At 33.9% G+C, this 57,671-nt stretch carries 55 protein-coding genes (2 of these 55 cut by a window edge); 37 read left to right on the top strand and 18 right to left on the bottom strand.

Features of this window, described 5'->3' with window-relative positions; all coding sequences use genetic code 11:
- The 17 genes from ACNRYB_RS11040 to ACNRYB_RS10960 all read left to right on the top strand — a co-directional run.
- Positions 1 to 862, top strand: partial view of a hypothetical protein gene (locus tag ACNRYB_RS11040; protein ID WP_473730081.1) — the 3' portion only. It extends 95 nt beyond the left edge of the window; 862 of the gene's 957 nt are visible here — the last part of the coding sequence; the start codon falls outside the window, past its left edge; its stop codon occupies positions 860 to 862.
- Positions 855 to 1,628, top strand: a complete 774-nt coding sequence (locus ACNRYB_RS11035; protein WP_473730080.1) for a DUF4129 domain-containing protein — start codon at positions 855 to 857, stop codon at positions 1,626 to 1,628. The genes ACNRYB_RS11040 and ACNRYB_RS11035 overlap by 8 nt, the downstream gene beginning before the upstream one ends.
- Positions 1,621 to 2,823 carry a DUF4350 domain-containing protein gene (locus ACNRYB_RS11030; RefSeq protein WP_129747293.1) on the top strand — a complete coding sequence of 401 codons (1,203 nt, stop codon included), beginning with the start codon at positions 1,621 to 1,623 and terminating at the stop codon, positions 2,821 to 2,823. Before ACNRYB_RS11035 ends, ACNRYB_RS11030 begins: the two co-directional genes overlap by 8 nt.
- 113 nt (positions 2,824 to 2,936) lie before the next feature.
- Positions 2,937 to 3,950 (top strand): AAA family ATPase, encoded by a 1,014-nt coding sequence (locus tag ACNRYB_RS11025; RefSeq protein WP_473730079.1) that lies wholly within the window; start codon positions 2,937 to 2,939, stop codon positions 3,948 to 3,950.
- Between the two features lie 197 nt (positions 3,951 to 4,147).
- Complete coding sequence (locus ACNRYB_RS11020; protein ID WP_473730078.1) at positions 4,148 to 4,813, top strand: hypothetical protein; 666 nt, start codon at positions 4,148 to 4,150, stop codon at positions 4,811 to 4,813.
- A gap of 67 nt (positions 4,814 to 4,880) precedes the next feature.
- The gene (locus tag ACNRYB_RS11015; RefSeq protein ID WP_473730244.1) at positions 4,881 to 6,167 is read left to right on the top strand and encodes a DUF58 domain-containing protein; all 1,287 of its coding nucleotides are present in this window, start codon (positions 4,881 to 4,883) and stop codon (positions 6,165 to 6,167) included.
- Between the two features lie 151 nt (positions 6,168 to 6,318).
- A complete protein-coding gene (locus tag ACNRYB_RS11010; protein WP_473730077.1) occupies positions 6,319 to 7,398 on the top strand; it encodes a phosphoglyceromutase in 1,080 nt (359 codons plus the stop codon).
- A 42-nt stretch (positions 7,399 to 7,440) separates the two neighbouring features.
- Entirely contained in the window at positions 7,441 to 8,370 is a 930-nt protein-coding gene (locus ACNRYB_RS11005; RefSeq protein WP_129747289.1) for a DUF2167 domain-containing protein, read from the top strand.
- Between the two features lie 142 nt (positions 8,371 to 8,512).
- The gene (locus ACNRYB_RS11000; RefSeq protein ID WP_343707853.1) at positions 8,513 to 9,301 is read left to right on the top strand and encodes a TrmH family RNA methyltransferase; all 789 of its coding nucleotides are present in this window, start codon (positions 8,513 to 8,515) and stop codon (positions 9,299 to 9,301) included.
- Between the two features lie 241 nt (positions 9,302 to 9,542).
- The gene (locus ACNRYB_RS10995; RefSeq protein WP_129747287.1) at positions 9,543 to 11,762 is read left to right on the top strand and encodes a RelA/SpoT family protein; all 2,220 of its coding nucleotides are present in this window, start codon (positions 9,543 to 9,545) and stop codon (positions 11,760 to 11,762) included.
- Between the two features lie 88 nt (positions 11,763 to 11,850).
- A complete protein-coding gene (locus tag ACNRYB_RS10990; RefSeq protein ID WP_008462215.1) occupies positions 11,851 to 12,315 on the top strand; it encodes a Fur family transcriptional regulator in 465 nt (154 codons plus the stop codon).
- Positions 12,316 to 12,413: 98 nt separating this feature from the next.
- A complete protein-coding gene (locus ACNRYB_RS10985) occupies positions 12,414 to 13,685 on the top strand; it encodes an adenylosuccinate synthase (RefSeq protein WP_129747286.1) in 1,272 nt (423 codons plus the stop codon).
- A gap of 50 nt (positions 13,686 to 13,735) precedes the next feature.
- On the top strand, positions 13,736 to 14,320 hold the full coding sequence (locus ACNRYB_RS10980) for an NUDIX domain-containing protein (protein ID WP_129747285.1): 585 nt from the start codon (positions 13,736 to 13,738) through the stop codon (positions 14,318 to 14,320).
- 39 nt (positions 14,321 to 14,359) lie between these two features.
- The gene (locus ACNRYB_RS10975; protein ID WP_129747284.1) at positions 14,360 to 15,850 is read left to right on the top strand and encodes a S41 family peptidase; all 1,491 of its coding nucleotides are present in this window, start codon (positions 14,360 to 14,362) and stop codon (positions 15,848 to 15,850) included.
- 248 nt (positions 15,851 to 16,098) lie between these two features.
- A complete protein-coding gene (locus tag ACNRYB_RS10970) occupies positions 16,099 to 16,983 on the top strand; it encodes a L,D-transpeptidase (protein ID WP_473730076.1) in 885 nt (294 codons plus the stop codon).
- A gap of 321 nt (positions 16,984 to 17,304) precedes the next feature.
- Complete coding sequence (locus ACNRYB_RS10965; protein WP_473730075.1) at positions 17,305 to 17,895, top strand: TetR/AcrR family transcriptional regulator; 591 nt, start codon at positions 17,305 to 17,307, stop codon at positions 17,893 to 17,895.
- Between the two features lie 167 nt (positions 17,896 to 18,062).
- A complete protein-coding gene (locus tag ACNRYB_RS10960) occupies positions 18,063 to 19,205 on the top strand; it encodes an FAD-dependent oxidoreductase (protein WP_473730074.1) in 1,143 nt (380 codons plus the stop codon).
- Between the two features lie 284 nt (positions 19,206 to 19,489).
- On the opposite strand, the gene guaB is transcribed toward ACNRYB_RS10960, so the two are convergent.
- The 4 genes from guaB to ACNRYB_RS10940 form a co-directional block, all read right to left on the bottom strand.
- Positions 19,490 to 20,962 (bottom strand): IMP dehydrogenase, encoded by a 1,473-nt coding sequence (guaB, locus tag ACNRYB_RS10955; RefSeq protein WP_260673064.1) that lies wholly within the window; start codon positions 20,960 to 20,962, stop codon positions 19,490 to 19,492.
- 212 nt (positions 20,963 to 21,174) lie between these two features.
- The gene (locus tag ACNRYB_RS10950) at positions 21,175 to 22,572 is read right to left on the bottom strand and encodes a DUF5723 family protein (protein ID WP_473730073.1); all 1,398 of its coding nucleotides are present in this window, start codon (positions 22,570 to 22,572) and stop codon (positions 21,175 to 21,177) included.
- Entirely contained in the window at positions 22,569 to 23,120 is a 552-nt protein-coding gene (locus ACNRYB_RS10945; RefSeq protein ID WP_473730072.1) for a hypothetical protein, read from the bottom strand. The genes ACNRYB_RS10950 and ACNRYB_RS10945 overlap by 4 nt, the downstream gene beginning before the upstream one ends.
- A gap of 78 nt (positions 23,121 to 23,198) precedes the next feature.
- Positions 23,199 to 24,065 (bottom strand): beta/alpha barrel domain-containing protein, encoded by an 867-nt coding sequence (locus ACNRYB_RS10940; protein ID WP_473730071.1) that lies wholly within the window; start codon positions 24,063 to 24,065, stop codon positions 23,199 to 23,201.
- Positions 24,066 to 24,438: 373 nt separating this feature from the next.
- On the opposite strand from ACNRYB_RS10940, the gene ACNRYB_RS10935 reads away from it, so the two are divergent.
- Positions 24,439 to 25,053, top strand: coding sequence for an RNA polymerase sigma factor sigma-70 region 4 domain-containing protein (locus ACNRYB_RS10935; RefSeq protein WP_473730070.1), 615 nt, complete (start codon positions 24,439 to 24,441; stop codon positions 25,051 to 25,053).
- Positions 25,050 to 25,766 (top strand): DUF3307 domain-containing protein, encoded by a 717-nt coding sequence (locus ACNRYB_RS10930; protein WP_473730069.1) that lies wholly within the window; start codon positions 25,050 to 25,052, stop codon positions 25,764 to 25,766. Before ACNRYB_RS10935 ends, ACNRYB_RS10930 begins: the two co-directional genes overlap by 4 nt.
- Here ACNRYB_RS10930 and ACNRYB_RS10925 read toward each other — a convergent pair.
- Positions 25,752 to 26,786, bottom strand: a complete 1,035-nt coding sequence (locus ACNRYB_RS10925; RefSeq protein ID WP_473730068.1) for a quinone-dependent dihydroorotate dehydrogenase — start codon at positions 26,784 to 26,786, stop codon at positions 25,752 to 25,754. The genes ACNRYB_RS10930 and ACNRYB_RS10925 overlap by 15 nt on opposite strands.
- A gap of 398 nt (positions 26,787 to 27,184) precedes the next feature.
- Here ACNRYB_RS10925 and ACNRYB_RS10920 point away from each other — a divergent pair, with 398 nt between their 5' ends.
- The 7 genes from ACNRYB_RS10920 to ACNRYB_RS10890 all read left to right on the top strand — a co-directional run bounded on the left by ACNRYB_RS10920 (position 27,185) and on the right by ACNRYB_RS10890 (position 35,801).
- Positions 27,185 to 29,623, top strand: coding sequence for an arylsulfatase (locus ACNRYB_RS10920; protein WP_473730067.1), 2,439 nt, complete (start codon positions 27,185 to 27,187; stop codon positions 29,621 to 29,623).
- Between the two features lie 94 nt (positions 29,624 to 29,717).
- Entirely contained in the window at positions 29,718 to 30,293 is a 576-nt protein-coding gene (locus ACNRYB_RS10915; RefSeq protein WP_473730066.1) for a hypothetical protein, read from the top strand.
- A gap of 22 nt (positions 30,294 to 30,315) precedes the next feature.
- Positions 30,316 to 31,536, top strand: a complete 1,221-nt coding sequence (locus tag ACNRYB_RS10910; protein ID WP_473730065.1) for an OprO/OprP family phosphate-selective porin — start codon at positions 30,316 to 30,318, stop codon at positions 31,534 to 31,536.
- A gap of 73 nt (positions 31,537 to 31,609) precedes the next feature.
- Positions 31,610 to 32,590 (top strand): DUF6515 family protein, encoded by a 981-nt coding sequence (locus ACNRYB_RS10905; RefSeq protein ID WP_473730064.1) that lies wholly within the window; start codon positions 31,610 to 31,612, stop codon positions 32,588 to 32,590.
- 96 nt (positions 32,591 to 32,686) lie between these two features.
- Positions 32,687 to 33,817, top strand: a complete 1,131-nt coding sequence (locus ACNRYB_RS10900; RefSeq protein ID WP_473730063.1) for a formylglycine-generating enzyme family protein — start codon at positions 32,687 to 32,689, stop codon at positions 33,815 to 33,817.
- 119 nt (positions 33,818 to 33,936) lie between these two features.
- Positions 33,937 to 35,214, top strand: coding sequence for a peptidase T (gene pepT / locus ACNRYB_RS10895; RefSeq protein WP_473730062.1), 1,278 nt, complete (start codon positions 33,937 to 33,939; stop codon positions 35,212 to 35,214).
- Positions 35,214 to 35,801: a YdeI/OmpD-associated family protein gene (locus ACNRYB_RS10890; RefSeq protein WP_473730061.1), complete on the top strand. Its 588-nt coding sequence runs from the start codon at positions 35,214 to 35,216 to the stop codon at positions 35,799 to 35,801. Before pepT ends, ACNRYB_RS10890 begins: the two co-directional genes overlap by 1 nt.
- 279 nt (positions 35,802 to 36,080) lie before the next feature.
- Here ACNRYB_RS10890 and yajC read toward each other — a convergent pair whose 3' ends face one another.
- The 3 genes from yajC to ACNRYB_RS10875 form a co-directional block, all read right to left on the bottom strand.
- Positions 36,081 to 36,356 carry a preprotein translocase subunit YajC gene (gene yajC / locus ACNRYB_RS10885; protein ID WP_008462186.1) on the bottom strand — a complete coding sequence of 92 codons (276 nt, stop codon included), beginning with the start codon at positions 36,354 to 36,356 and terminating at the stop codon, positions 36,081 to 36,083.
- 112 nt (positions 36,357 to 36,468) lie between these two features.
- Positions 36,469 to 37,380: a transcription antitermination factor NusB gene (gene nusB / locus ACNRYB_RS10880; RefSeq protein WP_473730060.1), complete on the bottom strand. Its 912-nt coding sequence runs from the start codon at positions 37,378 to 37,380 to the stop codon at positions 36,469 to 36,471.
- 282 nt (positions 37,381 to 37,662) lie between these two features.
- Positions 37,663 to 38,769 (bottom strand): Glu/Leu/Phe/Val family dehydrogenase, encoded by a 1,107-nt coding sequence (locus tag ACNRYB_RS10875; RefSeq protein ID WP_473730059.1) that lies wholly within the window; start codon positions 38,767 to 38,769, stop codon positions 37,663 to 37,665.
- 204 nt (positions 38,770 to 38,973) lie between these two features.
- On the opposite strand from ACNRYB_RS10875, the gene ACNRYB_RS10870 reads away from it, so the two are divergent.
- The 4 genes from ACNRYB_RS10870 (at position 38,974) to ACNRYB_RS10855 (ending at position 42,740) form a co-directional block, all read left to right on the top strand.
- A complete protein-coding gene (locus tag ACNRYB_RS10870; protein ID WP_473730058.1) occupies positions 38,974 to 40,752 on the top strand; it encodes an ABC transporter ATP-binding protein in 1,779 nt (592 codons plus the stop codon).
- 68 nt (positions 40,753 to 40,820) lie between these two features.
- Positions 40,821 to 41,189 (top strand): PUR family DNA/RNA-binding protein, encoded by a 369-nt coding sequence (locus ACNRYB_RS10865; protein WP_008462177.1) that lies wholly within the window; start codon positions 40,821 to 40,823, stop codon positions 41,187 to 41,189.
- 153 nt (positions 41,190 to 41,342) lie between these two features.
- Positions 41,343 to 42,167 carry an alpha/beta hydrolase gene (locus ACNRYB_RS10860; RefSeq protein ID WP_129747264.1) on the top strand — a complete coding sequence of 275 codons (825 nt, stop codon included), beginning with the start codon at positions 41,343 to 41,345 and terminating at the stop codon, positions 42,165 to 42,167.
- A gap of 24 nt (positions 42,168 to 42,191) precedes the next feature.
- Positions 42,192 to 42,740, top strand: a complete 549-nt coding sequence (locus ACNRYB_RS10855; RefSeq protein WP_473730057.1) for an RBBP9/YdeN family alpha/beta hydrolase — start codon at positions 42,192 to 42,194, stop codon at positions 42,738 to 42,740.
- Positions 42,741 to 42,891: 151 nt separating this feature from the next.
- Here the strand turns inward: ACNRYB_RS10855 and ACNRYB_RS10850 are convergent, their stop codons facing one another.
- Complete coding sequence (locus ACNRYB_RS10850) at positions 42,892 to 43,227, bottom strand: tRNA-binding protein (RefSeq protein ID WP_433780577.1); 336 nt, start codon at positions 43,225 to 43,227, stop codon at positions 42,892 to 42,894.
- Between the two features lie 130 nt (positions 43,228 to 43,357).
- Between ACNRYB_RS10850 and ACNRYB_RS10845 the strand changes: the two genes are divergently transcribed.
- The 3 genes from ACNRYB_RS10845 (at position 43,358) to ACNRYB_RS10835 (ending at position 45,706) form a co-directional block, all read left to right on the top strand.
- Positions 43,358 to 44,251 carry an alpha/beta fold hydrolase gene (locus tag ACNRYB_RS10845; protein ID WP_473730056.1) on the top strand — a complete coding sequence of 298 codons (894 nt, stop codon included), beginning with the start codon at positions 43,358 to 43,360 and terminating at the stop codon, positions 44,249 to 44,251.
- Between the two features lie 127 nt (positions 44,252 to 44,378).
- On the top strand, positions 44,379 to 44,933 hold the full coding sequence (locus ACNRYB_RS10840) for a thioredoxin family protein (protein ID WP_129747261.1): 555 nt from the start codon (positions 44,379 to 44,381) through the stop codon (positions 44,931 to 44,933).
- A 380-nt stretch (positions 44,934 to 45,313) separates the two neighbouring features.
- Positions 45,314 to 45,706: a GreA/GreB family elongation factor gene (locus ACNRYB_RS10835; RefSeq protein WP_008462169.1), complete on the top strand. Its 393-nt coding sequence runs from the start codon at positions 45,314 to 45,316 to the stop codon at positions 45,704 to 45,706.
- A gap of 104 nt (positions 45,707 to 45,810) precedes the next feature.
- On the opposite strand, the gene ACNRYB_RS10830 is transcribed toward ACNRYB_RS10835, so the two are convergent.
- The 9 genes from ACNRYB_RS10830 to ACNRYB_RS10790 form a co-directional block, all read right to left on the bottom strand.
- Positions 45,811 to 46,110, bottom strand: a complete 300-nt coding sequence (locus ACNRYB_RS10830) for a c-type cytochrome (protein WP_473730055.1) — start codon at positions 46,108 to 46,110, stop codon at positions 45,811 to 45,813.
- A 93-nt stretch (positions 46,111 to 46,203) separates the two neighbouring features.
- Positions 46,204 to 47,136, bottom strand: coding sequence for a peptidylprolyl isomerase (locus ACNRYB_RS10825; RefSeq protein ID WP_129747259.1), 933 nt, complete (start codon positions 47,134 to 47,136; stop codon positions 46,204 to 46,206).
- A gap of 42 nt (positions 47,137 to 47,178) precedes the next feature.
- Positions 47,179 to 48,333: an MFS transporter gene (locus ACNRYB_RS10820; RefSeq protein ID WP_242502539.1), complete on the bottom strand. Its 1,155-nt coding sequence runs from the start codon at positions 48,331 to 48,333 to the stop codon at positions 47,179 to 47,181.
- Positions 48,334 to 48,534: 201 nt separating this feature from the next.
- Positions 48,535 to 48,876, bottom strand: a complete 342-nt coding sequence (locus tag ACNRYB_RS10815) for a cupin domain-containing protein (RefSeq protein WP_473730054.1) — start codon at positions 48,874 to 48,876, stop codon at positions 48,535 to 48,537.
- A 2-nt stretch (positions 48,877 to 48,878) separates the two neighbouring features.
- Positions 48,879 to 49,790 (bottom strand): archaemetzincin family Zn-dependent metalloprotease, encoded by a 912-nt coding sequence (locus ACNRYB_RS10810; protein WP_473730053.1) that lies wholly within the window; start codon positions 49,788 to 49,790, stop codon positions 48,879 to 48,881.
- Between the two features lie 9 nt (positions 49,791 to 49,799).
- Complete coding sequence (locus ACNRYB_RS10805; RefSeq protein ID WP_473730052.1) at positions 49,800 to 50,672, bottom strand: sugar phosphate isomerase/epimerase family protein; 873 nt, start codon at positions 50,670 to 50,672, stop codon at positions 49,800 to 49,802.
- A 31-nt stretch (positions 50,673 to 50,703) separates the two neighbouring features.
- The gene (locus tag ACNRYB_RS10800) at positions 50,704 to 51,240 is read right to left on the bottom strand and encodes an NADPH-dependent FMN reductase (protein ID WP_473730051.1); all 537 of its coding nucleotides are present in this window, start codon (positions 51,238 to 51,240) and stop codon (positions 50,704 to 50,706) included.
- A 17-nt stretch (positions 51,241 to 51,257) separates the two neighbouring features.
- Positions 51,258 to 51,719 (bottom strand): IS200/IS605 family transposase, encoded by a 462-nt coding sequence (tnpA, locus tag ACNRYB_RS10795; protein ID WP_473730050.1) that lies wholly within the window; start codon positions 51,717 to 51,719, stop codon positions 51,258 to 51,260.
- Between the two features lie 259 nt (positions 51,720 to 51,978).
- Positions 51,979 to 52,314, bottom strand: a complete 336-nt coding sequence (locus tag ACNRYB_RS10790; protein WP_473730049.1) for a hypothetical protein — start codon at positions 52,312 to 52,314, stop codon at positions 51,979 to 51,981.
- A gap of 198 nt (positions 52,315 to 52,512) precedes the next feature.
- Here ACNRYB_RS10790 and trmD point away from each other — a divergent pair, with 198 nt between their 5' ends.
- The 4 genes from trmD to ACNRYB_RS10770 all read left to right on the top strand — a co-directional run.
- On the top strand, positions 52,513 to 53,193 hold the full coding sequence (gene trmD / locus ACNRYB_RS10785) for a tRNA (guanosine(37)-N1)-methyltransferase TrmD (protein WP_111365359.1): 681 nt from the start codon (positions 52,513 to 52,515) through the stop codon (positions 53,191 to 53,193).
- Between the two features lie 192 nt (positions 53,194 to 53,385).
- Complete coding sequence (gene rplS / locus ACNRYB_RS10780; protein WP_008462155.1) at positions 53,386 to 53,736, top strand: 50S ribosomal protein L19; 351 nt, start codon at positions 53,386 to 53,388, stop codon at positions 53,734 to 53,736.
- 280 nt (positions 53,737 to 54,016) lie between these two features.
- Positions 54,017 to 56,236, top strand: a complete 2,220-nt coding sequence (locus ACNRYB_RS10775) for an NADP-dependent isocitrate dehydrogenase (protein ID WP_473730048.1) — start codon at positions 54,017 to 54,019, stop codon at positions 56,234 to 56,236.
- Between the two features lie 141 nt (positions 56,237 to 56,377).
- Positions 56,378 to 57,671: the 5' portion of a TonB-dependent receptor gene (locus ACNRYB_RS10770; protein ID WP_473730047.1), read on the top strand. The gene runs 1,091 nt beyond the window's last position; only the first 1,294 of its 2,385 coding nucleotides appear in the window; the start codon lies at positions 56,378 to 56,380; its stop codon lies beyond the right edge, outside the window.

Genomic DNA, 57,671 nt, shown 5'->3' with positions numbered 1-57,671 from the left:
TTTTATTGCAAATGGAGCATTTTTACTTCTTTTTGCAATAGTAATTTATACACTGCTTAAAGTCAATTTTGAACATATCCAAGAGTCTGGTCTTGAAAACAATCAATTAAAAAGCGATCTTCTTGAATACTTTAATCATAATGAAGGATTAGTCGTTGCATTGATATTTATCTGCGTTTTTTTATTCTTTATCATGTCATTGTTTAATTATGCCTATCCGGTTTTATATTTAAAATTAATCGCTACTGGCAAAGAAGATCTTGAAACGAATGATCTCTCGGCGAGTTTTTTTAAAGTTCTTTTTAAATTAATAAAATTCAGTATTGGCTATTTGTTTTTAGTTTTTCCGGTTTTAATAATTGCCTTAATCATCTTATTTTTTCTGTGCTTTATTATTATCGGAATTCCACTGATAATGATCGCATTACCAGCGTTGTTCACGTTTTTAAACCTGCATTTTTACAGTTATCTGACAGAAGAAAAACGCTTTTTTGAATCTCTAAAACACGCTTACGATTTAATAAAATTAGATTTTTGGAATACAATTGGAACAACTTTTATTATTATGATGATAATGCAGTTTGTTCAGTTTGCCATAACAATGTGTTTATACTTTGTGGGTATGTTTATCGCTTTAGCCTATTTAATTGGCAATTCTGCTTCAAACCATACAAATTCTATAGAATCTTCGCCTTTATTGATAGGCTTTATAACGATTGTCGTAATTGTGCTAATTGTTCTTGGTAACATTTTTAACAACATTATTATCGTGAATCAGGGAATGATTTATTATAGTTTAGAGTCAGGAGACAAACAAGAATCGAAATCAATTGATTTAATTGGAGATACTACAAATGAATAGGTTTGTTATTATTTTATATTTTCTTTTCTCTCTGAGCCCGTCCTATGCTCAAGATACTCTGGTTGAAGAAGATCCTCCAAAAATTGTTGGAATTAAGTATACCGAAAAAGATATCAAGGTAGATTCTGAAGCTGTAGAAGCCAGACATTTTGAAAAGGATTTCAAGAAAAAATATACCGATAAGGACTTTGTTTACGAATATAAAGAACCTGAAAAAAGCTGGTGGGATCATTTTAAGCATTGGCTCGCTAGACAAATTGCCAATTTGTTTAATTTCGGAAGTGTAAAATCATCTCTAAACTTTATTTCAATTTTGTTTAGAATAATTGCCGTTCTAGTTGTTATACTTTTAATATACTTTATTGTCAAGGCATTAATCAAACGAGAAGGAATGTGGATTTTTGGAAAGAATGCCGACAAAAGAGCTTTGTTTTATTCTGATGCCGAAAAAAATATCCATCTTTTAGATTTTGAAAAACTTATTAAAGAAAGTATCGAAGCTGGCGAAAAGAGGATTGCCGTTCGATATTATTATTTATGGCTTTTGAAAATAATGGCCCAGCATCATTATATTGAATGGGATATCGAAAAAACCAATTCCGATTATTTGTACGAATTGCAGAATCCTGCTCATAAAGAAGAGTTTACTTATCTTTCTTATCTGTACAATTATATTTGGTATGGTGAATTTGAAATTGATGATGCAACATTCAGAAAGACAGAAAACAGATTTAAAAAAGCACTAAAAACCTTTGGCAATGGATAATAAAGTTAAAATATACATTGCTATTCTGGTTCTAATTTTCGGAATAACATTGCTCGTAGACAAAGGACAGCCAAAACCTATTGATTGGACTCCAACGTATTCTGTTGAAGATAAAATTCCGTTTGGATTGTACGTTTTCGACCAAGAAGCGGATGGTCTTTTTAAACAGAAAGTAGAAAGAATTTCGACGCAGACGCCTTATGAATATTTGGATTCTCAATATAATTCTAGCGAGAATGCAGAATCCTATAAAATCAAAGGATCCTTTATGAATATTTCTGAAGTCAATAACATAGATGAAGGGTCAATGCGAGAAATCCTAAATTTTGTTTCTCACGGAAATAATGCTTTTTTGAGTATGAAAGTGTTTCCGAAAGTATTGCTAGATTCTTTGAAAATAGAACTGAAAACCGATTTTATGCCCAATGACAGCATTTCAGTTTGGATGGCTAACAAAAAAGTAAGCGCAAAAAAATATACTTTTAATACTGGATTAAGCGATTATTTTTCTAAAATAGACACTTTAAACACAAAGGTTTTGGGATACCAAATGAACCGTAAAAAGGAAAAGCAAATCAACTTTATTGAAGTTCCTTATAAAAATGGCTATTTGTATCTGCATACGCAACCAGTGGCCTTTACCAATTACAATCTGCTGAAAAAAGATTATTATCAATATGCAGAAAACGTTCTGTCTTATATTCCGAAAGGAAATGTGTTTTGGTATAATAAAACTTTAAACGATAAAAGAATTTCAAGCTCTCCGATGCGTTATATCTGGAGTCAGCCCGCTTTAAAATCGGCTTGGTATTTAGGTTTAATTGGAATTCTTATTTTTATGATTTTTAATGCGAAACGCAAACAGCGAATTGTTCCGATTATAAAACCATTGCAGAACCTAACTGTTGATTTTACAAAAACAATTGGAAATTTATATTATCAGGAAGGTGATCATACCAATATTATTGATAAAAAGATTATTTACTTTTTAGAAAAAATCAGAACCGATTATCTGCTTGACACCAGCAAACTTGATGACGATTTCATAATGAAATTGCATTATAAAACAGGAAAAGACGAAAAAGATATTCGCGATGTGGTTCAGTTAATCAACGATCACAGAAATAGTTATCACGGAAGTCTAGAAGAAGATTTGATTAAAATAAATACAGCAATAGAAAAGATTTTACATTAACCAGAAATATTTAGCCACAGATTAAAAGGATTAAAAATGATTTTTTTATTAAAACTATTTAATCAGTGCTAATCACTTTAATCTGTGGCAAAAAAATAAAAAACATACCAATTATGGACGATATCAATACAACATCAAGCGAAATCACAAATGAAAATGTGAATTTTGAGACAAGAATTAATTTAGGACCTCTTTTAGATCACGTAAATACGATCAAAAAAGAGATCGAAACCGTAATCGTAGGACAGCACAAAATGGTAGATCAGCTTTTGGTTGCTATTTTGTCAAACGGTCACGTACTTTTAGAAGGTGTTCCTGGAGTTGCCAAAACAATTACGGCAAAATTATTGGCTAAAACTTTAAATATCGGTTTCAGCAGAATCCAGTTTACACCCGATTTAATGCCTTCAGATATTTTAGGAACTTCTATTTTCAATCTGAAAAACTCAGAGTTTGAATTCAAAAAAGGGCCAATTTTCTCTAATCTGATTTTAATTGATGAAATTAACCGTGCTCCTGCAAAAACACAAGCTGCACTTTTTGAAGTAATGGAAGAGCGCCAGATTACAATTGATGGTTCTGCTTATCAATTGGAAGCTCCGTTTTTAGTAATTGCAACTCAAAATCCTATAGAACAAGAAGGAACTTATCGTTTGCCAGAAGCGCAATTGGACCGTTTTCTTTTTAAAATTACAATTGATTATCCGAAATTGAATGAAGAAATTTTAATCATTCAGAGAGAACATTCGTTGCAAGATCACGGAAAACTGGATGCGATTCAAACTATACTTTCTGCCGAAGAAATTAAAGAATATCAAGGTTTAGTAAAACAAATTAGAGTAGAGCAAAACTTGTTGGAATACATTGCTCGAATTGTAGTAAATACGCGCGAAAATGCCTTTTTATATTTAGGAGCTTCTCCTCGTGCTTCTATCGCAATTTTGAATGCATCGAAAGGTTTTGCCGCAATCCGCGGACGTGATTTCGTAACGCCAGAAGACATAAAAGAAGCTGCAATTCCAGTTTTACAGCACCGTGTAATTGTTGCACCAGAACGTGAAATGGAAGGTATTACAAGTTCTGAAATCATTAAACAGATTATTGAAACGGTAGAAATACCGAGATAATTATTAATTGTGAATTGTAAATGGTTAATGGTGGAAAATGTAAAGGACTTCGACTCCGCTCAGCCTGACAAAGAAGAGCAAAACCTGAAACCCGAAACTTTCACATTGCAATTGTCACCCTGAGCGGAGTCGAAGGGCGCAAAGGGCTTCGACTCCGCTCAGCCTGACAAAGAAGAGCAAAACCTGAAACTTGAAACTTGACACAAGGCTTTAGCCGAATTGGCGAAGCAAACAATAAAAACTATAAAAAATTGAAACCGTCTAAACTTCTTATATTATTCTCTCTACTATTGTTGACTGTTTTTCAGACATCAAATGCTGCTTTTTTAAAAGACAACAAAGATTCTTTTTATTTCAAAAATGACAAACAGGAAATTGAAACTTTAGTTAAGAAATTGTACGAATGGGTAGAAACTAAAAATAGCAATAATGATTTCAATCCTATTGCAAACAAAAAAGGAGATAAATACATTGGCTTAGATTTAAACTCCCATAAAAAAAGATTGGAGGAACTTAAGAAAACCAATTTCTTTTCGCAACAGTTTTTAGACAATTACAATAAAATCGCTTTACGAATCGATTCTAATCTTAAAACTAAAAAAATAGAATGGCTTGAGGGAGATTTGCCTCCTTTTGGAAATGATGCCAATCCGTGGTGCAATTGTCAAGACAATCCAGAAAATTTTTGGAAAACTATGACGATTAATCATTTAAAAATTGAAAACGATAAAGCTTCTTTTGATTGGACTTGGTCGTGGAAGGGCGATTTTAAATACAAAGTGAAAACCATTAAAGAAAACGGAGTTTGGAAAATAGCTTCTTTAGAAGGCTTCGATTTTGATGACTTCACTAAAATTTATTAGAAAAACATAAAACCGAGAAAACTTGAAATTCATAAAAAGTCTATATCTGAACAATTTCTTTTTCTATATGCTCATTGGCATTATAGGATTGTTTGTCTGCGCTTTTATTTTTCCGAATATGTATAATGCTGTTTGGCTACTCGTTTTAGGTTTAATTACTTTTTTAGGACTTGATATTTTGCTTTTGTATGTGGCAAGAACAGGTCTTGAAGCTGAAAGAATTACGCCCGAAAAATTATCAAACGGGGATTTAAATCCGATAAAAATTAATTTAAAAAACCATTATACTTTTCCCGTATCGGTTAAAATTATTGATGAGATTCCGTTTCAATTTCAGGTTCGAGATTTCAAAATTGTAAAAACAATAAAAGCTACGACACAAAAAGAAATTGGTTATGATCTTCGCCCGACAGAACGCGGAGAATACCATTTTGGTTCTCTAAACATTTATGTTTCATCTCCATTAAGACTCATTTCCAGAAGATTTATTTTTGATAAAGATCAAATGGTTCCGACCTACCCTTCTTATATTCAGTTAAGAAAATACGATTTGATTGCTTTTTCGAATAACTTATTTCAATACGGAATCAAAAAAATACGCCGAATCGGTCATACAATGGAGTTTGAACAGATTAAAGAATATGTTCAAGGCGACGATTTGCGAACTTTAAACTGGAAAGCAACTGCCAAAAGAAATTCATTGATGGTCAATCAGTTTCAAGACGAAAAATCACAATCCGTTTATATGGCAATTGATAAAGGACGCGTTATGCAAATGCCTTTTGACGGATTAAGTTTATTGGATTATGCGATTAATTCGGCTTTGGTTTTATCCAATGTCATTCTGAAAAAACAAGATAAAGCAGGACTTTTTTCTTTTTCTAAAAAAGTAGAAAACAGAGTTTTTGCCGAAAGAAGAGGTTCGCAAATGCAGAAAATCCTAGAAACTTTGTACAATGTAAAAACCGATTTCTTCGAAAGTGATTACAGCAGATTGTATGTTGACATTAAGAAAAACATCAATCAGAGAAGTTTAATAATTTTGTACACCAATTTTGAAACCATGGACGGTTTAAATCGTCAATTACCTTATTTAAAAGGAATTGCCAAAAGCCATTTATTGGTTGTAGTTTTCTTTAGCAATACAGAATTAAACGGTATCATCAACAAAAAAACCACTACAATTCAGGAAGTTTATGATAAAGTAATTGCCGAAAAATTCATGTTTGAAAAACGTTTAATCGTAAACGAATTGAAGAAATACGGAATCCATTCTGTCTTAACACAACCTGAAAATCTTACGCTTGACGCCATTAATAAATATTTAGAAATTAAGTCTAGAGGGATTTTGTAAAAGTTCTAAATGTAAAGCGACCAATGCCCATTTAGAATTTTTGAGTTCATATATTTTCAAATTCTATTAAATTATAGTTACATTACGTCATACCGTAAAAATTGCTTTATTAAATTACTTAGTTTTGAATTGTATTTCAAATTAATAAGTAATGAAAAAAGCAATTTTAATTCTGCTAATTTTATTGAGCTGTAAATCTTTAGCCCAAAAAACAGAAAACATTATTATTATCACTACAGATGGTTTTAGATGGCAGGAAGTTTTTAAAGGCATTGATCCCACAATTGCCAATGACAAAAAATTCAATCAGGGAGACAGTGCTTACATTTATAAAAAATATAGCAATTCTAACATAAAAGAAGCACGTAAAAAACTAATGCCTTTTTTCTGGTCTGAAATTGCTTCTAAAGGTCAGATTTATGGAAATCGAGATTTAGGAAATAAAGTTGATGTTGCCAATCCGTACTGGTTTAGTTATCCTGGTTATAGCGAAATCATGACTGGAAATGTAGATATAAAAGTCAACTCAAACGGATACAAAGCCAATCCAAACGTAAATGTTTTAGAATTTTTAAATCAGCAATCTAAATTAAAAGACAAAGTTTCCGCTTTTGGCGCATGGGACGCTTTTGATCGAATTTTAAATGAAGAAAGAAGCGGATTTCCTGTAATTTCAGCCTTTGACAAGGTAGGCGGAAATAAACCAACAGCAGCTCAGCACTTATTAAATGAAATGCGTGACAACTCATATAAACCATTTCATATGGATGAATGCCTAGATGTTTTCACCCATTATCAAGCTTTAGATGAACTAAAAAATAAAAAGCCAAAAGTACTTTACATTGCTTACGGAGAAACGGATGAATGGGCGCATCATGCGCAATATCGTTCGTATTTGGACGCAGCCAATCAAGTTGACAAATGGATTCAGGAAATCTGGAATTTTGTTCAAAATGATCCACAATACAAGAACAAAACTACTTTATTCATAACCGTAGATCACGGACGCGGCGACAAAGTAAAATCGCAATGGACAGATCACGGTTCTGATGTTCCAGGAGCATCTGAAATTTGGTTTGCCGCAATGGGACCAGAAATTGCGCCAAAAGGTGAAATAAAAACACAATCTCAATTCTATCAAAAACAATTTGCTCAAACATTAGCAAAAATAATGGGATATGATTTTAAAACGTCACATCCTGTTGAGAAAGAAATTTCAGAACTATTTTAAATAACCAAAAAACCTAAATAATTAACCTTTTAAACCACTCTAATGAAAAAAACACTACTATTTGTTTTGTTATGGACGATTTCGATTGCTAAATTATCTGCCAGTGAGCCTGATACACTTAGAACATATTATGATAAAATTGATAAATCCTTTCACTATGAATCTGGAAAAATTACTTTAACTGAAGGAAACGGAATCTTAAATGTTCCAAAAGGATTCAAATTTTTAAATGCAGAACAAACCCAAAATGTTCTCACCAATTTATGGGGAAATCCTGAAGACAAATCAATTTTAGGTTCGCTCGTTCCAGATGGAAAAGGCGTTACACATTCTGACAGCTGGATGTTTGTAATTAGCTATCAAGGGGACGGTTATGTAAAAGATGATGATGCTGATGATATTGATTATGACGATCTTCTTAAAACGATGAAAGAAGATGTGGCTACTGCCAATGTGGAAAGAAAGAATGCAGGTTATCCCGAAGTTCAATTAATTGGTTGGGCATCTAAACCATTTTATGACAATAATTTAAAAGTATTGCACTGGGCAAAAGAACTACAGTTTGGACAGGATAAAGAACACACTTTAAATTATGACTTAAGAGTTTTAGGAAGAAAAGGAATGTATAATATTTCTGCTGTTGCTGGTGTAAATCAGTTAGCAGAAGTTAAAGCAAGTATTCCAGGAATCATCAAAAGTGTTGAGTTCAATGACGGACATAAATACCTTGATTTTGATGCAGACACAGACACTGTCGCAGCTTGGACAATCGGAGGTTTGGTGGCTGGAAAAGTATTAGCAAAAGTTGGATTCTTTGCTATTTTAGCAAAATTCGGAAAATTTATTGTAATCGGAATTATTGCTGCTTTTGCTGCAATAAAGAAATTTCTTTTTGGAGACAAAGATCAAATAGTCACAAAACCTGCTGAAGAAACTGCTCTTTTAGAAGAAAATAATTCTACTGAAGAGTAAACCTTTTTTAGTCACGAATTCCCGAATTTTAGTTTTTTTCATTGTAAAGAATTAATTCGTGAATTCGTGGCTATTTTAAATTATTGCGAGAAGAAAAAAACTCTGTACCTTTGCCCCTCTGCAACTTTGAGCCTTAAAAAAAATGAAACAAATTACTTCAGTTCAAAATCCGTATATCAAATCTTTGGTTTTACTTCAAGAAAAAGCCAAAGCCAGAAAACAAACCGGAACATTTTTGATCGAAGGACAACGCGAAATTTCATTAGCTATAAAAGGCGGTTACGAAATCGAAACGGTTTTATTTTTACCAGAATTAGTTTCAGAATCAGAAATCAACAAACTGATTCAAAATCCATTTCAGATTATCGAAATCAACAAAGAAGTTTACCAAAAACTGGCCTATCGCGATACAACGGAAGGAATTTTAGCTGTAGCGAAAACCAAATCATTAAAATTATCTGATTTAAAACTATCCGATAATCCATTAATTCTTGTGGTTGAATCTTTAGAAAAACCAGGGAATATTGGTGCCGTTTTGCGAACTGCAGATGCAGCCAATTTGGACGCAGTTTTAATTGCCAATCCAAAAAGCGATTTATACAATCCGAACATTGTGCGTTCTAGCGTAGGATGCCTTTTTACGAATCAGATTGCAACTGGAACATCAGCAGAAATTATTGCTTTTTTGAAAGAAAAAAAGATCAATTTCTACAGCGCCACTTTACAGAATTCCACTTCATATCATACTCAGAATTTCACAACTCCAACCGCTTTGGTTGTGGGCACAGAAGCAACTGGTTTAACGCAAGAATGGCGTGACGAAGCAACTCAAAACATCATTATTCCAATGCAGGGAGAAATAGACAGTATGAACGTTTCTGTTGCTGCTGCTATTTTAATTTTTGAAGCAAAAAGACAAAGAGGATTCTAATTTGAAAGGTGCAAAGGGACAAAGGGATAAAGGTTCTGAGGTTCAAATTAAAAGTCTTCAACTTTTAATTTTTAATCTTTAATTTTTAATTTAAAAAAACGACTGCTTCAATGTCTAGCTGAGCAGAGTCGAAGCCTTATTCCTACATGGAAAATCTAAAATCTGCACTCTAAAATCAACAATCTAAAATCTTGTGTATGTTCAAACTAATTCTTATTTTTAGTACTTGAACTATGCCGTTATGACAGAAATAGATATAGAAAAAGAAAACAAAGCTATTGCGCAGGAATACAAGGAATTACTTCGAATAAGTTACCAAACTTTAAGCCCTACTGACAAGAAATTAATTAGAAAAGCTTTTGATGTTGCCGTTGATGCTCACAAAGATCAGAGACGTAAATCAGGAGAAGCCTATATCTTTCATCCTATTGCAGTTGCAAAAATTGTTGCCTCAGAAATTGGTCTGGGCGCGACCGCTATTGCTGCGGCTTTAATGCACGATGTTGTAGAAGATACACCAATGACTGTTGAAGACATTGAGCGTTTATTTAATCCGAAAGTAGCCCAGCTAGTTGAAGGCCTTACTAAAATCTCATTGGTTCAAAAAGATTTAAATGCCTCGATGCAAGCTGAGAATTTCAGAAAAATGATTCTGACTTTAAATGATGATGTTCGCGTAATTTTAATTAAACTGGCAGACCGTTTGCACAATATGCAGACAATGGATTCGATGGCGGAATACAAACAGACCAAAATCGCATCTGAAACTTTATACATTTATGCTCCTCTAGCCCACCGTTTGGGACTTTACAACATTAAAACCAAACTTGAAGATTTAGGATTAAAATATACCGAACCAGCAGTTTATGATGACATTGTAAGCAAAATTCGTGAGACTAAGGAAGAGCAAGACGCTTATATCAAAGATATTTCGGAGGTTTTGAAGAAATCTTTAGACAACGAAGGCATCGATTACATTATCAAAGGCCGACCAAAATCGATTTATTCTATTCGCCGAAAAATGCGTGCTCAAAACGTAACCTTCGATGAAGTTTATGACAAATTTGCGCTTAGAATTGTCTATAAAGCAGATCCACATGAAGAAAAGTTCTTAGCTTGGAAAATATACTCTATCGTAACAGACCACTACAGACCGAGTCCGAGCCGTCTTCGTGATTGGATTTCATCACCAAAATCAACTGGTTATGAAGCACTTCACATTACCGTTATGGGACCAAAAGGACGCTGGGTTGAAGTTCAGGTGCGAAGCGAACGTATGGATGAAATTGCAGAAAAAGGTTATGCAGCTCATTACAAATATAAAAACGGCGCAACAGAAGAAAGCGGTTTAGATACTTGGTTAAACTTGCTTCGCGAAGCCTTGGAAAATCAAGAAACCAATGCGGTTGATTTTGTGGAAGATTTTAAAATGAATTTGTATTCTAAAGAAATCTTTGTCTTTACGCCAAAAGGAGAAATTAAATCATTGCCAAAAGGCGCCACTTCTCTTGATTTCGCTTTCAGCATTCACTCAGAAATTGGAATTAAAACCCGAGGAACTCGTGTAAACGGAAGATTAGTTCCATTAAATCATGAATTAAAAAGTGGCGATCAGGTCGAAGTAATTACTTCTCCAAACCAGAAACCAACAGTAAACTGGTTAGAATATGTAACGACTTCGAGAGCAAAAAATAAAATCAAAAACGTTCTTAACGAGAACACTAAAAAGATTGCAGAAGAAGGAAAAGAATTACTGGTTAGAAAATTAAAACATTTAAAAGTTACTTTTAACGAACAGGTAACTAATGAACTTGTAAACTTTTTCAAACTAAAAACAAGTTTAGATTTATTTTATAGAGTTGGAATTGGTGCGATCGAAAATCAGCAGTTGAAAGATTATGCGGCACAAAAAAGCAATTCGTTCATCAATTTCTTCAAAAATAAAATTAAACGAAATAAAGATACTGCAGCCGAAGATATTCATAAGCCAGTCATCAGCAGCAATTATGACATGCTGGTTTTTGGAACTGAACATGACAAGTTAGATTATAAATTATCGCAATGCTGTAACCCTATTCCTGGTGATGATGTTTTTGGTTTTGTTACGATTAATGAAGGAATAAAAGTGCATAAGAAAGATTGTCCGAACGCAATTGGAATGCAGTCGAATTATGCTTACAGAATCATGAGTGCCAAATGGATTGATTCTTCACAAGAGGAATTCAAAGCCATTATCAATATCACCGGAATGGACGTTTTAGGACTTACCAACCAACTGACACGAGTAATTTCGAACAATATGAGCGTCAATATTCAAAGTATTTCCTTGAGTACAGACGCCGGAATTTTCCACGGTCAGATTGCGGTAATTGTAAAAAACAATACCATTTTAAAGAAAATGATCAATGCCATTAAGAAAATTGACGGGGTCGATAAGGTTACCAGAGAGTACAGAACCTAACTTTTTAGGGAAACTATAAGAATTTTGTAACGAAACTTTAAACCCGAAACTTTTATTCATTAAAAATAAAAAATTATCTTTGCCGGATATGACACTTATTTCAACTGACAACACTAAGAATCAAGAAATTGTAAAAAATGTTTTTACACTATATCTTGAACAAAAAGGGCATCGCAAAACTCCTGAGCGTTATGCTATACTTCAGGAAATTTACGACAGCGAGGAGCATTTTGATATCGAAAACCTTTATATCAAAATGAAAAACAAAAACTATCGTGTGAGTAGAGCTACTTTATACAACACGATTGAGTTATTGTTGGACTGCGCTTTGGTTAGAAAACATCAATTTGGACAAAATCAGGCTTACTACGAAAAATCATATTTTGATAAACAGCATGATCACATCATTATGACAGATTCGGGAGAAGTAATTGAATTTTGTGATCCAAGAATTCAAACCATCAAAAAGACTATTGAAGAAATTTTTGATATTGAAATCACTAATCATTCGCTTTATTTCTACGGAAACAAAAAGCAAAATTCAAATTCATAGTCTATTCAATTAGACTTTTTCAAAAAAAAATAAAAAAAGAAAATTAACTACATAATCAGTAGGACGACTTAGATTGTCCCAACGCAAATTAAAACAGAATGACCGTAGATTTATTACTAGGATTACAATGGGGAGATGAAGGTAAAGGAAAAATTGTAGACGTACTTACCTCAAATTATGACATTATTGCACGTTTTCAAGGAGGACCAAATGCAGGACATACATTAGAATTTGACGGAATTAAACACGTACTTAGAACAATCCCTTCTGGAATTTTTCATAAAAACTCAGTAAATGTTATCGGAAATGGTGTTGTAATTGATCCTGTAGTTTTTCAAAAAGAAATTGAAGGTTTAGAAAAATTCAACCTTGATATCAAAAGCAAATTAATCATTTCGAGAAAAGCACATTTAATTTTACCAACTCACCGTTTATTAGATGCTGCTTCTGAGGCTTCTAAAGGAAAAGCGAAAATTGGTTCTACTCTTAAAGGAATTGGGCCAACTTACATGGACAAAACTGGTAGAAACGGCTTACGTGTTGGAGATATTGAATTAGAAGATTTTAAAGAGCGTTACAGAGCTTTAGCTGACAAACACGAAGCCATGATTGCTTTCTATGATGTTAACATTCAATACAACTTAGCTGAATTAGAAAAAGAATTCTTTGAAGCTATCGAAGAATTGAAAAAATTAGATTTCATTGACAGCGAAGAATACATGCACCAAGCTCAAAAAGCGGGTAAATCTATTCTTTGCGAAGGAGCTCAAGGATCTTTACTAGATGTTGATTTCGGAACTTATCCTTTCGTAACTTCATCAAACACTACTGCTGCTGGAGCTTGTACAGGTTTAGGAATTGCGCCTAACAAAATCAAAGAGGTTTACGGAATTTTCAAAGCTTACGTTACACGTGTAGGTAGCGGACCTTTCCCTACTGAACTTTTTGACGAAGTTGGTGCTACAATGGCAAAAGTAGGTAACGAATTTGGTTCTGTAACAGGAAGACAAAGACGTTGCGGATGGTTAGACCTTGTTGCTTTAAAATATGCAGTTCAAGTTAACGGAGTTACTCAGTTAATGATGATGAAAGGTGATGTTCTTTCTGGTTTCGAAACTTTAAAAGTTTGTACTGAATACAACTACAAAGGACAAAACATTTCTCACTTCCCTTATAACATTGAACCAGAAAATGTTACTCCGGTTTACAAAGAGTTTAAAGGATGGAAGCAAGATTTAACAGGATTGACAACTTACGATCAATTGCCAATTGAGCTAAAAGAATATATTGAGTTTATTGAAAAAGAAATCGAAGTGCCAATCAAAATCGTATCGGTTGGACCAGATAGAAAACAAACAATAACAAAATAATACATTTAAACGCTCTGATTATCAGAGCGTTTTTTTTGACTCTTACTGACATGAGAAAAAATCCAGAAATTGAGATCACAGAAACCAAGTTATTATCAGACAATTGGTATGTCTTAAACAAAGTTACTTTTAACTATAAAAAAGAAAACGAAAAAGTAGAATCGCATATTCGTGAAGTTTATGACCGCGGAAATGGTGCTGGAATTTTATTATACAATTCAACCAAAAAAACGGTTATACTGACGCGTCAGTTTCGTCTTCCAACTTTCCTTAACGGAAATAAAACAGGAATGATGATCGAAGTTTGCGCTGGTCTTTTGGACAAAGACAATGCAGAGCAAGCTATTATTCGCGAAACAGAAGAAGAAACAGGATATCGAATTTCTAAAGTTCAAAAAGTTATTGAAACGTATATGTCACCAGGTTCTGTAACAGAGATTTTGTATTTATTTGTTGGCGAATATGACGAAAGCATGAAAGTAAGTTCTGGCGGCGGACTTGACGCAGAACAAGAAAACATCGAAGTTTTAGAATATACTTTTGATGAAGCTTACGCTATGATTGAATCTGGAGAAATTACAGATGCCAAAACCATTATGTTACTGCAGCATGCAAAAATTAAAGGCTTGATTTAAAAGTTTTTTGAGTATTTTAGATTGATTAAAAAATCTAAAATGCTCAAATTCAAAATAGCTCTTATTTTCTTTTTACCGCTTTTCGCTTTTTCTCAAAACGAAAAATGGCCAGCAGAAAAACTCAAGCAAGATTTAACCATTTTTAAAGAAATAAGAGAAAAAGCCAATTCTGGACTTTATAAATACAGAACAAAACAGCAGATTGACAGTATTTATTCTTGGGCTTTTTCGCAGATCAATACGCCCAAAAGCCTTATAGAATTTTATAAAATAGTTTTGCAGATTACCGATTTTGAAGGAAGTCTGCATAACGACACTACACTTCCTGAAGATTTTGAAAAGAAATATTCATCGGGAAATGTTTTCTTTCCTTTTCCTGTAAAACTTATTAATGGTCAGCTTATTCTTAATTTTGAAAATACTCAAATTCCGCTGGGTTCTCAAATTTATAGCATTAACGGAATCAAAACTTCAAAACTGCTTTCGTCTTTCTACAAATATTACACTACCGACGGTTATAATATCACAGGAAAATCAATCGGAATCGGGAGTTCTTTTGCCAAATATTTTGAAATGGAATATGGTCCGCAAAAGAGATTTACAGTAGAATATTCGCTTCCAAATCAAACCAAAAGATTAAAAAAAACTATTTCAGCTGTTTCAAACGAAATTCGAAAAGAGAATTTCAAAAACCGCCATTCACTTCCCATTGATAGTTTACAATACAATCGCGCAAAGGATAAATATTCTTTTAAAGTCATTTCTAATAATACCGCTTTACTTTCTGTCCATACTTTTGTAATTGGCCGAAATGCAAAACATAAAGAACATTTGGCTTATAAAAAATACCTAGACAGTTGTTTTAATTATCTTTCAAAAAACAATCAGATAAAGAATTTAATTGTTGATGTAAGAAATAATGGCGGTGGAACTGATCCTAACGACATTGTTACCTTTTCTTATTTAGCAGAAAAACCGTTTCGTGAAAATGCATCTGCTTATGTCAATTTTCAAGAAGTTCCTTTTTCTGAATATTTAGTTTATGAAGAAACTGAACCGCAGAAAAAACAGGAAGAAAAAAAGGATTTTGAAGATGAATTGAAAGAAGAATTTCCAAAGTCGGAAAACGGGAAATACATTCAAGACGAAAAATTCAACCCATTATTACAGGCTGAGAAAAACAGTTTTAAAGGTCAGATTTATTTATTAATAAGTCCAAGAATTGCTTCTGCAGGCTCCTTATTTGCTTCTTTGGTTGCAGGAAACACAAATGCAATTGTTGTTGGCGAAGAAACTATGGGCGGTTATTTCGGTCATAATGGCCACACTCCTATTGAATACGAATTGCCCAATACCAAAATTAAAACACAATTTTCGATTGTAAATCTAGAACAAGATGTTCCTAAAAAGCCCAATCAGATTTTTGGAAGGGGCATAATTCCAGATTATGAAGTGAAGCAGACTTTTGAAGATTTTATGAAAAACAGAGATACGCAATTGGAATATACTTTGAAATTGATTGAGGAATAAATTGAATATTTTTGGAAATTTTCTTCATCAGAACACAATTTAAAATTCCTGAATACTCAAACAAAATTCTGATTATAAATCACTTAACTTTTTAATTTTTCTAAAAATAATAGCTATATTATCAACACGTCAGAAGAAAAATGAGCTATTTGAAATTTTTAATGAAAATCTCGAAACCAATTCAAAAAATTATGTAACCCTTTTCAGCTATCAGATGTATAACTTTATATTCATAAAAATACCAACCTATGAAAAAGTTATATTACACAGCAAACGCCCTACTGATTTTAATGTTAGTCTTATTAGGTTCTTGTAAAAAAACCGATACTATCACATTGACTGAAAATAAAAAAGAAAAAAAGAAAGTAATTGAATATAAAAAGCCAGAGACAGTCTCTTATCAAATCACAAATACAAAAGAATGGCTGAAACTAAATGAAGCTGACAGTTCTAAAATGGATATTGTTTACGCTTTAAACAGAACAGATAAAGCCAATTTTAAAAAACTGGATTCTGTTGTAATTCCAGCAGATTTTAGCGGAGATTTGGTTTACTATCTTCCGTTTCCGTTACATGTTTCGGCTTTAGAAGAAGTTTCAAAAATTATCCTTTTTTCTTATCCTACACAGACCTTTGCTGCTTACGAAAACGGTGAATTGGTGCGTACGGGTCCAACCAATATGGGAAGAAAAAAAGATCCTACTCCTACTGGATTGTTTTTCACCAATTGGAAAGCAGAAAAAACAACCAGTACATTTAACGATGAATGGGAACTAAAATGGAACTTTAACATTGAAAATAAGCTAGGAGTTGGCTTTCATCAATACGATTTACCAGGATATCCTGCTTCTCATTCTTGTTTGAGATTATTAGAAAAAGATGCCAAATATCTTTACACATTTGCTGACGAATGGATTCTAAAAGACAAAGAAAATGTAAAAGTAAAAGGAACTCCTGTCGTGGTTTTTGGAAGTTATGATTTTGACGGACCAAAACCTTGGCTAAAATTGGCATCAGATCCTGAAGCTCTAAATATTCCAGAATCTGAAATTGAAAATCAGGTAAAACCGTTTTTAAAAGAGATTTTAGAAAATCAAAATCTAAGAGAAGCCGAGCCTACAAAAACAATATAAATATACTCTCGATAAAAAAAATCAGCTGAAATAATATACTTTATTTCAGCTGATTTTTTTTATTCTTGTCAATACCAAATGTAAATATTTGACTAAAGCCCAACACTTAACCATTATGAACCTCCAGCTAAAGCGGGAGGCAATTTATAAAGTTCAAACCTCTGAACTTTGAACCTTTGCCTCTTTGCTCCTTTGCACCTAAAAAAAGAAAAAAACTTAGAATCTCAGAAGCTTAGAATCTTAGCAATTTAAAAAAAACAATCATAAATAAGCGATCGTTCATTTATTATTTATATCTTTGTACCATAATTAATTAGAATTATGAGAACAAGAGATATTAATAAAGAAGAAATTGTAAAGCAAAAAGCAATAGAAATGATCGTAAACCAAGGCATAGAAGGCTTTGGAATGAACCGTTTGGCAAAAGAATGCGGAATATCTGTAGCTACACTTTATATCTATTATTCAGACAAGGAAGATTTGATTCGTAAAATTGGAATCGAAATTGGCCAAAATTTCTTTGAAAAGATGTTTGACGGTTTTTCTACAGATATGTCTTTCAGAGACGGATTACGAAATCAATGGGAAAATCGTATTTATTTTACTCAAAATTTTGCGCTGCAAGCCACGTGTTTTGACCTTTTAAGGCATTCTACTTACGGCGATGCAATCATACAAGAAGTGACAGGAGAATACAAGCAAATGATGACTGAGTTTATGCTTTCAGCAATTGAAAGAAAAGAACTTATTTCTGTTCCTTATGAAGTCTTTTGGAGCATTGCTTACGGTTCGCTTTATTCTCTTTTAGAATTTCACAGAGACGGAAAATCAATGTCTGGAAAATCTTTTGTTCTTAAAGAAGAGATTAAAAATGAAGCTTTTAATCTGGTTTTAAAAGCGCTGACTCCATAAATAAATCTCAAATTCCAAATTCCAAATTCTAAATTCCAAATTCCAAATTCCAATCTTGGGACCTAAAGACAAACTCCAAAAACTAAATTCCAAAAACTAAATTCTCAATACTTTATCACTCTGTGCAAAGTCGTAAAGTAATTTCAATAATATTAATTTCAATAAAAATGAAAACTTCAATTATAGAAAATAAAAAAATTGCCATTATTGGCGGCGGTCCGGTTGGACTTACTACAGCTAGAATTTTACAAATTAATGGTGCTGATGTAAAAGTTTATGAAAGAGACATAAATGCTCAAGCTAGAACTTCGGGTGGAACTCTTGATATTCACTCAGATTCTGGACAGTTTGCGATTCAGAAAGCAGGTTTAATGGATGAATTCTACAAATATGCTCGACCAACTGGCGAGAAAATGGCTAATATGGACGGAAACATTACTTCTGATGAAATGCCAAATGAAACCAATGCTTTTTCGCGTCCAGAAATTGACCGAAATGATCTTAGAAAAATTATGCTGGACAACCTCAAAGAAGGTACAGTTATTTGGGATAGCCAACTAGTTAATATTGAAAAAACAGAAAATCAATATGTTTTAGAATTTAAAAACGGCACAAAAACAACCGCAGACTTTGTAATTGTTGCCAATGGCGGACGATCTAACGCTAGAAAATTTGTAAGCGATCAAGAACCTCAGCTTTCTGGAACCTATATTATTCAGGGAGAAATTGTAAATCCTGATCAAGATTATCCTGAGTTTAAGCCGAAATACGGAAACGGAAATGTGATGGCAATGGGCGAACATAAAATGTTTTATACGCATACCATGCGCGATGGTTCTGTACATTTTGGTGTTTCTTTTAAAGCTGACGAAGATTGGATTTCAAATCACGGAATCAACTTTGAAGATGATAAAGCCGTGATTGCTTTTTTAAATGAGACTTTTAAAAACTGGAACGATGATTACAAAAAATTCTTTGCTGCTTCGACTGAATTTTCTGGTTTGCCATTGCGTTTATTTTCTTTAGAAGAACCTTGGAAACAACATTCAAACATTACGCTTGTTGGCGACGCAGCTCACTTAATGCCTCCATTTGCTGGCGAAGGCGTAAATATGGGATTATTTGATGCTTTTCATTTAACCCAAAACTTAACCAACGCAAAATTTGAAACCATTGATGAAGCAATCGCCGATTACGAGAAAAAAATGTTCGGTTATGCATTAGAAGCACAGCGCATGACAAAGAAAATGGAAGATTTACTGCATTCTGATATCGTTGCTGAAGATATTTTGAGTAGTCGTGGTATGTGATTTTTTTTCACCATGTAAGTGATATAAGTTCTTCTATATAACGTTTATCATTCTGAGGAACGAAGAATCACACGAAGGATTCGACAAAGACATAACACAGTCTTGTCATTTCGAACGAAGAGAGAAATCTTCACAAGTGGCTCGCCAAAGATTGATGATATGCTTTACGGAGTTTCTTACGAAGATTTCTCTCTTCGTTCGAAATGACAAAATTATGCAGAATTATAAAAAAAGGCGTAAGAAAAAAAAATCTTACGCCTTTTGTTTTATACCAAAACTTAAAATTATCTAGAATAATTCGGAGCTTCTTTTGTAATTGTTACGTTATGAGGGTGACTTTCAGTAATTCCACTTGAAGTGATTCTTACGAAACGACCTGTTTCTTGTAAAGTAGGAATATCTTTTGAACCACAGTATCCCATACCTGCACGAAGACCTCCAATAAACTGAAGCATACTTTCGTTTAATTCTCCTTTGTAAGGAACGCGTCCAACGATTCCTTCCGGAACTAATTTTTTAACATCGTCTTCAACATCTTGGAAATAACGATCTTTAGAACCTGTCTGCATTGCTTCAACAGATCCCATTCCGCGGTAAGATTTGAATTTTCTTCCTTCAAAAATGATTGTTTCTCCCGGAGATTCTTTTGTTCCTGCCAATAATGAGCCTAACATTACACAGTCAGCACCTGCAGCGATAGCTTTAGGGATATCTCCTGTATAACGAATTCCACCGTCAGCAATAACTGGAACTCCTGTTCCTTTAATAGCTGCAGCAACTTCTAAAACTGCTGAGAATTGAGGGAAACCAACACCTGCAACGATACGAGTTGTACAGATAGAACCAGGTCCGATTCCAACCTTTACTCCGTCTGCTCCGTTTTCTACTAAATATTTAGCAGCTTCTGGAGTAGCGATGTTTCCAACTACTACGTCTATTTGAGGGAATTTTGATTTTACTTCTTTTAATACATTCACTACACCTTCTGTGTGTCCGTGAGCTGTATCGATAATGATGGCGTCTACACCAGCAGCAACCAAAGCTTCTGCTCTTTGAACAGCATCTCCAGTAACTCCAATTGCAGCAGCAACTCTTAAACGGCCAAAAGAATCTTTGTTTGCGATTGGCTTTTGAGTCAGTTTTGTAATATCTCTGAAAGTGATTAAACCAACTAATTCGTTTTTATCGTTTACAACTGGTAATTTTTCGATTTTGTGACCTTGTAAAACTACTTCTGCCTGCTCTAGTGAAGTTCCTTCAGAAACCGTTACTAAGTTTTGGCTTGTCATAACCTCAGCGATAGGTCTTGCTCCGTTTTTCTCGAAACGTAAGTCACGGTTTGTAACGATACCTTTAAGGATTTTATTTTCGTCAACGATTGGAATACCACCGATTCCAAATTCTTTCATAGCGTTTTTAGCGTCAGCAATTGTAGAATTCATTGGTAAAGTTACCGGATCGATAATCATACCTGCTTCAGCACGTTTTACTTTTCGAACTTTTCCTGCTTGCTGTTCGATAGTCATATTTTTATGTAAAACACCAATTCCGCCTTCTTGAGCCATAGCAATTGCCATCGCGCTTTCTGTAACTGTATCCATCGCAGCTGATACAATTGGAACGTTTAATGTAATGTTTTTTGAGAATCTTGATTTAATGCTCACTTCGCGAGGAAGCACATTCGAGTAGTTAGGTACTAATAATACATCGTCGTAAGTTAAACCTTCGCCGATAATCTTGGAGTTGTGTGCTATCATGGTGCAATTTCTAGTTGAATTGCGTGCAAATATAGTGAATAAATTGCTAACTTGAATACTAACTTATTCATAAATTTATATTTACAGGAAAAGTCTTTCAAATTAAATTCCAATTTTTTTAAATTCCAAATTCCAAGTCAGATCGAAAAAAAGCTTCGCTTTTTTTGGAGTTTGGAGTTTGGAGTTTGGAATTTAAAAAAATTGGAATTTATCTATTCTTTATTATCTTGAAAGACAAAATTGATTCCGAGCTGAAAGGCCGCGCTGCTAGCTTTGGAAATATCTTTATATTCTAATACGTTATTGACTAGAGCATAAATATTTACTGGACCAATTGTTCCTGCAAGTCCTAAACCAATGTTTTTATTTGAAAAAGTATCTAAAGTGTAAGTGGCTTTTAGATCTAATTTCTTAAAAATATTTCTTCTGTAAAAAGCTGTCAAGGCAAATAACGGTGTTCTAGGGGCTGACATTGCAAAAAGCTGTGCTCCTACTGCATTTTTATAATATTTATTGACTTTTCCGTGACAATTACATTCATCATCAGGACGCTCTTCTCCAAATGAATATTGAATGGAAGAATACAATTTTGTCGGACGCCAAGTGGTATACTTATTATAAAGTGTATCTCTTGGTATGGCTTTATCAAATTCGTCGAAAACATTTTCTGGATCATCTGTACCCATAAAATCTGGATTAGCACCATTGTATTGGTAAGTTCCTTTGTAGGTAAGAGTTTCTATATCTTTGGTTTGTCGCACAAAACCTAAATCTATAATACTTGCCGTTAGCTGTAAATTATCTTTTATATAATAGGTAATTCCAGCATCGACACCAAAACCTAGGCTTCCATTAAAAAAGGTATTATTGGCAATATCACGAGCTACATTTCCTTCGTATTCATCTTTTGTAAAGCGAGCAAGTCCAGAAGTTTTTAATTCTAAATTGGAAGAAATAACTTGATTGTAAAGGTTTGGAGTTCCCGCTTCTTGTCCTGTATAAATATATCCTGAATTTTTTGTAGAAGTAGCATTTGCACCGCTCGAATAAATTTTAGCGCGCCCTCCATAAACAAATTTATCATTGACCTTTTTATGAAAACCGACGTGAAAAACAGAAAGCACTTCGGCTTTCATATTTAAATCGCCTAAATTAAATGATTTTCCGATATAATCTCTATTTCCATTTAAGGCCAACAAAGCCAAATCTTTTGGAACGAACATAAAGAAATCAAATTCCTGATATACCCCAAATGAAATATAAGAACGGCTTTCTCTTCCTCCTATTCTAAATCCGCCAGAAAACAATTCCAGCTGCTGATTGGTCACCACTTTATCATTGCTGGAAGATTTATTAATGACGTTTCTGACTTTTTGATTAAAATCTACTCCATCATTCGCGAATAAATCATAAGCTGAGAAACTGCTTGACCCCACATTTGCCGAAATTCCAGATAAAACAGGAAATCCGAAATAATATTTATACGAAACATCTGCTCCAGGATTTACAAGCGAGGATTGCGGAATTGAAGTAAAGTTATATAACAGCTCTCTGTTTTGAGCAAAACAGGAAAGATGAAAAAACAAGCAAAGAATTAGTGCCTTTCTCATTCGATTACTAAATAAGCTGTTGCACTTGATCTTAATTTTAAATTTCCAAGACTTCCACTATTTAACGGAGGACCCGCAGCAATTATTACCACAAAGCCAATTTTTTGGGTTTGTTTTAAAAGATCTAATCGCGCGTTTTCAAAAACTTCTGTTGGGTATTTTATAACATTTGGCGTTCCTTTATAGGATGGAACTGTAAAAGATATGGTCTGTAAGATCTTATTTTCTGCATCAAGCAAAAGCATGTTTATGACAAAAGAACGATTTATGTTATTCTCTATTTCAAAATCAAACTCGGCTTTTTTAAGGCGTTCATTAAAAAATTTATTTTTAAAAATATCAAAATCTCTTACGTCAGGATAAATATTTGTACTTCCATCATCTTCAAGTTTATTTGCCGGAATATCAAAATAAGCAAGATTTGCCACAAACACAGGCTCAAGCTTAAAATCGTTTACCTGATTAAAATCTAAATCGCTTGAACAGGAAAACAATAAAAAGACTGAAAATAATATAATTGAAATTTTACTTCGAAGTTGTGATCTCATGATATTAATTATGTCAATACTAAATGTACTGCATTATGGCTACATTTATTGTCGAAGGTAAGAAAAATAACCTTTTTTTTAATGAAACTTTCCGAACAATTTTGAAGCTTCGTTATAAGCACTTTCAAAACTAAGTGAATTAAGTCCTGTTACTTTTTTATTGGCTGTAAAATACGAAATCAGTTTTTCTGTTGGCATGTTTCCTGTTAGTTTATCGGTTGCCATTGGACATCCTCCAAAACCTTGAATTGCACCATCAAAACGCGTACAGCCAGCTTTTGCCGCAGCATCGATTTTTTCGAACCAGCTTTCTGGTGTTGTATGCAAATGAGCGCCGAATTCAATTTCAGGATATTTCGGAATCAAATCTGAAAACAAATAGGTAATGACTTCTGGCGTAGAAGTCCCAACAGTATCAGAAAGCGAAAGGATTTTAACTCCCATTCCAGCCAATTTTTCAGTCCATTCGCCTACAATTTCAACATTCCAAGGATCTCCATAAGGATTTCCGAAACCCATAGAAAGATACGTAACCACTTCTTTGTTTTTCTTATCTGCCACTTCGAGAATTTCCTCTAGTGTAACTAAAGATTCTGCAATAGTTTTATGTGTATTACGCATCTGAAAGTTCTCAGAAATAGAAAATGGAAAACCTAAATATTGAATCTGCTCATAGTTAGCAGCTGTTATCGCACCTTGTGTGTTGGCAATAATAGAAAGCAATTTACTTGATGTTTGAGACAAATCAAGCTGTTCTAAAACGGCAGCAGTATCCTGCATCTGCGGAATAGCTTTTGGAGAAACAAAACTTCCAAAATCAATGGTATCAAAGCCAACTCGCAATAAAGCTTGTATATAAGTAACTTTATTTTTTGTCGGAATAAAATCCTTAATACCTTGCATGGCATCACGAGGGCACTCGATAATTTTAATTTCTTTACTCAAAGCATATTCTTTTTGTAAAGGCTAAGTTAGTTTCTTTTTTAATGAAATAAAAATTATGTTTTTTTTAAAACCATATAAGTTATATAAGTTTATTTAATAGCATTCTAAAATCTGCCGTTCAGGGTTACACAGTCTGAATTGTAGAGACGCACTGCAGTGCGTCTACGCAAAGGGAATCCGCAATGCTGGAAATACTAGACATGAGACTGCAGTGCGTCTCTACAACCTGTCGCAAAAACTGCGTAAAAAAACCGAAACACAAAACTATTACCTAAAAACGTAATAATTTAAATTATTACCAAAAAATGTAATATTATGTTTTATTACTTATATTTGTAATAGAAAGTTTATTATTTTTTAATTATATTTGATTATGACTAGTATAATTACGGGCGACATAATTGGCTCTAGACAACAGCAATCTGAACATTGGGTTGAAGATTTAAAAAAAATCTTAGCTCCGTTTGGCCATACGCCAAGTCAGTGGGAAATCTATCGCGGCGATGAATTTCAGGTCGAAATAGCAAATCCTGAAGATGCACTGATTACCGCTATTTTAATAAAAGCACATTTAAGAGCCGTTAAATCTGATGCGCGCATGAGCATTGGCTTTGGAGATAAAACACATAATGGAGAACGAATTTCTGAAAGCAATGGTTCTGCTTTTATCAATTCTGGAGAGCTTTTTGAAACTTTAAAAAAACAAAAAATTACGTTGGCTCTGCGAACAGGCGATATTAATTTTGATGAAAAACTGAATTTAATGCTACAATTGGCATTAACTTTTATGGACAGTTGGCTAGTACAATCGGCAGAATTTGTAGCTGTTGCAATCGAAAATCCAACCTTATCGCAAGAAGAAATAGGTCAAAAACTAGGCATTAATCAAGCTGCTGTGAGCAGAAGACAAAAACGTGCTCAGTTTGATCTGGTTCAGAATTTAGACAGATATTTTAGAAAACAAATAAAACAACTTACAGCCCCATGATTTTATTTATAAAACTGCTTCTTGCTCATTTATTAGGTGATTTTATCTGGCAACCAAATTCTTGGGTAGCCGACAAAGAAATTAAGAAACATAAAAGCATTTACTTATACATTCATATTTTACTTCATGGAGCGCTGGCGGCAATTCTGGTTGGAGAAATCAATTTTATACCCTATGCCGTAATTATTGCCGTTACGCATGGCATTATTGATTTAATCAAACTGAATTTCCAGAAAAATAAAACAAAACGCACTTGGTTTGTAGTCGACCAAATTGCTCATATTTTAATTTTAATTGGAATTGCGCTTCTTTATGAAAATAAGCCAATTCCTAATTTTTGGGAAGACAATCAATTCTGGATCTTGTTAACTGGATTTTTATTGCTCACCAAACCAACCTCTATTTTTATAAAAACCATTATCTCAATCTGGGCGCCAGAAAGCAAAAACAGCAATCAGGATAACTCGCTAATTGCTGCTGGAAATTATATTGGTATTTTAGAACGCTTATTTGTTTTCGGTTTTATTTTAACCGGACATTTTGAAGCAATAGGATTTCTATTGGCCGCAAAATCTATCTTTAGATTCGGAGATTTAAAAGAAGCCAAAGACAGAAAATTGACCGAATATGTTTTAATCGGAACTTTAATCAGCTTTGGAATGGCAATACTTGCCGGATTATCCGTTCAAGCTTTATTTTTACAATTGCTCTAAAACTTTTTTGTTGATTGCTTTTATCAATGCTGGACCTTCATAAATAAATCCAGTGTACAATTGTACCAAACTTGCTCCTGCGTTTAATTTTTCAATTGCATCATCTGCAGAATGAATTCCTCCTACTCCAATAATTGGGAATGCTTTATTGCTTTTTTCTGAAAGAAAACGAATTACTTCTGTAGAACGTTTCGTTAATGGTTTTCCAGATAAACCTCCCATTTCTGTTTGATTCGGAGATTGCAATCCTTCTCTAGAAATAGTGGTATTTGTTGCAATTACACCTGCAATTTGAGTTGTTTTTACAATATCAATGATATCTAATAACTGCTCATCTGTTAAGTCTGGAGCAATTTTTAAAAGAATTGGTTTTACTTTTTGCGTGCTTGTTTTTTGCTTTTCGATATTTCTGTTCTGTAAAGTCTGCAATAAGGCTGTCAAAGGTTCTTTATCTTGTAAAGCTCTTAAATTTGGTGTATTTGGCGAACTTACATTCACTACAAAATAATCTACATGATTAAAAAGTGCATCAAAACAAATGATATAATCTTTTACGGCATCTTCGTTATCGGTCACTTTATTTTTCCCGATATTTCCTCCAATCAAAACTCCTGAGTTCTTTTTAAGACGCTCTACAGCTTCCAAAACTCCACCATTATTAAACCCCATTCGGTTAATAATCGCTTGATCTTCTTTTAGACGGAATAAACGTTTTTTTGGATTTCCTTCTTGTCCAACTGGCGTTACAGTTCCGATTTCGATAAAACCAAAACCAAGATCGCTTAGTTCTTTGTAAAGTTTCGCATCTTTATCAAAACCAGCCGCAAGTCCAACGGGATTTTTGAATTTAATTCCGAAAACTTCTCTTTCTAATCGAGTGTCTTTTACTTCATAAATCGATCTTACAATTGCCGAAACTCCAGGTATTTTTGAAATGAATTTTAAAAATGAGAAAGTAAAGTAATGTACTTTTTCTGGATCAAAACAAAAAAGTATCGGACGAATTATCAATTTATACATAAGAGTTGTGTTGTTGTTATTTTGGCTGCAAATTTAAATATTATAGTTTAAAAAGGTGCTTTTTTACAAAAAACAAATAATTTCATTTTTGTTTAATTATTTCAGCTATAAATAAAACAATTTTAAAAATTCATACTGGCTATCAATCAAAAACTTGTTTTTTATGTTGCAAATTATAAAATGAAACCATTTTAGCTTGTCGAAAATACTCTTTCAGATTTGACAATAGCTAATTTTGAGATAAACACATTCCAAAAAAAAGCTATTTCAAAACTTTAAAACCTATAAGCCTTAAAAAAATCGAATTCAGAACAGACTAAAAGCTTCATTTTTGAGATTATTTACGCCAAAGTTCAAAGAGCACATCACAAGATCAATAACAATTAACAACTGTAATCATGAAAATCAATCCGCAATTCTTTCTAAAAAGTATTTTCACACTTATCCTTTGTTTTTCATTAAGTATAACTTCGAAGATCTTTGCTCAGGCAGATCCTCAGCAGGTTACTAAAGAAACTTTTAAGGGTAAAATGGCCTTAGACATTAGAGATTCTAAAAGCGATTGGAGTCCTTATTTGCCCAAAAAAGCGCCAGCAGGTGCTCCTAACATCTTATTTATTTTATATGATGATACTGGTATGGCCGCATGGTCACCTTATGGAGGAGCTATAAATATGCCTACTATGCAAAAATTAGCAGATAACGGAATTACCTATTCACAATGGCATACAACGGCTTTATGTTCCCCTACACGTTCAACATTGCTTACTGGTCGCAACCATCATCTTAATGGAATGGCCGCTATTACTGAAACAGCAGATGGATATCCTGGAGCAAGCGGAAGGATCCCAAAACAAGCTGCAACAATTGGCCAGATTCTGCAGGACAATGGCTGGAGCACTTTTTGGATTGGAAAAGATCACAATGTACCGGAACAGGATATTGCAGCCGGAGGACCAAGAAGCACTTGGCCACTTCAAATGGGATTTGATCGTTTTTATGGTTTTCTTGGCGGAGAAACCAATCAATGGTATCCTGACTTAACAGAAGACAATCATTTTATAGAACCGCCAGCAACTCCTGAAGAAGGTTACCACTTATCTAAGGACTTAGCTGATCATGCATTGGAATATCTTAAAGATCAACAAGCAACAAATCCTTCAAAACCATGGTATATGTGGTATTGTCCAGGAGCCAATCACGCTCCGCATCAAGCTCCAGAAGAATATATTGCAAAATACAAAGGTAAATTTGATGACGGTTACGATGCTTACCGTAAATGGGTTTTACCTCGTATGATTGCAAAAGGAGTATTGCCTCCGGGAACAAATTATGATAAATTCAATCCGATGCCTCCTGGAGTTGCCAACCCTGCCGACAATGTTTTGGATTGGAATAAATTGAGTGCTGATGAAAAAAAATTATTCTCAAGATTAGCTGAAGTTTATGCTGGTTTCTCTGAATATACAGACGCCCAAGTGGGAAGAATTATTGATTATCTTGAAAAAACAGGACAGCTTGAAAATACACTTGTCATTTATGCCGCCGATAATGGAGCTTCGGGAGAAGGCTCTGAAACCGGTTCTGTAAACGAGAACAAATTCTTTAACGGTTATCCTGATGAGTTAAAAGAAAACTTAAAATATATTGACAAATTAGGAAGCCCAGATACTTATGAGCATTATCCAACAGGATGGGCAGCAGCATTTTCTACTCCGTTTAAAATGTTCAAAAGATACAGCCAATATGCAGGAGGAACTTGTGATCCATTGGTAATGTCATGGCCAAAAGGAATAAAAGCTAAAGGTGTAGTTCGCGATCAATTCCACCACTCCACTGATATTGTTCCAACCATCTTAGATGTATGCGGACTTGAAATGCCAAAAGAATATCGTGGCGTTGCTCAATATCCATTATCAGGAGTTTCTATGCGTTATACTTTTGATGCCGCTCCAAACACAAAAACACAAAAACACATTCAGTATTTTGCTATGTTAGGAAGCCGCGCTTTATGGAAAGATGGCTGGAAAGCTGTTGCACTGCACGCTCCACTAGGTGGAAAAGGACATTTTGACAAAGATGAATGGGAACTATACAATACAGACGTTGACAGATCTGAGTCTAATAATTTAGCTAAAAAATATCCAGATAAATTAAAAGAGTTGATTAAAGACTGGAATGATGAAGCCGCCAAAAATTTGGTTTTACCACTTGATGACCGCTCAGCAATTGAAGTATTAGGAACAGAAAGACCTACCTCTGAACCGCCTCGTGACTTATATAAATATTATCCTGGAACTTCAGCAGTGCCAGAAGGAGTTGCTGTAAACGTTCGCGGAAGATCTTATAAAATCCTAGCCGATGTTGACGTTAAAGATGCGAAAGCTTCGGGCGTACTTTTTGCTCATGGATCCCGTTTTGGAGGACATACTTTATTTATTAAAGATGGCAAGCTAAATTATGTGTATAATTTCTTAGGAATTGCTCCTGAACAAAAATTTACTTCTAATGTGCCAATTACAACAGGAAAACATGTTTTTGGAATGGAATTTATCAGAGAAAAAGCAGGTCCGAATGGAGAATCTCTTGGTCAAATGAAACTTTACATAGATGGAAAAGAAGTTGCTTCTGGCCCTATGAGAACACAATCTGGTAAATTTACTTTGGCTGGAGACGGACTTTGTGTTGGATTTGACAGCGGTGATTCTGTTAGTAAAGAATACAAAACTCCAGGAACTTATAAAGGAGGCGAAATCATTGGCGTAGGTGTTAGTGTTGGAAAAGTTGAATATACTGACTTAAACAACGAAGCAAAAAGAGCTTTAGGAAGAGATTAAAAAAACAAACAAAGAGGTATATTCGGTTGCGATTGTGCGACCGAAATACCTCTTTTCTTCTTCTGAATAAATGTATCACTAATAAAGAAGCCAAATGTATTACACCTATTTTAAGCCATATTTTCTTTTCTACTTCTGTCTATTACTTTTTTTCTCGACTAAAATTGTAGCACAAGAAAGCGGAGAAGAGAAATTCAAACCACATAATCAAATCGGAATTTCTATCAATCATGTTCATGTTTTTGAAGGCCGCGATGATGAAGGAAATCGAGAAACTTTAACGCTTCCTGCTTGGGGAATCGATTATACGTTTCAGTTTCATGAAAAATGGGCTATTGGTCTTCATACCGATTTTATTGTAGAAAAATTTAAAGTAGAAAAGGTTTATGCAAGCGAAGAAGACAAAGAAACCGTAGAAAGAAGTTATCCTATTGCTCCTGCTCTTATGGGAATTTATAAACCAAACGAACATTGGAGTTTTCTTTTGGGTTTTGGTGGCGAATTTGCGAAAGAAGAAGATTTTTTCTTAACCCGTGCTGGTGTAGAATATGGTTACGAGCTTCCTAAAGGATGGGAAATTTTTGGCACTGCGAGCTACGACTTTAAATGGAACGCATACGACAGCTGGGGAATCGGTTTAGGAATTGCAAAAAACTTTGGAGGAAAATAATTTATACAAACCTATTAATCTTATGCACACCTCAAATAAATCAAATCGTATTTCTAACAGCCTATTCTTCATTTTCCTTTTATTAATCGGTTTCAAAGGATTTTCGCAACAAGAAAAAGATACCACAAAACTAATGAATGTTCGTTATGGCAGTAAAGGAATTGAATTGGAAACTCGAGACAAAAAATTTCTGTTTCAATTAGCAAGCCGTTTGCAGTTTCGCTTTTCAACGCCAAATGATACAGACCCTTTGACTTACGATGATTATAGCCAAGATGCTAAAACCACTTTTAAAATAAACCGTGCCAGATTAAAAGTCGGCGGTCATGCTTTTGAACCTTGGCTTAAATATTATTGGGAATATGAATTGAGTCAGTCCAATTTATTGGATTTCAGAATAATGATTGAAAAATGGGATTTTCTGAGTTTTAAAGTTGGACAATGGAAAACTGAATTTACTCGTGAAAGATTCATCAGCAGCGGAGAACAACAAATGGTTGATCGATCCTTAATTAATCGTCCTTTTACAGTTGACAGACAGTTAGGAGTTGAAGTTTATGGTCATTTAAAAGGAGCTGGAATTGCCGATTTCAATTATTGGGCTGCAGCATTAACAGGAACTGGACGAGGAAGCACTTCTAATGATGATAATCATTTAATGTATTTTGGAAGGGCGCAATGGAATTTTTTAGGAAGATTTCTTGATTTTGAAGGCTGTGACTTAGAATTTCATGAAAAACCCACTCCTATTATTGCTTTTTCTGCGATAACCAATCGAAGTCCATACACTAGATTCTCGCAAGCTGGAGGGGGTTCTCTGGACGGATTTGAAAATGGTTTGCCAGGACAGTACAGAGTCAATCAATGGAATTTGGAAACTGCTTTTATGTATCGTGGTTTTTCTTGGCAGAGCGAATTGCACACCAAGGAAATCATTGACAAAATAAATAACAATGACACCACCATAATGAAAGGGTATTACATTCAGGCAGGATATTTTTTTCATAATGTTTTTGACTGGTGGCCCAAACACTTAGAAATGGCTGGCCGTCATGCCGCATACAGACCTGATAATTCAATAAGAGAAAATAGACAGGATGAATCTACATTGGCTTTTAATTGGTTTTTTAAAGGACATAAAAACAAATTGACTTCAGAGGTAAGTTATTTTAGTTTCCAAGACAAAACACTTCCATTACAACAAGGATGGAGATTTAGAATACAATGGGATATCTCATTGTGATTTAAACTTTTAGCTCATTAACATAAATCGAACATTTTTTTTCATAACTTTAAATCACCATAAATTACTGAATATGAAAAACATATCCAAAACAGTAAAAAAACTGGCACTTTTAATGTGCTTAACTGCAAGCCTTTTCTTTATTTCAATTGATGGCTTAGCGCAACGTCACCGTGGAGGCGCAGGCGGTGGAGGATTCAATAGATCTGGCGGAGGTGCAACGCATACCAGACAAGCAAGACCTGCTACTCAATCTAGACCCAATGTATCAAGACCCTCAGCAACGACGAGGCCTGCAACAACAAGACCTGGTGCTAATAATTCTGGGACTCAAATTACAAGACCATCCAACAATTCCAACAGGAATAACGCTGTAAATAGAAACAATACTGTCAACCGCAACAATGTAGGCAACAGAAATACTAATATAAGCGGCAATACGGTTAACAGAAACAGAAATAACGTTAATATTAATGTTAACAATAGCGTTCATGTTCGCAATAACCGAAATACTGTAGTTCGTCCAGGATATAGACCATATACACGCCCACCTTATGTGTATGGCGGTTACAGATATAATTGTTACCATCCATATTATCCTCGTCCTTATGTGCCTTTTTATTGGGGTCCGGTTTGGCATCCTTGGGGATTTTTTGTAGCGACATTGGCAACTACAGCAATTATTGTAAGTGTACAAAACGAGAAGTATCACTACGACCAAGGAGTTTGGTATACCTCTACTAATGGTGGCTATACGGCAGTTCCTGCACCAGTTGGAGGTACCGTAAACAATATCCCTAGCGGAGCAGAAACAGTAAATACGGGAACGGTAAATAATTATTATTACGGAGGAACATATTATGAAAAAGATGGCGGGAAATATACTGTAGTTGCTCCTACAGCGGGAACTATTGTGGAGAAATTGCCTGAAGGCGGAGAAGAAGTTACAATAGGCGATGCTAAATATGTAAAATTTGGCGAAACGTATTACCAGCCTGTGCAAATTGACGGAAAAGATAAGTATGAGGTAGTGTCAGTTGAGAAAGATAATTAATTTTATTAATTCTATAAAATTACTATAACTTTAAAGTTATTTGTCTAATTTTATACCCGCTATTGACAACCATTATAAGCTCAAAAATAATAAACCATGAAAAACAAAACCTTTTGGATTTTTGCGTTACTCACATTATCCATTATTTCAATTGCTTACAGTTATACTAGATTTACAGATAAACCAGAAAAAACAGCTGTAGAATGTCATGAAACACCTAGTACAGTAGAATCTGAATTTAAGCCCACTATAGAAAACAAATTTAAACCTACTGAAAAAGCACCAAAAGGCATGGTTTGGATTCCTGGTGGCGAATTCTCAATGGGCACCAATGTTGAAGACGAAAGTTTATGCAGCATAAAAGGCGTTACCAAAGATGCTGCTCCAATTCACAGAGTTTATGTCGATGGTTATTATATGGATGAAACTGAAGTAACAAACGAAGAATTTGAAAAATTTGTAAAAGCTACCGGCTATGTAACCGTTGCAGAACAAAAACCAACAAAAGAAGAATTTCCAACGGCAAACGAAGAAGATTTAATTACAGGTTCTGTTGTCTTCACTCCTACGCCTTCTGCAGTTAATTTGAATAATTTCTTGCAATGGTGGCGTTATGAGCCAGGAGCTGATTGGAGACATCCAGAAGGCCCGCAAAGCACCATTAAAGGAAAAGAAAAATACCCTGTTGTGCATGTTGTCTATGAAGATGCTGCTGCTTACGCAAAATGGGCAGGAAAAAGACTTCCGACAGAAGCAGAATGGGAATTTGCAGCACGCGGGGGGAAAACTGGAAATTTATACGCTTGGGGGAATGACTTAAAACCTAAAGGTAAATTTCAAGCTAATATTTACCAAGGACATTTTCCAATAAAAGATGGCGATACTGGAGAAGACGGATTTAAAGGAATTGCTCCAACAAAACAATACGCTCCAAATGGATATGGCTTGTATGATATGGCTGGGAATGTTTGGGAATGGGTAAACGATTGGTATAGCGTAGATTATTACAAATCATTGGCTGAAAGCGGTCAGATAGCTAAAAATCCCCAAGGACCAAGCGCTTATTACGATCCTAATGATCCTTCTGAAGTAAAACGCGTTCACCGTGGCGGTTCATTTTTATGCACTGACCAATATTGCACTCGATACATGGTGGGAACAAGAGGAAAAGGCGAAATCAGATCTGCCGCCAATCACGTTGGTTTTAGATGCGTAAAAAGCAAATAACAAACTTAAAATACCAGAAAGGGATTCAATTTAGAATCCCTTTTTTTATTAATTCAGATATTAGGAAGCTAAATTTTACAGCAGAAAAATTTTTCTATATTTGCTAAAAATTCAAAAAAATGCAACATATCATAGATCGCTTTATCAGTTATGCAACAATTGACACTGAATCGGATCCAAATTCACAAACAACTCCAAGCACACAAAAACAATGGAATCTAGCCAATAAATTAGTTGACGAACTAAAAGCAATTGGTCTTGAAGACGTAACAATTGACGACAAAGCCTACATCATGGCAACGCTTCCAAGCAACGTTGATCATGAAGTGCCAACAATAGGTTTTGTTTCTCATTTTGATACTTCTCCTGACTTTAGCGGAGCAAATGTAAAACCACAAATCGTTGAAAACTACGACGGAAAAGATATTGTTTTAAATGCTGAAAAAAACATTGTTTTATCTCCAGATTACTTTAAAGATTTATTATTATATAAAGGTCAAACTATTATCACCACTGACGGAACAACGCTATTAGGTGCCGATGATAAAGCTGGAATTACTGAAATTGTTTCGGCAATGGAATACCTAGTTCAGCATCCAGAAATTAAACACGGGAAAATCAGAATTGGTTTTACTCCGGATGAAGAAATCGGTCGTGGAGCACATCATTTTGATGTAGAAAAATTTGGAGCGCAATGGGCTTATACTATGGATGGAAGCCAAATTGGCGAATTGGAATATGAAAATTTTAATGCCGCTGGAGCTAAAATAACTTTCAAAGGAAAAAGCGTTCACCCAGGTTATGCAAAAGGAAAAATGATCAATTCTATGCTTTTGGCAAATGATTTTATCAACGAACTTCCAAAAGGAGAAACTCCACAAGAAACTAGAGGTTATGAAGGTTTTTTCCATGTGCATCACATTAAAGGAAACATTGAAGAAACCGTTTTAGAATTAATTATCCGTGATCACAACAGAAAGAAATTCGAAAAAAGAAAAGAATTGATTCACAAATTGGCGAAACAATTCAACAAAAAATTTGCAAAGAAATTCGGCGAAGATATTGTAACTGCAGAAGTTAAAGACCAATATTACAATATGAAGGAAAAAGTTCTTCCAGTAAAATATATTGTAGATATTGCTGAAAAAGCGATGAGAGAATTAAACATTAAACCGATCATTAAACCAATTCGCGGCGGTACAGACGGTTCTCAATTATCATTTATGGGATTGCCTTGTCCGAACATTTTTGCGGGCGGACATAATTTCCATGGAAAATACGAATATGTTCCTGCAGAAAGCATTCAAAAAGCAACTGATGTTATTGTAAAAATTGCTGAACTGACAGCTATTCCAGGAATCTTTGACGCGCCAGAAAAATCTAAGAAAAGAAAATAATGGAATCAAAATCCGAAAATAAAGGCATGTGGAAATATGGCGCACAATGGGAAGAAGAATTAATTCTTCTTAAAGCCATTATTGACAAAACAGAATTGACTGAAACCACAAAATGGGGAGGTCCAGTTTTTGTTTATGAAAAGAAAAATGTTCTTGGAATTGGAGGATTTAAAGATTATTTTGCTTTGTGTTTTTTTAATGGAGTTTTCTTAAAAGATGAAAAAAAGAAACTTATAAATGCACAGGAAGAAGTAACCAAATCTTTGCGTCAATGGCGATTTTCTTCAAAAGAAGAAATAAACGAAACGGTTATTTTGGAATACATAAAAGAAGCGATTGAAAACGAAAAACAGGGAAAAGTCATTAAACCGGCAAAAAAAGAAGCAATAGTTTCGGAACTTCTAAATGCAGAAATGGCTAAAAACTCAGATTTGAAATCAGCTTTCGAAAAGTTTTCTCCTTATAAACAATATGAGTTTTTAGAATACATTGAAACTGCAAAACAGGAAAAAACTAAGATATCAAGGATCGAAAAAGTGGTTCCGATGATTTTAGCAAATGTGGGATTGAATGATAAATACAGGTAAATTAAATTCCAATCTATACGAGACCTTTGTCAAAGTTTTAAACTTTTACAAAGGTTTTGTCTTTTTTTCATCTCAAATTAAACCCACTTCAAGCCCTATCCATACAGCTTGTCATTTCGAGGAACGAGAAATCTCCACAATTAGCTCTACAAAGATTGGCTACATAGATTATAGAGTTTCTCGCGAAGATTTCTCGTTCCTCGAAATGACAAACTGTACGCAAAAAAAAATCCCAAACTCCTATTTAGAATTTGGGATTTAAATATTGTAATTTAAAATTTATGCTTTCTTATTCAAAGCAGCGCTCAATTCTAAAGAAATAGCAGAACGCTCTAATTTTAATTTTCCAGACATAGTTTCGATTACAACAGTAGTTTCTGCTAATTCAGCAATTTTACCGTGGAAACCACTTTTTGTAACTATTTTATCACCTACTTTAAGGTTGCTTTCAAATTCTTTTTCGTTTTTAGCTCTTTTTTGCTGTGGTCTAATCATGAAGAAATAGATAACCACGAACATTAAAAGGAATGGCGCAAATTGAGATAATTGTCCCATAATTTAAATTTATTTTTGATTTATATTTAATATTTTCTTTTAACTCTTCTACTTCGCTTAGAGAGACAAAGCAGTTGGAATTTGTTATTTAAGAATTGGTTTTTACCAACTTTTACATTAACCCTCTTCCCGTTTTTAGCATCTTCTTATTAGCGGTAAGCTCTTTCACAAGATTATCTAAAATTCCGTTGATAAAAATACTACTTTTTGGTGTAGAATACTCTTTTGCAATTTCTAAATATTCGTTAAGAGTTACTTTTACTGGAATTGACGGAAATTTAACAAACTCGCAAATTGCCATTTTCAAGATAATCGTATCAATTTCAGCAATACGGTCACTGTCCCAATTTGGCGTTTTATCTTCGTATTCTTTTGCAAAAGCACTTTCGTTTAAAACGGTTCTTCTAAACAAATCTTTAGCAAAATCTTTATCTTCAACGTCTTTATACAATTTTGGTACTCTAAAATCGTCTGGATCTTCAGTTTTAATGGCTTTCAATTGTTTAATGATGTGCGTGTTTACAACTGGAATATCATCAACCCAAGTTAATTTATCGTCCTCTAAATACTCATACAATTTTTCATTCGGAACAATAACATTTTCAAACAAATCAATGATGAATCGTCTGTCTTCTTCAAATGTATTTACATTATTCGACATGTATTTTTTGTAGATATCGCTTGCTTTAACATCATTTAAAAGCAAAATAATATAATCGTCGTTTAAAGACCAGTTATTAATTTTACGATTTTCTAAAGCAATGCTAAGAGAATTACTTTCTGCTAAAAGCTGGAAGATTTTGTTTTTGATGAACTTTTCGTTCGGATTACGTTCTGCTGCAGTAGCAAGGTGTTTTTTACTTGATAGATGCAAATAGACAGCTTCTTTTTTGCAAATTTCTATCAATGAAGAAAGCATTATAAGATATAAGTCCTGAATATTATCTATGCTATAAAAAAGGAATTTCTCTTCTTTTTCCATATTATCAGAACCGCTTTGGTGCATTGCATAAATGGATTGCATTACTTTAACGCGTATGTGTCTTCTATTTACCACCGTGTAAGAACATTTAAAAATTAGTCTGCAAAAGTATAACTTTTGATGCGTATTTTAAAATTAATTCGTAAAAAAGTAGCTGTTTTAGTGATCAGTTTTCAGAATTTAGTGGTCACTCACAGTATGCAGTGGTCAGAATCTAAGTATTCACTCTTAGTATACAGATAAAAAAAATCTCAGTTTACAGATAAAACTGCAAACTGAGACTTTAAGACTGAACACTAAAAAAAGTGAACACTGAACACTTAATTACTTAGCCGCATTCTCGATTCTTCTTTGATCGATACGATTTTGAGCAATTGTAAGTGCCGCTTTATGAGTTGTGATATTATTTTTAGCAGCAAAATCTATAATTTCTAAAGTTGTATTATAGATATTTTCTGTTTTGCTCATTATTTCAGCTTTACCGTAGTTTGCCAATTCAGCATAAACATTGATAATTCCACCAGCATTGATTAAGAAATCTGGAGCGTATAAAATTCCTCTTTCCTGTAATCTTGCTCCGTGAACATTTTCGTCAGCTAATTGATTGTTTGCTGCACCAGCAATAACTTTAGCTTTAATTTTATCTACTGTACTATCATTGATTGTTGCGCCCATTGCACATGGAGCGTAGATATCAACATCTGCAGTATACAAATCTTCACCAGTATAAATGGTTGCATTGTATTTTGAAGCAACTTGGTATAATTTTTCTTCGTTGATGTCAGTAATCGTTACTTGCGCTCCTTCTTTAGTTAAATAATCAACCAAAGTTTCACCCACGTGTCCAATTCCTTGCACTAAAACTTTTTTGCCTTCTAAAACATCAGAACCAAACTGACTTTTAGTAGCAGCTTTCATACCTAAATAAACACCGTAAGCAGTTACAGGAGAAGGGTTTCCAGAACCACCTCTTTCTTCAGAAATCCCAGTAACATAAGGCGTTACATCTCTTACAGTATCCATGTCTTTAGTTTCCATTCCGACATCTTCTGCAGTAATATATCTTCCGCTAAGTGAGTGAACAAATTCACCAAACTTACGCATTAATTCAGGTGTTTTTTGAGTTTTAGCATCACCGATAATAACGGCTTTACCTCCACCAATATTAAGTCCAGTAATGGCAGATTTAAACGTCATACCTCTAGAAAGGCGTAAAACATCGTTTAAAGCTTCCCATTCTGTGTTATAATTCCACATTCTGGTTCCTCCCAAAGCTGGCCCCATAACCGAATTATGAATACCAATAATTGCTTTTAAACCTGTATCTTTGTCATTGCAAAATACAATTTGTTCGTGATCGTCAAAAGATAATTGACCAAAAACAGGATCCATTTTTTGAAGTTCCTTTCCAGTTGCGAAAGTTGCATCCATAGCGCTAGTATTAATTAGGTTAAAATTATGAATTCGTCAAAAAGACTTCTCAAACATAATTAAAAAATACACATGCGCTAATTTTTTGTCTTTAAAATAACAATTTTACAATATAATTGTTTTGATTAAATCGCAAATTATTATAATTTTATTTAATAATAATTCTTAAATCTAAATCAATTCAATATCATATTTCTTAAAAAAATGAAAGAATTAAGCTATTTAAACAAATATTTCATCAAATATAAATACAGTTTCTCGCTAGGAATTTTAATCACCATAATCGCACAAATATTTTCTCTATTTACTCCAAAGCTTATTAGCAAGTCATTAAATGCCATTGAAAATTTTGACAAACTTTCTGCTGCAGAGCAAAAATCGGAAATAGTAATAGCAACTTTTCGTCAGGATCTCATTCATAATGTGCTACTTATCATAGGAACTACGATTGTTGCTGGATTTTTAACCTTTTTAATGCGCCAGACTTTAATTGTAATGTCGCGCCATATTGAGTTTGACTTAAAAAATGAAGTTTTTAGACAATACGAAAATCTTTCACAAAATTTCTACAAACAAAATAGAACTGGAGACTTAATGAACCGTATCAGCGAAGACGTTTCAAAAGTTCGTATGTATGTTGGGCCAGCCGTAATGTATACTATAAATACAGCTATCCGTTTTGCCATCGTTATATTATATATGTATAATGTATCGCCGCTGCTTACCTTATATACTATATTGCCGTTACCAATTCTTTCTTATTGTATTTTCAAGTTAAGCTCAGAAATCAATAAACGTAGCACTACATTCCAACAATATCTTTCTAAAGTTTCTAGTTTTACACAGGAAATATTTTCAGGCATTCGAGTTATAAAAGCGTATTCTTTAGAAAATCAGCATCAAAATAATATGGTTGATCTTGCCGAAGAAAGCAAACGCAAAAGCTTAAGTTTAGCAAGAGTTCAATCATTATTCGGCCCTTTAATGATTGCACTTATTGGAATCAGTAATTTGGTTGTAATTTATTTTGGAGGTGTCATGTACATCAACGGAAGTATTCCAAATATCGGAACAATCGCAGAGTTCATATTATATGTAAACATGCTGACTTGGCCGGTTGCTTCTTTAGGATGGGTTTCTTCTATGGTTCAAGAAGCGGAGGCTTCTCAGAAACGTCTAAATGAATTTTTGAAAATTGAACCAGAAATCAAAAACAACAATGAAAACACTTCAGAAATCCAAGGAAATATCTCTTTTGAAAATGTTTCTTTCACCTATCAGGATACTAATATTGAAGCTTTGAAAAATGTTTCTTTTACAGTAAAAAAAGGAGAAACATTGGCAATCTTAGGAAAAACAGGTTCTGGAAAATCGACTATTCTTTCTTTGATTTCAAGATTGTATGATGTAACCGAAGGAGAAGTGAAAATTGACGAAAACGAAATCAGCACTTTAAACTTAAATGATCTTCGCAATAATATCGGAATCGTGCCCCAAGACGCTTTCTTATTTTCTGATACGATTAAAAACAATATCAAATTCGGAAATCAAAACGCAACTGATGAAGAAGTAATCAAAGCGGCTAAAAATGCAGTTGTTCACGACAATATTATTGCATTTAATAAACAGTACGACACCGTTTTAGGAGAAAGAGGAATTACACTTTCTGGTGGACAAAAACAACGTGTTTCTATTGCAAGAGCCATTATTAAAAACCCTGCAATTTTACTTTTTGACGATTGTTTGTCTGCTGTGGATACCGAAACCGAAGAAATGATTTTGAATAATTTATTCGAAATTTCTAAAGACAAAACAACTATAATTGTGAGCCATCGAGTATCATCTGCCAAGAATGCAGACAAAATTATTATTCTCGAAGATGGTAAGATAATTCAACAAGGTTCTCATAATCAATTAATAAATCAAGAAGGATATTACGCATCGTTATATTTAAAACAACTTTCGGAAAAAGAATTACTTTAATTGTTGCGTAATAGATAATTTTTTATGATTTTTGAGTACTATTAATTCCAAAAATGATAGAACGTATTATGAGAGAAAATGACATGTTAGAAAAAGAAGAGATTTTTTCTAAAGTATTACGCGCAGGAAGAAGAACTTATTTCTTTGATGTGAGAGCTACCAAAGCCGATGATTATTATATCACGATTACAGAAAGCAAAAAATTTACTGAAGAAGATGGTTCTTTTCACTTCAAAAAACACAAAATCTATTTATACAAAGAAGATTTTAGTGCTTTCTCCGAAATATTAGAAGAAATGACTTCTTATGTTTTAAACCACAAAGGCGAAGAAGTAATTTCTGAAAGACACCAAAAAGATTTTAAAAAAGAATACAGCTCTGAAAAGACTGAAAGCCAAAGATCTAGTTTTACAGATATTGATTTTGACGATATTTAATCCAAAATCATCTACATAAGTAGGAGTCCAATTTGTTCTGCATTTTGGACTTTTTTTATATATTTATGTTTTAAGATGTGAATTGTAAAATGTGAGACGTACGATTCATGCAGCTTTTACTTCTAAAATTTTACAAATTACACTTTACTTCTAATGAAAAAATTAATTATTCTCCTAAGCTTCTTCCTTTACGGAATTTCATTATCTGCCCAGAATATAGAATATGAAACGAAAAATAATATCCAATATTATAGTGCAGCTGTAAATAAGTCTGATAAATATATCAACGAAAGATGTGTGTTGGATATTTATTACCCTAAAAACAAAACTGGATTTGCCACAATCGTATGGTTTCACGGCGGCGGATTGACTGGCGGAAACAAAGAAATCCCAGAAGCTTTAAAAAACAAAGGTTTCGCTATTATTGGCGTAAATTACAGATTGTCTCCAAAAGCAAAAGCCGAAAAAGCTATTGAAGATGCTGCCGCAGCTGTTGCTTGGGCTTTTAATACTATTTCGAATTATGGTGGCGATAAATCTCAGATTTTCGTTTCTGGACATTCTGCAGGAGGATATTTAGCAATGATGATTGGCTTAGATAAAAAATATCTTCAAAAAGAAAACATTGACGCCAACCAAATTGCAGGACTTATTCCGTTTAGCGGGCAATGTATTACGCATTTCGAAATTAGAAGAGAAAACGGAATACCTGAAAAACAACCAACAATTGACCAATTTGCTCCTTTATATCATGTTCGTGCCGACGCTCCGCCAATGCTATTAATTACTGGAGATCGCGAACTAGAAATGCTTGGGCGTTATGAAGAAAACGCATACATGGCCAGAATGATGAAACTAGTTGGGCATACGCAAACTAAATTATACGAATTGGACGGTTACGGCCACGGAATGACAGAACCTGGTTTTCCGCTTTTGGTTAATGAAGTAAACCGAATTTTAAAAGAACGTAAAAAATAATCACTAAATAAAAATTCCACGGCAATGGAGACACAACTATTAATTATACCAGGACTTGGAGATTCTGGAGAAAAACACTGGCAAACCTTTTGGCATAAAAAATTCGAAAACTCAATTCGTGTTGTACAAGATAATTGGGATGAACCAATTCGCGAAGAATGGCTTGAAAGATTAAACGAAAATATTTCTAAACTTAAAAAACCCACTATTTTAGTAGCACACAGTCTAGCTGTTTCGTTGGTTTTGCATTGGGCAGAAAAATATAATAATCCAAATATTATTGGCGCTTTTTTAGTCGCTCCCGCTGATGTTGATTCACCTCAGCACACACCAGAATCTATAAGAAATTTTTCGCCGATTCCGCTGTATAAATTGCCTTTTCCGTCTGTAGTCGTTGCGAGCGAAAATGATCCTTATGCTTCTTTTGAAAGAAAAAAACTCTTCGCCGAAAAATGGGGAAGTGATTTTGTAAATATCGGTCAGAAAGGTCACATCAACTCCGATTCTGATTTGAAATATTGGGAAGAAGGTCAGGCTATTTTACAGAAGTTGATTGAAAAGATAAACCTTTAACTTAACCGCAAAGTTCGCAAAGATTTACGCCAGGTTCGCAAAGTTAATAATACAAAGCTTTGCGAACTTTAACCGACAAAAAACTCCGCATAAAGCCTTGCGCTCTTTGCGTAAACCTTTGCGAACTTTGCGGTTAAAATAAGTATAAAAACTATCCAATTCTTAATCCATTTGGTATTCTAAAATCGGGAGCCAATAAAATCACATCTCCCTCCTCGCCTACAGCACCAAGCACCAAACATTCACTCATAAATTTTCCGATTTGTTTTCTTGGGAAATTCACAACCGCAACAATCTGACGATTTACTAAATCTTCTTTTTGATATCTTTTGGTAATTTGTGCCGATGATTTTCTAATTCCGATTTCCGAACCAAAATCAATTGTTAGTTGATAAGCTGGTTTTCTTGCTTCAGGAAAATCATTTACTTCTATAATTGTTCCTACGCGCATATCTGTGCGTTCAAATTCGTTCCAGGTTAAATCCATTTTTCAATTATTAGATTTACAAACCTATAAATTTTGTAATTAATGCGCCTAATTCTATAACCTATTTCTTTTTCTTTAAATCTAATTTTATGATAAGAAAAATAAAAATACTCACGTAAAAAGATATAACATGGAACATACTGAACCAAATGCATGCATGTCAATTAAAGATTTTGAATCTAATTTAAAACAGGTTCACACAGATAAATATATAGAAACTGCTCAGAATGTAAGGCTTTATGTAAAGGATTATGGCCAAGGAAAACCTGTAATCCTGATTCATGGCTGGCCTCTTTCTAACGAAATGTGGGAATACCAGATTGATCATCTAGTGCAAAACAATTGTCGCGTAATTGCATACGACAGACGCGGATTTGGAAAATCATCTCAACCGTGGGACGGTTACGATTATGATACTTTGGCAGATGATCTTAAAGAAATTATCGAACAATTGGAATTAGAAAATGTAACGCTTGTAGGCTTTTCTATGGGCGGTGGCGAAGTAGTTCGTTATTTTAGCCGTCACGGCGGAAAAGGCGTTACCAAAGCAGCTTTGATTTCGTCCATCATTCCATTTCTTTTAAAAACTCACGATAATCCAGATGGACACCCGAAAGAGAAAAGCGAAAATACTGCAGCAGCAATCAAAGAAGACCGAATTGGTTTTGTAGACAATTTTGGAAAAACGTTTTTTGGCGTTAACATCATTAATAAACCTCTCAGCACTCCATTATTAGAATATTATAGAAACTTATGTTCGGTGGCTTCTCCAAGAGCTACTTTAAAATGTGCCGAATCATTTTCTTATACCGATTTCAGAGACGAACTGGATTTTATAAAAGTTCCCACCCTGATTATTCATGGTGACGATGATAAAATTGTACCTATTGATCTCACTTCTAGAAAAGCCGCAAAATCTATAGCAAACAACACTTATATTGAATATGAAGGAGCTCCTCATGGTCTTTTTTATACTAATAGAGAAAAACTAAACGAAGATTTACTGGAATTCTTGAATTCATAAAAACCCCAAAAAGTATCCAAAGAAGCAAGCCGAACAAGCTAACTGCTTTCTTTGGGTATTTTTTATTCTTGTGCTCTTTTATTTACAGATTTTTAAAACTATTTTTGAGAATCAAATTTCGAATAAAATGGCACGTACCGAATCAACAATGCTTCCATTAGGAACGATTGCTCCTGATTTTTATTTAAAGGATACCAACTCGAACAATACTTTTTCTTTTGAAGATTTAAAGGGCTCTAAAGGTACTTTGGTTATGTTTATCTGCAACCATTGTCCTTTTGTACATCATGTTATAAGCGAAATTGTAATGATTGCAAATGATTATCGTGTTCAGGGATTAGGGATAATTGCTATTTCTAGTAATGATGTTGTAAAATATCCACAGGATTCTCCAGAATTAATGAGCGAATTTGCACTGGAAAACAAAATTGATTTTCCATATCTGTATGATGAAAGTCAGGAAACCGCTAAAGCTTATCAAGCAGCTTGCACGCCAGACTTCTATTTGTTTGATAATCAAGACAGATTATTTTATCGTGGACAACTAGACGATTCAAGACCAGGCAACGGAATTCCTCTTAGCGGAAGCGATCTTAGAGGTGCAATTGATGCCTTAATTTACAACAGAAGTTTAAAAGAACCACAGAAACCAAGTTTGGGCTGTGGCATTAAATGGAAGTAAAACCTCACTAAATTCAAAAAGATTACGTATCTTTGCAGTTCAATTTAACAATCCTTATGGGAAATATAATATCACATACAGCCTCTACGAAGCCGTTTTGCATAGCAAAACCGATTCCTGCTGTAATTATTTCGCATAATAAGGCCTTTATTAATTAGGCCTCCGTCTACTTCACTTTTTTCTTCTTTTGACGGAGGATTTACATCAGCTTAAACATTTCCTTATTTGACAAAATCATTTTTGATCAGATATTTTTTTGTTTTTCCAGATTAAGCATTTTTGATTCTTTGCCATTTTTAGGACTTAGAAATCTTTTGTTTGCAAATATTCGAAAGAAGAATAAACCATTTAAATTTTATAACAATAAATTCAATATAGATATGAAACCAACACCCACATTCTGTAAATCAGATTATCAATTTTTAAGAGAATTGATTTTAAAAAGTAAAAACTCAACAAATACTAAAGAAGCCAATCAGCTTTCGCAAGAATTAGATCGCGCTGTAATTAGTAAAGAAAGCGAACTAGACTCAGTTATAAGAATTAATTCTATTGTAACAATTGAAGATGTAAAAGCCAAAAAACAAATGAAAATTCAAATCGTTTTACCTTCTGCAGCAGACGTAAAACAATCTAAAATATCAATTCTAGCACCTTTAAGCGTTGCTATAATTGGTTTTAAAGAAAATGATGAAGTAGATTGGGAATTGCCTGCCGGAATCAAAACTTTAAAGGTAATTGCTGTAGATAATTCGGCGGTACATCATTCTTAAGCTTCAAAACACCTCATTCTGTGACGGTGTTTTTTTATATCTATTTGAAAATAAAAAAACTGTTCGATTGAACAGTTTTTTTATGCTTGTTTCTCAGATTCAGATTACAATTGCGAATCAATATAATTTGTAATTGACGCCATTTGAGTTTCGTCTAATTTTGCTTTTTTACCCATTCTTACCAAAATCGGCGTCCATTCTTCTTTTGTGAATTTTTTAGGTTCGTACAATTTGTGGCATTTTGCGCAATTATTATCATACAAACTTTTGCCTGCTTCTAATTCAGGTGTTAAAGCAACCGTTTTTGGAGCTTCAGCAGGAGTTGCTGCAACTGCAGTTGTTTTTTGAGTTCCGCAAGAAACTACAAATAACGCAAGTCCTGCTAGGATTAAAAAGTTTTTCATTGTCTTGATTTTATATAGTAAATATAAAAAAATCCCATATGCCACAACATATGGGATTATTATTTAAAACAATACTAAATTGCTTTTAAACTCTTATTTTACGTCCATTAATTCAACGTCGAAAATTAAAACAGCGTTTGGCGGGATAACTCCTCCAGCTCCAGAAGGACCGTAAGCTAAATCAGATGGAATTACAAAACGAGCTTTGTCACCCACTTGCAATAAAGCAATACCTTCGTCCCATCCTTCAATAACTTGTCCAATTCCTAATTTGAATTCGATTGGTTTTTTACGTGGGTAAGAAGAATCAAACACTTTTCCGTTATCTAAAGATCCTTCGTAGTGAACAGAAACTGTTTTTCCAGCTTCAGCTTTTTTACCGTCTCCTTTTTGAATCATTTTATAACGTAAACCGCTTTCTGTTTTATCAAAACCAGCAGCCAATTGTTCCATTTTAGCTTCAGATTCTGCTTTTAAAGCTGCCTCGCGTTTCATACGAGCACCTTTTAAACCAATGAAAGCTTCAATTGCATTCCATTTTTGAGCTTCTTCTCCAACTCTGATAATTTCAACAGACTCTAAATTGTCACCTTGAGCAACAGCATCAACAACGTCTTGTCCTTCAACAACGTGTCCAAAAACACTGTGTTTATTGTCCAACCATGGAGTTGGAACGTGAGTAATAAAGAATTGAGAACCATTACTTCCTGGACCAGAATTTGCCATAGACAAAACTCCTGGACGATCGTGTTTTAAACTTGGGTGAAATTCATCATCAAATTTATAACCTGGATCACCAGTTCCTGTTCCTTTTGGACAACCTCCCTGAATCATGAAATCTGCAATTACCCTGTGGAAAGTTAATCCGTCATAGAATTTTTGTCCTTGAGGCTTTACTTTATTTTCCATATTTCCTTCTGCAAGAGCAACAAAGTTACCTACAGTTCCTGGTGTCAAATCGTGTGTCAATTTTACTAAAATTGAACCTTTGCTAGTATTGAATTTAGCGTATATTCCGTTTTCCATGTTGTTATTTTTAATTTGAACGCAAATTTACAAATTAATTTCTTAATCAATTTGCGCTTTCGCTTTTTTAGATTTTGATTTATAAGTAAGTCCGTAAATCGTCAATGATAATAAAGATAGGACCATACAGCCAATGGTTACAGCTGGCCATCCGCCAAATTTCCATAATAATAATCCGTAAGCAGATCCTGCCGCTGTTCCTAAAAATGTCAGCGACATAAATACGGTATTTAATCTATTTCTTGCTTCGGGCAATAACGAATAAACTCTTGTCTGATTTGAAATATGAACACCCTGAATTCCAATATCGATAAACACAATTCCAATTGCAATTCCGATTACGCTTTCTATAGCAAAATAGAACGTTATGAAACTGATTAAAACCAATAAACAGCCATAACCCACTGCAATTCTTGAATTTCCTTTATCTCCCAGTCTTCCAACTAAAGGTGCAGCTAAAGCTCCAGAAGCTCCAACAATTCCGAACAATCCAATTGTGGCGCTATTAAAATGGAATGGTTCTCCAGAAAGCAATAAAACCATTGTGGTCCAGAACGCTCCAAATTGAGCAAAACTGAAAACATTGATTGCAGTTGCTTCACGCAAAACAGGTTGTGTTTTTATAAGCGTGAATAAAGATTTAATTAACTGACCATAAGTTCCTTGAAATTGCGGTTTGTTCTGCGGAAACTTGCTTTGAATGACAAAAAAGATCAGAAGACAAATTCCGGCTGCGATATAAAACATAGATCTCCAACCCAAAACTTGACCAATGAATCCGCTTAATGTTCGCGAAAGCAAAATTCCGACCAAAAGTCCGCTCATGATAGTTCCGACAACTTTCCCTCTTTGCTCAGGCGCGCTCAACGAAGCGGCCAATGGCAAAATAAGCTGTGGTACAATCGAAGTGATTCCGATTAACAGGGAAGCAATTTGTAAAACAAGAAAACTTTTGGCAGTTGCTGCAATCAACAAAGCAATTACAGTTGCAAAAGTAGTCATCAAAATTTGCCTTTTTCTTTCTATTTTATCGCCAAGAGGCACCATAAAAAATAACCCGATAGCATAACCCGCCTGAGTTAAGTAAGTTATAGTTCCGGCGCTGGCTTCAGGAATTTTAAATTCGTTAGCAATTAAAACAATCAAAGGCTGGCAGTAATAAAGATTTGCAACTATAAGACCAGTGCAAACTGCCATAAACAGTACATTAGTTTTAGATAAATTCATGCTGCAAAAATACCACTCTAATCTTTAGCAAAACTTTAAAAAAAGTATAAATTTTAAGTTTTTTTTAAACCATATAAGCGATATAAGTTCATTTAAAAATATCTTGACTAAATTTATAGCCAAACTTAAATTTTCTTAAATCACTTATATGGTTATTTTTTTATTAAGCTTTTAGTAATTCAAAAAGTCTTCTCTAGCAGGGCTGAAAACATCTGTCAACATACCTGTTTCTAAACAAATCACACCGTGTATCGCATGTGGTGGAATATAAAAACTATCTCCTTCTTTTAATGTCTGTGTTACACCGCTGATTGTTACATCAAATTTTCCGCTTGCGATGTAAGTAACTTGAGAATGATAATGCTCATGCAAAGTACCGATTCCGCCTTTCTCGAAATGTACATTTACCAACATTACTCTTTCGTCAAAAGCCAAAATCTTGCGTTTGATTCCTTCACCTACTACTTCCCACTCTATTTCGTCTCCTTTTATAAATTCTTTGCTAGTACTCATTTCTATTTATTTTTAATTTTTTCAAAGTCTTTTTTCATCAATGCCAATCCTTCATCTAGATTATTCTTTTGAAAGAACTCTTCAAGCTCTTTTAATCTCTTTAAATTATCATAATTAAACCCCGAATTTAATTTTCTTTGACAAAGAGAACATAATCTAATAGAATGCGAATCTGTTTCTGTCATACTATTGGTTCCATTCATAACGCAACTGGCTTCAATACAATGATGCAGACCAAACATATGCCCTATTTCGTGTGAACAAATTTTCAGCAATCGTTCTAAACCTAAATTAAAATCGGCTTCTTTTTGCATTCTATACATCGAACTTACTGCGATTTTATCTCTATAAGAAGCCAATCCAAAAACATAATTCCATTCGGGTTTTGGATACAAATCTTTTTCAGTTATTGCCATTAAAGCAATTCTTTTATCTGGACTTTCTTCTTTTAAAACATCATTCAAAATATACCCAGCTAAAAACTGCTCTTGCCCAACATCTCCAATTCGTCTAGCATGATTCGGAATAATATCATTTGAAACATTTTCTAAAACCTTAGTTTCCAACTGAAAAAATATTTGCAAATATTGACGAACTAATTCAATTTGTTTTATCTGCATTGAATTGAACTTTCCTATAGGCTGCAAATAAATAATATTTTCTTCTTTGGTTGGAACAACGTGTTTAGTTCTCACAAATTGCTCGAAACTTTGTCCGTTTTCTTCATGAGAAAACAACCAATCTCCATAGGCTGGCTTCCCCAGTTTAATATCGTTAACTTTAATATCTACAAAATAAGGTTGAGGCGGTAAAATTTTCTGCGGAATTGATAGTGTCTTTAAACTTTTCTTTTCTTTTTTATCAGATTGACATGAACAAAGAATTACAAAAACCAGCAAAAGAAGCTTCTTCATAAATATGAATTAGATTAGATTTTTCGAAATAAAATCACAGCTCGATTTGATAGAATCAAAAGAATCAGAAGCAAAATTATTTTCCTGTTCTACAAAAAAATGAATCATTCCTGATTGTTTTGCCGCTGCGAAAAAGGGTTTAAAATCAATTGTTCCCGAACCAACTTCAGTATTTAGATCATTATTTTTCTTGTCTTTATCTTTCACATGCCACATTTTGAAACGGCTTGGATTTTCTTTAAATAGTTTCAAAGGATCATTTTCAGAATGAATTACCCAATATAAATCCAATTCAAAATAAACCAGATCTTTATCAGTCTCCTTTAATAGAATTTCGTAGCCTGTAACGCCATCATATTTTTTAAACTCAAAATCATGATTGTGATAAGCCAGTTTCAATCCCGCTTTTTTACACATTTTTGCTGCTTCGTTTACACGAGTCGCTATTTTTTTATAATCTTCTATATTTCTCCTAAAAGGTTCATCGACCCACGGAATAGTCAGAAACTCGCTTTTTAGAATTTTCGCGGCTTCAATAGCGGCAATTACCTCTTCGGTGTTTCCATCATACAAAAAGCTTCCTAGATTATAATGTCCGCTAACTGCTTTCAAGCCATTATCATCTAAAATCTTTTTTAATTCTTGAGGCTTTAATCCCCAAAATTGATCTTTTATTGAAAAACCGTATGTTTCGACGGTCGTATAACCTGCTTTTGCAACTTTTTCTAAAGTTCCTTTCACATCTTTAGAAAGTTCATTACGAAGCGTATACAGCTGTAAACCTATTTCTTTTTTATTCATAGAAAATGCAAATGATGGTGAAGCCAAAACTGCTGTAGCAGCAAGACCTGTGGTTACGATAAAATTTCTTCTGCTAATCATTTTTACGATATAATTTTCAGAAGTAAATATATTATAAAAATTGATTCTTAAAGTTTTTCGCAAAGTTTTGAAGTGCATTTGCTGTTTCTTCCGAAACGATTTCTCCTTCAGCATTCACTTTTCCGCGTACGCCTTGAATTAAAAGCTGTGTTGCTTCATCAAATTTAGCTTCGAGTGTTTTCATTACTAACATTAGCTGCTCGTGCCCCATTTCGCCTGAAGCAGAAGCTGTAATAAGACCCGTTTTTTTGTTTGAAAAGATAGTGGTTGACACACACCATTCTAACGCATTTTTCAAACTTCCAGGAAGACTGAACACATATTCGGGAGTGCAAATGATAACTCCATCGGCACTTATAATTTTATTTCTAAATGAAATGATTTCTTGTGGAGGATTATTTGTATCTAAATCTGGATTAAAATGAGGAAGGCGCTCTAAATCTTCAAAAATTTCCACCTCAAATTCAGGTTTTAAGTAATTTGAAATGTATTTCAGAATTTTAAAATTACTGGAATTGCTTCTCGTACTTCCAGATATAGCAAGGATTTTTATTTTTGTTGATATCATATTTAGATTAGGTAATTTTAGATTAATTCCTTGAAAATAAATTTTTCATCATAATTGACTTCAAATTTTTCAAGAAAGTTAATATACTCTTCCCTAAATGTTTTCTTTTTATGATGTTGTTCTTGATTTTCGATATAAGCTATAACAGCATCTAGTTGAGATTTACTATACGAAAATGCTCCATATCCTTCTTGCCACTCAAAATGACTATTTGTAAATTTATTTTCATTTATCCATTTTGATGAATTTTGTTTTACACTTTTCATCAATTCTGAGATAGATTGTACAGGTCTTATTCCGATCAAAATATGAATATGATCTGAAACTCCGTTTATAGCCAAAAGTTTATGATTGTTATTTTTTATTATGCCTGAAATGTACTTAAACAATTCATCTTTCCAATTTTTGTGAACCATCTCCTTTCTATATTTTACAGCGAAAACAAAATGAATATGTATTTGTGTATATGTGTTTGCCATAATGCAGTCCCTACGGGACATCAATCCTTTTACTATTATTTTTTTTCTACCGATATTTTATTCCTAGCGGAATATTGTACAAGTACAAATATAGCCAAAAAGAAAGAATTATCTTTCTTTTTGGCTATATTCTAAATGCAACTGTTCCGTTGGAAATAAATATCGATAATTTTTGAAAACATAAAGCAAACTGTTCCAGGAACAAAATATCGGTAGAAAAAAAATAACAACGTTGATTTTGTCCCGTAGGGACTACATTTTATTTTGCGGTTATCAAATTCAATCCTTCCATTTTTACAGAATCAATTGCTTGTGGCGGATAATTCTGTTTCTCTTGTCGTGTTGATGTAACTTTACCTTCTTTATTTATATACACATAATTGTAACGCCAGTAATTTGATCCTGCCAATGACGTGCCATCATCGGTAAAAACCTGATCGGCATAAACGAGAATTTCTCCGTTTTGATTATTATCTAAAGTTCTTACTGGATTCCCTAAGGTTTTTAGCACTTTCGTTTTAGCTTCTCCCACAGCGACCGTAGCTGAGCTAGTACTTGCACAGGAGAATACAAAGAGTGCAAGCAATGCGGACATTAATATTGTTTTTTTCATAATTAGTGATTGAATTTACGTTTTGGATTTGGCTATTAAACCTTGATAATTAGGATTGTAATAATAATTAAAGTTAAAACAATAAATTTTACACAATTTAATGACTATGTTATATAATTATTACCAAAAGACTCAATAGCTTTATTTGTATCTTTGCCAGCAAGAAATTATCGAATAAAGATGCGAATTGACATTATTACTCTTTTACCTGAATTATTAAGAAGTCCGTTTGAGGCCTCTATTATGAAACGTGCCATTGATAAAGGTTTGGTCGAAGTGCATTTTCACAACCTTCGTGACTATAGCACAAACAGACAAAAAAGCGTAGATGATTATCCTTTTGGCGGAGGTGCGGGAATGGTAATGACAATTCAGCCTATTGACGACTGCATTACGCATTTGAAAAGCCAACGCGAATACGATGAAGTAATTTATATGTCTCCTGACGGCGAAACTTTAAACCAAAAAATGGCCAATAAAATGTCTATGTATGAAAACATTATTATTTTATGCGGACATTATAAAGGTGTTGACCAGCGTGTAAGAGATCATTTTATTACTAAAGAAATTTCTATTGGCGATTATGTTTTATCTGGAGGAGAATTGGGGGCAATAGTTTTATCTGATGCATTAATTCGATTAATTCCAGGCGTTTTAAGTGACGAAACCTCAGCTTTAACAGATAGTTTTCAGGACAATTTGTTATCTGGTCCAATTTATACAAGACCTGCAGACTATAAAGGATGGAAAGTTCCAGAAGTTTTAACCAGCGGTCATGCAGCCAAAATCGATAAATGGCGTGAAGACATGGCGTATGAACATACTAAAAATAGACGTCCAGATTTATTGGAAGGACATTAAATTTAGTTTCAAGCTAAAACTCTAAACAGCAACAACTTGAAACCTTAAACTTAAAACAAAACAAACTAAAAATAATTTACAATTTATAATTCATAATTTATAATTATTTTTTACATTTGCACCCGAATTTGACCAACCTCTGGCGAGATCCGTGAATGTTGCTCTAATATAAAAACCATAATTTAAATTATCATGGCAGATTTATTAAAATTCGTTCAAGACGAATTCGTTGCTAAAAAAGATTTCCCAGATTTCGGAGCTGGAGACACAATCACTGTTTTCTACGAAATTAAAGAGGGTGAAAAAACAAGAACTCAATTCTTTAAAGGAGTTGTGATTCAAAGAAGAGGTTCTGGTGTTACAGAAACTTTTACTATCCGTAAAATGTCTGGATCTGTTGGTGTTGAGCGTATCTTCCCAGTAAACTTACCAGCTTTACAAAAAATCGAAGTTAACAAGAAAGGTGCTGTACGTAGAGCTAGAATTTTCTACTTCAGACAACTTACTGGTAAAAAAGCTAAGATTAAAGATAAAAGAAGATAATCATTTATCAAAATGTTATAAAAAACTCGTTTCATACTCTTTGAAACGAGTTTTTTTTATGTTCTATTTTCAACACTAACAAAACCGTAATTTTTTAATACCAAAATCATCGATTTAGCAATTTAACGAGCTCGAAATAACAATCTGTTAATTTCATCTTTTCTCTCCAAAACTCAACCGTTTTCGTTGTGATTTTATTATATTTGCTCCGCTCATTTTGAGCCGAATATATCTTTTACATCGTTAACTCCTGACGATACGATTATAAAAAAAAAAGAAAATGAATAAATCAAAAATTTTTTACACCTTAACTGATGAGGCGCCTCTATTGGCAACTTACTCTTTGTTACCAATTGTTCAAGCTTTTACAGCAACAGCTGGAATTGAAATCGAAACCAGAGATATTTCGCTGGCAGGAAGAATTTTATCAAACTTCCCAGATTCTTTGACAGACGCTCAAAAAACTGGAGATGCGTTGGCAGAATTAGGCCAATTAGCAACTCAGCCAGAAGCAAACATTATCAAATTACCAAACATTTCAGCATCTGTACCGCAATTAAAAGCGGCTATTGCTGAATTACAATCGCACGGATACAACGTACCAAATTTCCCAGAAGATCCACAAAACGATGCTGAAAAGGAAATTAAAGCAAAATATGCAAAAGTTTTAGGATCTGCTGTAAACCCAGTTTTACGTGAAGGAAACTCTGACCGTAGAGCTCCAAGAGCAGTTAAGAACTTTGCAAAAGCAAATCCGCACTCAATGGGTGCTTGGTCTGCTGACTCAAAAACTAAAGTGGCTTCTATGTCAGGAGGTGATTTTTACGGAAGTGAAAAATCATTAACTGTAAACGAAGCAAATGATGTAAAAATCGAATTCGTTGCTAAAGACGGAACTACAACTGTTCTTAAAGCAAGTACTCCATTAAAAGCTGGAGAAATCATTGACAGTTCTGTTTTAAGTGTAAACAAATTAAAAGCTTTTGCTGCTGATGTAATCGCTGAAGCTAAAGCTGCAGGAGTTTTACTTTCTGTACACTTAAAAGCTACTATGATGAAAGTTTCTGATCCAATTATCTTTGGCGCTATCGTTGAAGTATATTTTGCAGATGTTTTCAAAAAATACGCTTCTTTATTCGCTGAATTAAACGTTGACACTAGAAACGGTTTAGGTGATATCTATGCTAAAATTGCTGGAAGACCTGAGCAAGCTGAAGTTGAAGCGGCTATTGATCAAGCAATCGCAAATGGACCAGCTTTAGCAATGGTTAATTCTGATAAAGGAATTACAAACTTACACGTTCCTTCAGACGTAATTGTTGATGCTTCTATGCCAGCAATGATCCGTACTTCTGGACAAATGTGGAACAAAGAAGGAAAAGCTCAAGATACATTTGCTGTTATTCCAGACCGTTCTTACGCGGGAGTTTATACTGCAACGATCGATTTCTGTAAAAAACACGGTGCTTTTGATCCAAAAACAATGGGAAGTGTTCCTAACGTTGGATTAATGGCTCAAAAAGCTGAAGAATACGGATCTCACGACAAAACTTTCCAAATTAAAGGTGATGGTGTTGTTCGTGTTGTTGATGCAAACGGAAATGTTTTAATGGAGCAAAACGTTGAAGCTAATGACATTTTCAGAATGTGTCAGGCAAAAGATGCTCCTATTCAAGACTGGGTTAAATTGGCTGTAAACAGAGCTCGTTTATCTAGTACTCCTGCTGTTTTCTGGTTAGACGAAAATAGAGCGCACGATAGAGAATTGATCGTAAAAGTTCAAAAATACCTTAAAGAATACGATACTACAAACTTAGATATCCGTATTTTAAACCCAATTGCTGCTACTGAATTTACTTTAGACAGAATCATCAAAGGTTTAGATACTATTTCTGTAACAGGAAACGTTTTACGTGACTACTTAACAGATTTATTCCCAATCTTAGAATTAGGAACTTCTGCAAAAATGCTTTCTATCGTTCCTTTAATGAACGGTGGTGGATTGTTCGAAACTGGTGCTGGAGGTTCTGCTCCTAAACACGTTGAGCAATTTACAGAAGAAGGATATTTACGTTGGGATTCACTTGGAGAGTTTTTAGCTCTTGGTGCTTCTTTGGAGCATTTAGGACAAACTTTAGACAATTCTAAAGCTATCGTTTTATCTGAAACATTAGATCAAGCAAACGATAAATTCTTAGCAAACGATAAATCTCCTGCTCGTAAAGTTGGTCAAATTGATAACCGTGGTTCTCACTTCTATCTAGCATTCTACTGGGCTCAAGCTTTGGCTGCTCAAACTAAAGATGCTGAATTGAAAGCAATCTTTACTCCAATCGCTGCTGAATTTGAAGCTAACGAAGCTAAAATCGATGCAGAATTAATTGGTGCTCAAGGCAAACCTCAAAATATTGGAGGCTACTACCAGCCAACTCCAGAATTAGTAAGCAAAGCAATGCGTCCAAGCGAAACTTTCAACGCTATTGTTGCTAAAATCAAATAATTCAGAATACATCTGTATTTCTAAATAGACAAAAAGGACAACTCGCAAGGTTGTCCTTTTTTTATCTTAACTTATGTTTAACAAAAGTTCCGCAAGAATATTTAGTAAGAATTGTTAACTATGTAAATCAAAATCAATATAATGATTACAAAAAATACCTGCACATTTTTTCTTTTTATTTTAACGATTTTCACCTCATTTGCGCAGGAAAAATTCACTCTAAGCGGAACCATCAGCGATAGCAAAAACAATGAAACTTTAATTGGAGTAAACATTTTTATTCCATTTTTAAAAATAGGAACTACAACAAACGAATACGGTTTTTATTCGCTTTCAGCTCCAAAAGGAGAGTACGAAATCGAAATCAGTTATATTGGCTATCAGACCATTCAAAAGCACATTTCTTTAAATCAAAATACAAAAACCAATTTCTCTATCAGTGAAGGAAATGGCGAAGAACTTCAAGAAGTTGTCATTACAGAAAACAAAGGCAAAATAAATGTCAAATCGCCAGAAATGAGCGTGAATAAGCTCTCTATTTCTACCATAAAAAAAATGCCTGTAGTTTTAGGCGAAGTTGACGTTTTAAAATCTATTTTACTACTTCCAGGCGTAACCAATGCCGGTGAAGGTGCTTCTGGATTTAATGTTCGCGGAGGCGGTGCAGACCAAAACCTAATTCTTTTGGACGAGGCAACTATTTTTAATTCTTCTCACGTTTTCGGATTCTTTTCTGTTTTTAATCCCGACGCCATTAAAGATTTAAAACTATATAAAGGCGGAATTCCGGCGCGTTATGGCGGAAGAGCTTCTTCAGTTTTAGAAATTTATCAAAAAGACGGAAGCAGTAAAGATTTTCATATGAATGGCGGAATTGGATTAATTTCAAGTCGCTTACTAGCTGAAGGTCCGATTGTGAAAGATAAAGGTTCTTTTCTTATTGGCGGACGAGCTTCTTATGCACATCTCTTTCTTAAATTTTCTAAAGATGACAAAGATAATGCGGCCTACTTTTATGATTTAAACACGAAATTAAGTTATAAACTCAACGACAATAACAGCTTATATTTGTCAGGATATTTTGGAAGAGATGTTTTCAGACTAAACAAAAGCTTTACCAATACTTACGGAAATTCAACTTTAAACCTAAGATGGAATCATTTGTATTCTAATAAATTATTCTCCAATCTCTCTTTAATTTACAGCGATTATTATTACGGCTTAGATCTTGATTTTGTGGGATTCAAGTGGGATTCTGGAATCAAAAATTACAACATTAAATACGATTTCAAACATTATCTTTCAGACAAACTAAAACTGAATTATGGCGTAAACGGAATTTATTACGATTTTAATCCCGGAACCATAAAGCCAACTGGCGAAGATTCTGGTATAAATCCCGACCAATTAGATAAAAAATACGCTTTTGAACCTT

The sequence above is a fragment of the Flavobacterium sp. CR10 genome (assembly GCF_055814415.1).
This window is presented reverse-complemented; position numbering and strand designations above follow the sequence as displayed.

Bases quoted from the DNA above. Each gene is read 5' to 3' on its own strand.
- ACNRYB_RS11035 (WP_473730080.1), top strand. From the start codon at position 855: ATGAATAGGTTTGTTATTATTTTATATTTTCTTTTCTCTCTGAGCCCG.
- ACNRYB_RS11030 (WP_129747293.1), top strand. From the start codon at position 1,621: ATGGATAATAAAGTTAAAATATACATTGCTATTCTGGTTCTAATTTTC.
- ACNRYB_RS11025 (WP_473730079.1), top strand. From the start codon at position 2,937: ATGGACGATATCAATACAACATCAAGCGAAATCACAAATGAAAATGTG.
- ACNRYB_RS11015 (WP_473730244.1), top strand. From the start codon at position 4,881: ATGCTCATTGGCATTATAGGATTGTTTGTCTGCGCTTTTATTTTTCCG.
- ACNRYB_RS11010 (WP_473730077.1), top strand. From the start codon at position 6,319: ATGAAAAAAGCAATTTTAATTCTGCTAATTTTATTGAGCTGTAAATCT.
- ACNRYB_RS11005 (WP_129747289.1), top strand. From the start codon at position 7,441: ATGAAAAAAACACTACTATTTGTTTTGTTATGGACGATTTCGATTGCT.
- ACNRYB_RS11000 (WP_343707853.1), top strand. From the start codon at position 8,513: ATGAAACAAATTACTTCAGTTCAAAATCCGTATATCAAATCTTTGGTT.
- ACNRYB_RS10995 (WP_129747287.1), top strand. From the start codon at position 9,543: ATGACAGAAATAGATATAGAAAAAGAAAACAAAGCTATTGCGCAGGAA.
- ACNRYB_RS10990 (WP_008462215.1), top strand. From the start codon at position 11,851: ATGACACTTATTTCAACTGACAACACTAAGAATCAAGAAATTGTAAAA.
- ACNRYB_RS10985 (WP_129747286.1), top strand. From the start codon at position 12,414: ATGACCGTAGATTTATTACTAGGATTACAATGGGGAGATGAAGGTAAA.
- ACNRYB_RS10980 (WP_129747285.1), top strand. From the start codon at position 13,736: ATGAGAAAAAATCCAGAAATTGAGATCACAGAAACCAAGTTATTATCA.
- ACNRYB_RS10975 (WP_129747284.1), top strand. From the start codon at position 14,360: ATGCTCAAATTCAAAATAGCTCTTATTTTCTTTTTACCGCTTTTCGCT.
- ACNRYB_RS10970 (WP_473730076.1), top strand. From the start codon at position 16,099: ATGAAAAAGTTATATTACACAGCAAACGCCCTACTGATTTTAATGTTA.
- ACNRYB_RS10965 (WP_473730075.1), top strand. From the start codon at position 17,305: ATGAGAACAAGAGATATTAATAAAGAAGAAATTGTAAAGCAAAAAGCA.
- ACNRYB_RS10960 (WP_473730074.1), top strand. From the start codon at position 18,063: ATGAAAACTTCAATTATAGAAAATAAAAAAATTGCCATTATTGGCGGC.
- guaB (WP_260673064.1), bottom strand. From the start codon at position 20,962: ATGATAGCACACAACTCCAAGATTATCGGCGAAGGTTTAACTTACGAC.
- ACNRYB_RS10950 (WP_473730073.1), bottom strand. From the start codon at position 22,572: ATGAGAAAGGCACTAATTCTTTGCTTGTTTTTTCATCTTTCCTGTTTT.
- ACNRYB_RS10945 (WP_473730072.1), bottom strand. From the start codon at position 23,120: ATGAGATCACAACTTCGAAGTAAAATTTCAATTATATTATTTTCAGTC.
- ACNRYB_RS10935 (WP_473730070.1), top strand. From the start codon at position 24,439: ATGACTAGTATAATTACGGGCGACATAATTGGCTCTAGACAACAGCAA.
- ACNRYB_RS10930 (WP_473730069.1), top strand. From the start codon at position 25,050: ATGATTTTATTTATAAAACTGCTTCTTGCTCATTTATTAGGTGATTTT.
- ACNRYB_RS10925 (WP_473730068.1), bottom strand. From the start codon at position 26,786: ATGTATAAATTGATAATTCGTCCGATACTTTTTTGTTTTGATCCAGAA.
- ACNRYB_RS10920 (WP_473730067.1), top strand. From the start codon at position 27,185: ATGAAAATCAATCCGCAATTCTTTCTAAAAAGTATTTTCACACTTATC.
- ACNRYB_RS10915 (WP_473730066.1), top strand. From the start codon at position 29,718: ATGTATTACACCTATTTTAAGCCATATTTTCTTTTCTACTTCTGTCTA.
- ACNRYB_RS10910 (WP_473730065.1), top strand. From the start codon at position 30,316: ATGCACACCTCAAATAAATCAAATCGTATTTCTAACAGCCTATTCTTC.
- ACNRYB_RS10905 (WP_473730064.1), top strand. From the start codon at position 31,610: ATGAAAAACATATCCAAAACAGTAAAAAAACTGGCACTTTTAATGTGC.
- ACNRYB_RS10900 (WP_473730063.1), top strand. From the start codon at position 32,687: ATGAAAAACAAAACCTTTTGGATTTTTGCGTTACTCACATTATCCATT.
- pepT (WP_473730062.1), top strand. From the start codon at position 33,937: ATGCAACATATCATAGATCGCTTTATCAGTTATGCAACAATTGACACT.
- ACNRYB_RS10890 (WP_473730061.1), top strand. From the start codon at position 35,214: ATGGAATCAAAATCCGAAAATAAAGGCATGTGGAAATATGGCGCACAA.
- yajC (WP_008462186.1), bottom strand. From the start codon at position 36,356: ATGGGACAATTATCTCAATTTGCGCCATTCCTTTTAATGTTCGTGGTT.
- nusB (WP_473730060.1), bottom strand. From the start codon at position 37,380: ATGCAATCCATTTATGCAATGCACCAAAGCGGTTCTGATAATATGGAA.
- ACNRYB_RS10875 (WP_473730059.1), bottom strand. From the start codon at position 38,769: ATGGATGCAACTTTCGCAACTGGAAAGGAACTTCAAAAAATGGATCCT.
- ACNRYB_RS10870 (WP_473730058.1), top strand. From the start codon at position 38,974: ATGAAAGAATTAAGCTATTTAAACAAATATTTCATCAAATATAAATAC.
- ACNRYB_RS10865 (WP_008462177.1), top strand. From the start codon at position 40,821: ATGAGAGAAAATGACATGTTAGAAAAAGAAGAGATTTTTTCTAAAGTA.
- ACNRYB_RS10860 (WP_129747264.1), top strand. From the start codon at position 41,343: ATGAAAAAATTAATTATTCTCCTAAGCTTCTTCCTTTACGGAATTTCA.
- ACNRYB_RS10855 (WP_473730057.1), top strand. From the start codon at position 42,192: ATGGAGACACAACTATTAATTATACCAGGACTTGGAGATTCTGGAGAA.
- ACNRYB_RS10850 (WP_433780577.1), bottom strand. From the start codon at position 43,227: ATGGATTTAACCTGGAACGAATTTGAACGCACAGATATGCGCGTAGGA.
- ACNRYB_RS10845 (WP_473730056.1), top strand. From the start codon at position 43,358: ATGGAACATACTGAACCAAATGCATGCATGTCAATTAAAGATTTTGAA.
- ACNRYB_RS10840 (WP_129747261.1), top strand. From the start codon at position 44,379: ATGGCACGTACCGAATCAACAATGCTTCCATTAGGAACGATTGCTCCT.
- ACNRYB_RS10835 (WP_008462169.1), top strand. From the start codon at position 45,314: ATGAAACCAACACCCACATTCTGTAAATCAGATTATCAATTTTTAAGA.
- ACNRYB_RS10830 (WP_473730055.1), bottom strand. From the start codon at position 46,110: ATGAAAAACTTTTTAATCCTAGCAGGACTTGCGTTATTTGTAGTTTCT.
- ACNRYB_RS10825 (WP_129747259.1), bottom strand. From the start codon at position 47,136: ATGGAAAACGGAATATACGCTAAATTCAATACTAGCAAAGGTTCAATT.
- ACNRYB_RS10820 (WP_242502539.1), bottom strand. From the start codon at position 48,333: ATGGCAGTTTGCACTGGTCTTATAGTTGCAAATCTTTATTACTGCCAG.
- ACNRYB_RS10815 (WP_473730054.1), bottom strand. From the start codon at position 48,876: ATGAGTACTAGCAAAGAATTTATAAAAGGAGACGAAATAGAGTGGGAA.
- ACNRYB_RS10810 (WP_473730053.1), bottom strand. From the start codon at position 49,790: ATGAAGAAGCTTCTTTTGCTGGTTTTTGTAATTCTTTGTTCATGTCAA.
- ACNRYB_RS10805 (WP_473730052.1), bottom strand. From the start codon at position 50,672: ATGATTAGCAGAAGAAATTTTATCGTAACCACAGGTCTTGCTGCTACA.
- ACNRYB_RS10800 (WP_473730051.1), bottom strand. From the start codon at position 51,240: ATGATATCAACAAAAATAAAAATCCTTGCTATATCTGGAAGTACGAGA.
- tnpA (WP_473730050.1), bottom strand. From the start codon at position 51,719: ATGGCAAACACATATACACAAATACATATTCATTTTGTTTTCGCTGTA.
- ACNRYB_RS10790 (WP_473730049.1), bottom strand. From the start codon at position 52,314: ATGTCCGCATTGCTTGCACTCTTTGTATTCTCCTGTGCAAGTACTAGC.
- trmD (WP_111365359.1), top strand. From the start codon at position 52,513: ATGCGAATTGACATTATTACTCTTTTACCTGAATTATTAAGAAGTCCG.
- rplS (WP_008462155.1), top strand. From the start codon at position 53,386: ATGGCAGATTTATTAAAATTCGTTCAAGACGAATTCGTTGCTAAAAAA.
- ACNRYB_RS10775 (WP_473730048.1), top strand. From the start codon at position 54,017: ATGAATAAATCAAAAATTTTTTACACCTTAACTGATGAGGCGCCTCTA.